A 57,671-nucleotide genomic window follows, 5' to 3' on the forward strand; every position below is an offset into this window, starting at 1 on the left:
TTTCTGTTGTACGAAAACTCAGAAATCGCTTGCATGTTAAGGTAACAGGTCATCGCTTTACAGAAGCTGAAGCTGCTTATGTAGAGGATACATTGCTCTTTAATGATGCAATTGTAGATGTAACCTTCTACACTCGTAGCAGTCAAATCGCCATTAAACATAATGGTGATTCTGATGCTGTGCGTGATGCAGTACTTGGTCTACGCGATTTAGATTTGTCCGAAGCACCAGCTTTGAACGAATACTCTCCACGCTTGGTAAATAAAAAATACCGTGAAATGATGATTAACCGCACAGCAGTTTACTTAGGTAAAAAAGCAGTGTTACCTGCACCAATTGCGGCTGCATGGGCATGGTTTGATGGGATTAAATTTATCGGTAAAGCGATTAAAACATTGTGGCAACGTAAGTTAACTGTAGAAGTACTTGATGGTGTAGCTATTGGTGCTGCATTACTTCAAAAAGATTATCCTACAGCTGGAGCCGTTATGTACCTATTGGGTATTGGTGATATCTTAGAAGAATGGACTCACCGTAAATCCGTATTGAATCTTGCTCAAAGCATGTCCTTGAACGTAGATAAAGTATGGGTATTGGTGGATGATATTGAGGTAAGCAAACCTGTTAACGAGGTTGTAGCTGGTGATCAAATTATCATTCGTCAAGGTGAAGTAATTCCATTGGATGGCACTGTAATCGATGGTGTTGTTCTTGTAAATGAAAGCTCCATGACTGGTGAACCAGAAGCAGTTCGTCGTGATAAAGATACTTCTGTTTATGCTGGTACTGTTGTTGAAGATGGTAAAGCTATTGTAGAAGTACGTAGCACATCTAAATCTTCTCGTTACGAAAAAATCGTCAACCTTATTGAAGAGTCTGAACAAATGAAATCTGGTATGGAACAACAAGCATATCGCATGGCAGATAAATTAGTTCCAATTAGCTTCATTGGCGCTGGTTTAACATACTTGTTGACTCGCAATGTGATGAAAGCATTGTCTTTCGTAATGGTTGACTTCTCTTGTGCATTAAAATTATCTATTCCTTTAGCAGTACTTTCCGCTATGCAAGAAGCATCTAAACGCGGTATCACTGTTAAAGGTGGTAAGTTCCTAGAACAAATTGCACAAGCAGATATGATTGTATTTGATAAAACAGGCACTCTTACTAAAGCTGAACCTGAGTTTGAACAAATTATTCCATTTAACGGTCATGATGCAGATGAAATGTTGAAATTAGCTGCATGTATTGAGGAGCATTTCCCTCATTCCATGGCAAAAGCAATTGTACGTGCTGCTAAGGATCATGCATTACCTCACAAGGAAATGCACTCTGACGTAGAATACGTTGTGGCTCATGGTATTGCATCTAAGGTTGGTCGCTATCGTGTACGCATTGGTAGTGCTCATTATATCTTTGATGATGAAAAAACAAAGATTCCTGCTGATGAACAAGAAAAATTCAATAATTTACCAAATACATCTTCACATATTTACCTCGCTATTGGTGGTACATTAGCAGCGGTTATTTGCATTAAAGACCCTGTACGTGAAGAGGCAAAACAAGTTATAGCTGATTTGCATGCATTAGGCATTAAAAAGGTTGTCATGATGACTGGTGACTCCAAACGTAATGCACAACGTGTAGCTGACGAACTTGGTATTGATGAAGTGCATGCAGAAGTATTGCCAGAAGATAAAGCAAGTTATGTAAAACAAGCTAAAGCTGATGGCTATACTGTTATGATGGTAGGGGACGGTATCAATGACTCCCCGGCAATTTCTGAAGCTCATGTTGGTATCGCTATGAATGAAGGCGCTCCAATCGCTCAAAAGATTGCTAATGTTACTATTTCTTCTGATAATCTACAAGCTCTTGTAGATTTGCGCCGCATTTCTATTGCATTGATGAAACGTATCAAAGCAAATTACAATGGTATCGTTGGTTTCAATGGTGCTCTTGTTGGTGGCGGTGTACTTGGCTTTATGCCACCAAGTCAAACTGCTTGGTTGCATAACCTATTCACATTGGGTATCGGCTTAGAAAGCATGACCCCATTGTTGAAAAAAGATGAACCAAAGGAAACTGTTCCTACAATTGATGTAACAGCTGATTCTGTAGTAGCTTAATCAAAGAACCTCCATATAGGTATTGATTTACCTGTATGGAGGTTTTTCTTTTTTGATGACATTTATCTATGATTATTGTAAAATACAAGGAGATTACATATTGTAGGAGATTTATATGAACATTTTGATAGATATTTGTAAACGCTCCTTCTATTTGAATCTATTTATTGTGGTAATCCCCATTATTGCATATATGATTCATAATGGATCGAGTGCGACCGTAGCACTAGTATGGTATTTATTGTTATCCTTATGTATGCCTTGGGCCTATTTATCATTTAAAAGCAGTACCTTTGATGATGGTAAATCTATAAGTCGCATTGCTTATGTAGTGAGTTGGGTTGTCGTTCATGGTATCAGCTATAAAGGTATTTTTTTAGGTGTTGATTTATCCATGTTGTGGGGATGGCCAACAGTTGGTCGAGATGTAGCATTCTTAGTAGCTATGTATATTGGTGTTACTATTAGCTTGATTTTGGCATATGGTCTTACTCGTTTAGTAGGAGGCCGTAATGAATAAGAATTTCTGGTTATTTACCGTTGTCTGTGCATTATTTGTAAGTGCTGTAACGACAGTTCTTTCTTTAAGTGGAGCGCTAGCGTTACCAATTTTAGTATTCCCTGTGTTGTCCCTCGTAATACCGCTTATGGTACGAAGACTTAAGAATGCTAAATTTAATGACGATCTACCATTGAGTATGGGATATCATATGTATAGTTGGGCTTGGTGGATGGTATTTTCGTTTCTTCATACACCATTTAGCTTTAATGTAGATAATGGATTAGCAAAAGCATTACTTTTATTTGTGGTGTATTTTATCGTTCAAGTTCTCATTGAGTTATGTGGTTTATTAGCTACGAAGTTTTTCAATCGTACTTATCGATGGGGTATGATTGATGAAGCATTAGATATAATTGCCTATACTATACCGATTCCGTTCTTGTATATTGGCTCAATCCTATATATAGATTTACAAGATCCGATGGTATATTTTATGTATGCATCATCCATGAATGTAAATATATTATTTGCTGAACTTGTATTATTATTAGTTTCTTTATTGGTCTTTGTATTCTATTTGTATCCAAGAGATTTAGCATATAAGGGTGTACGTTTGTTGCGTATCATTATTACTGCAGGCATATGGCTTGCTATGAACGCTCATATCTTGTATGGTGGTTATATTCCAGAGTTTGTTTTATCTTTAGTTCCCACCGTTTTTCCAACGTATCAAGGTAATCCACTAGTGTTTGTTACCCCAACTTTGTTAGAAGCTGGTATGACAGGTGTAGCCGTGATTATAGGTGCATTGGTAGAGCGTGGTATTATTTCACGACGCCGTGAACGTATTTAATTTCTAGTTTCGACTTATATCCGTAAGGAATGAGAGCGAAGGAGGATCTATGAACAACATTGAACGTCCATTGGATGATAACTCAACTGTATCAATCCACGACAATGAAAAACTGAAGCAAGTTGAACGTAAAGAGGCCCAAAAAGAGAAGAAAAGTGGCATTACGATTCGAGAATTGACAATTATTGGTCTACTAGCAGGTATCACTATTGCATTAGGGCTTTCTGGTTATGGTATTATTCCATTAGGGCCGCTAAATGTAACAACTTTACATGTACCAACTCTAATTGGTGCTATTGTAGAAGGACCAAAAGTGGGGGCCTTTGTAGGCTTTATCTTTGGTTGCTATAGTTTGTGGCAAAATATTACAGCTCCTAATATTTTATCCCCACTATTTATTAATCCAATTATTTCCGTATTACCGCGTATACTTTTCCCAGTATTAGCATATTTGGTATATCTATTATTGTGGAAAGCACCGCAAGGTCCACGTATTATTGTTTCTGCTTTTATGGGGACCGTATTCCATACGATCATGGTTATGGGATTAATCTTCTTACTCTATGCAGATATGTTTGCTCTTAAAATGAATCTTAGTCCAGATCAAGTATTAGGCTCTATTGTATTCTTGTCTGTTACACATGGTATTCCAGAAGCAGTTTTTGCTGCTGTAATTGTAACACCGGTAGCAATGGCATTACGTAAAGTCTTGCGTAAGGATGCTCCTAAGAAAACTAAAGGTGAAGCTATGCGAGACGCAAAAGTTACAGACCATCAATTAGGAGAAACTGAAGTGGTAGAAACCAAATAAGCTGAAGTTGTAGACGAAAATATAACGAAATAGTATTTTACAGGCTTTTTATAAATATGATAAAATAAATATCATTCGATAAGTATTGAGGAGGATAATCATGGCTAAACGTATTCGTACTATCAACACTGAATCCTTACAAAAAACTGCTAAAACTGGCGGTTGTGGGGAATGTCAAACATCTTGCCAATCCGCTTGTAAAACAAGTTGCACAGTTGGTAACCAAGTTTGCAAACAAAAATAATGAAGAGGCTCGCTTAGCGGGCCTTTTTATTTATGTTTTAAAGACATACATTGTATAGTATATCTTTATGACTCTTTTTATAACGTTTAGTGTGGAAATGTGGTACAATTATCTAGAAAGTTCTATATACTAGAGCTTTTACCATACAAATCAATTGGAGGTACCATGTTAGAATTAAAACCAATGATCCATAAGTTTCGGATGAAGGATAACTATTACTGCTTAGACGTAAATAGCGGTATTATCCATGTTATCGACGAACTCATCGATAGAGTTCTTGACATATATGATGGCACTAATCGCGATGCTGTACATGCTGCGTTAGATGCTAAAGAAGATGCAGTGGAACTAGATGAGATTATGGACGAGTTAGATGAGCTCATCAAAGCGGAGCAACTATTTGCACCGATGAGTAAAGAGTTTAAACTTGTAGTAGGTGAGAAACCTATTGTTAAGGCATTATGCTTAAATATTGCTCACGATTGTAATTTAGCATGCAAATATTGCTTTGCTAGTCAAGGGGATTACGGCGGTGTTAAACGAGAATTGATGAGCTTTGATGTAGCAAAACGAGCTGTGGACTTTCTTATTAAAATGAGTGGACCTCGCCAACATTGCGAAATTGACTTTTTCGGTGGTGAGCCATTGTTGAACTGGGATGTTGTTAAGCAAACGGTTGAATACATTGAATCCATTCAAGAAAAGCACAATAAGATATTTAAGCTTACATTGACTACGAATGGTATGCTTTTAACACAAGATAAAATCGACTATGTAAACAAACACAAGATGAGTTTAGTATTGTCTTTGGATGGTCGTGAATCCGTACATAATGCAATGCGTCCAGTAGCAGGTAGTGGTGCAGAGTCTTATAAATATATTGCTAAAAACCTTATCAACGCAGTAAAACAACGTCACGGTCTTGAATATTATGTACGTGGTACATATACTCATAAAAACTTAGACTTTACTAAAGACGTTATGGCAATGTCTGATCTTGGCTTTGAGCATTTGTCCATGGAGCCTGTTGTCGGTGAAGAAGGGGACTATGTGCTTCGTGAAGAAGATTGGCCAGCTCTAGAGAAAGAATATGAAAAATTAGCAGATATTTATTTACAACGCCAGTTAGAAGGCTGGGGTGAGAAGTTTAACTTCTTCCACTTCCGCATGGATTTATATCGTGGGCCATGTATGGCGAAACGCCTTCGTGGTTGTGGGGCAGGCCATGAATATATGGCAGTCGTACCTAATGGCGATATTTACCCATGTCACCAATTTGTAGGTAAAGATGGATACGTGCTTGGTAATGTGTATGATGGTTTACAAAATACAGAAATTCCTAAAGATTTCCGCAATACACATGTATTCTCCAAACCAACTTGTGCTGAATGTTGGGCGAAATTCTTCTGTTCCGGTGGTTGTCATGCTAACAACATTACATTGGGTGGCGATCTAGAAACACCTTATGAATTTGGTTGTCGTTTACAGAAGAAACGCATCGAATGTGCTATTATGATTCAAGCCGAATTAGAACAAGCTGGTATTGATGGAAGTATTCCTGTTGCATTAGGTTAATTACACTTGATTCTCCGAGTATAGTAGGAGTTTATATGAAACAAAATAGTAATCAAACTACAGAACGCTGGGGAATTCGCTATACCGGTATAGTTCAAGGGGTCGGATTCCGGCCCCTTGTTTCTATGTTGGCCCATTCCCTAGGATTAACAGGTTTTGTATATAATGATAGTCAAGGTGTGTATGTTGAAATTCAAGGTTTTCTAGGTGAATTGCAGTTATTCTTAGATGCTGTTCAAGAGGAGCAACCTCGTTTATGTCGCATTACTAGTCAAACTGTACAGCATCTTACACTTAATATGCATGAAAGTGATTTTGTTGTACAGCCATCTCCATTAGGTGAATCCGTGAGTACCTTTATTAGTGCCGATACAGCGCCTTGTAATGATTGCCTTAAAGAGTTACAACAAGATAAACGTAGAAAGGAATATCCTTTCATCAATTGTACAAATTGCGGACCAAGGTATACGATTATCAAATCTTTGCCCTATGATCGGGAACGGACGACGATGAACGAGTTTCCCATGTGTGAAGAATGTAAGGCTGAATATGAAGATATAGAAGGGCGCCGCTATAGAGCAGAGCCAAACGCATGCTCTCGCTGCGGCCCTCAATATACATTGTATAAGCCAGATCGCAAGGCTGTGGATACAGTGAATATATGGAATACTACGCGGGAATTGATTAATGAAGGTAGTATTATCGCAATAAAAGGTGTAGGCGGGTATCATCTGGTTTGCGATGCTAGAAATGACGCTGCTGTACAACGCTTACGTAAGCGGAAGAATAGGCCGCATAAACCATTAGCAATAATGGTGGGAACTCTAGATATGGCGATTGAGTTAGTACATATTAATGATGTAGAACTAGATATATTGACGGGGATGGAACGTCCTATTGTGTTATTAGAAAAAAATCATAATAGTTCTGTTCATTTGAGCTCTTATGTGGCTCCTGATAATCGCATGTTAGGGGTTATGTTGCCTTATTCACCAATGCATGAGGTGTTATTACCTTTTGATGCGGCATGGATAATGACCAGTGGCAATCGAAGTGGTGATTCCGTATTATATAACGATGACCAAGCGTTTAATGAACTAGGTGAGGTAGCAGATTATTTCCTCGTTCATAATCGTGAAATCTATGCGCCCCTTGATGATTCAGTGGTAGTGGTCATCAATAATAAACCTCGATTTATTCGTCGCAGTCGTGGTTATGTGCCTGAACCTATTCATTGTGATGGTTTAGATAATTCGTCGATATTAGCAATGGGTAGTGATTTGAAAAATGCTTTTGCTATGAATAAAGGTAGTGAAATTCTTGTAGGTCCACATATTGGTGATTTAGAAAATATATCAACTCATGAAACACTAGAATGGACTATTAAACGTTACAAGAGTTTATTTTCTGTACAACCAGATAAAATTATCATAGATAGTCACCCCCAGTTTTTCTCTTCTCGGTTGGGTGAAAGAATAGGCGAAAGTTTCCATCTTTCTGTTGTACCTGTTCAGCATCATCATGCTCATATAGCGTCTGTTATGGCGGAACATAATTTAAGAGGGCTTGTACTAGGAATTGCTATGGATGGTACTGGCTATGGACCAGATGGGACTATATGGGGGGGAGAATTTCTCCTTTGTAAAGGCAATCAATATCAGAGATTGGCACATATTCATGCGGCTCCATTGCCTGGCGGAGAAAAGGCTGTTACTGAACCTTGGCGACAAGCCTTATGGTATATTCGTAATTATTATGGTGATGATATCCCTTTTGTATATCAAGAATGGATGAAGGAACTTCCAAAGGGATGGGAAATTTTAGATAAAGCATTACAATCTAGAATGCCCATGATTCAAGCTACAAGCTGTGGGCGATTATTTGATACTGTAGGTGCTTTATTAGGTCTTGGTATGGTCCATAGTTATGATGCACAAATTGCCATTGCTTTAGAAACTCTATGTGGTGATGAAAAAGGATCATTACTTGCTTACAATTATGATGGACATATTCTTGACTTTACACCTACAGTTCAATCTATTATGGATGGTGTTGTTCGTGGTGAATGTCGAGCTCATTTAGCTGCTTCATTTCATAAAACAATGGCAATAGCACTATGTGAAACGGCTGCAGACTTGATGGAGCGATATAATATTAGTAATGCGGCCATGTCTGGTGGTGTATTTCAAAATCGTAAATTATTAGAATTCATATATAGGACGTGGCATATAGGTAATTTATATATGAATGAAGCTGTTCCTTCTAATGATGGTGGACTTGCTTTAGGACAATTGTGGTTAGGAAGTCAATTATAAATTGTCACGTAGATCTTATTCTTAGACAAATTTATTTAGTAATGTTTTGAATATTGTTTAATCTATATGAGTTGTATAGCCAGTTTAAGCTCTAGTTGTTTGTGGCCGCGATCACTAAATAATGAGTGTAACTGTGATACAATAATATTAATTTTATTCATATATTTTGGAGATGTTTTATTAAAGTAAATGTATATAAAACTTGTTATAAATGATATAGATAAGGAGATATTATGTGCTTAGCTGTACCAGCTCAATTGATTGCTGTGAATGATGCTATTGGTACCGTTGAATTGACAGGTGCTACCCGTGACTGCAGTTTGCTCCTCGTACCAGATGCAAAGGTCGGGGATTGGTTGTTAGTTCATGCAGGTTTTGCTGTACAAATTGTTGATGAAGAAGAGGCTCAAAAAACATTAGAGGCCTTTAAGGAGTTAGAAGAACTTGAAGAAGCTTACTTTGCAGGAAAAGCAGCACACAGCTGATACTTTGTTAAGGCGCATCAATGCGCTTCATAAGCCAGGTGAAACTGTGCGGCTTATGGAGGTCTGTGGCACGCATACAGTATCGATTTTCCGAGAAGGTCTTCGTCAATTATTGCCAAGTGGCATAGAACTTGTTAGTGGACCAGGATGTCCAGTATGTGTAACTGATCAAACCTATATGGATAAGGCTTTAGCCTATGCAGAACGTGAGGATGTTATTATTGCTACTTTTGGGGATATGTTGAAGGTCCCTGGGAGTTATAGTAGCCTCAGCGAAGCTCAAACAAAGGGCGCTCACATCCATGTTATCTATACGCCTTTAGAGGTGATAGAACTAAGTAAAAAATACCCAGAAAAGAAAATAGTATTTTTAGCTATTGGTTTTGAGACGACTATAGCCGTAATTTGTGCTACTGTAAAAGCCGTTCATGCTGCGGGATTAAAGAACGTATTCTTTCTTGTATCTCATAAGTTAGTACCACCAGCATTGCGTGCATTACTAGATAAACAAGAAGGCCATATCGATGGATTTATTCTACCTGGTCATGTTAGCGTTATTATTGGGGAAGAACCATACCGATTTTTGCCCAAAGAATACGGTACCCCATCTTGTATCGCTGGCTTTGATGGCTTAGAAATATTGTCTGCCATAGCTAATATTTTAGAGCAACGTAAGTCTGGTAATATTGTGGTGGGCAATACGTATCATTCTGTAGTTATGCAGAAGGGAAACCCTGTAGCCCAAGCTATGATCGAGGAAGTGTATGAAGTATGCGATGATGTATGGCGTGGTATTGGTGTTATTCCTAACTCTGGTTTAGCATTAAAGGGTGAGTATGCAGCTTACGATGTAGAACTTCTCCTACCTATTAACTTAGATAAACCATCTCTTGATCCTAAAGGCTGTCAATGTGGACGTGTTTTGCAAGGCCTTATTAAACCTAGTGAATGTCCGTTATTTGGTAAAAGCTGTACCTCGAATCATCCAGTAGGTGCTTGTATGGTATCTGTAGAGGGTAGCTGTGCTGCATGGTATAAATATGGTTATTCTAGTGGTGGATCGACGTGGGAGGATTAATATGGAACGAGTTCGCTTAGTACATGGTAATGGTGGACGATTTAGTCATGAGTTGACGGACCGTTTTATTTTGAAATATTTTACAAATGATTTGTTGGCGCCCCTACACGATGGTGCCCAGTTTCCCGTTACAGCCGGGCGCATGGCCTTCTCTACGGATTCCTATGTGGTACAACCTTCATTCTTTCCTGGTGGTAATATTGGTAAGTTGGCTGTTTGTGGAACTGTGAATGATTTAGCCATGAATGGTGCGATACCTCAATATTTAAGTTGTGGTCTTATTTTAGAAGAAGGCTTGGCCTTTAAAGAACTAGATGAAATACTTCGCACTATGTCAGAAATGGCAAAAGCTGCAAATGTTCAAATTGTTACAGGTGATACAAAGGTCGTTAAAAAGGGTGAAGTAGATAAAATCTACATTAATACTGCTGGTATTGGCATGATTCCAGCTGGAATAGATATTGGTCCACATCGCGTGAAAGCAGGGATGGATATCATTTTGTCAGGTGCTATTGGAGATCACTCCATTGCCGTTATGGGGCAGCGATTTGGTTTAGATTTATCTGACTCCTTAACAACTGACTGTGCACCACTAAATAAGATGGTTCATGCGGTATTAGATAAAGTAGGAACTCAAGTTGCTTTGTTGAGAGATCCAACTCGTGGTGGCCTAGGTACTGTTCTAAAAGAAATAGCTGACCAAAGCCAAGTGGGGATTAAGGTTGAAGAAACAGCCATACCAATTCATGAAGAGGTACAGTCTGTTTGTGACATATTAGGGTACGACCCTTTATATTTAGCTAATGAAGGTAAAGTAGTAATGGTAGTCGATCCATCTGTTACGGATGAAACTCTTAAGATTCTTCATAGTTTTGAAGAGGGAAAAGAAGCTGTACTAATTGGTAAAACCTTAGATAAAAATATCGGTAAGGTTGGATTACAAACAACTATTGGTGGTGTTCGTTTGATTGATTTATTAGGTGAAGATCAAGTTCCACGAATTTGTTAAATTTATAATTAATAATAGTAATTTAACTATATCATTTTGTTAATTTTTATATTTTAATTTTTGAGCTTTCTAGATGTAACTTATATTAGATATTGACAGTATTTATCGTTGATGGTAGCATTAAATTAAGTTGCGTAAAATTCATTAAGAATTCATCGTAAATTTATATTATGTTAGTATCTTTATGTGTAAGTTCTTATACTTTCACTAGAATCTATGTATAGAATTTGTTAAAATATAAGTATCTATAGGAGGCTTATTATGAAAAAGAAGATTATTACAGCTGTTCTAGGGATTTGTTTAACTACAACTGCATTTGGTGGTATCTTGACAACTCAAGCTGGTGGACTTAGTAGCATTCTTGGTGGTGCAGCTAAAATTGGTGGTATCGGCATTGTTGTTAATAAATTTGGTCCACAAATTGACTCTTTCCTAAATAAATTATTGAAACAAAATAACTTGAGTACTGAATATACAACTAAAGTAGTTCCTATTATCAGTATTGGTACAAAAGGTTATATCGGTGCGGCTCAAGTTACTGGGCCTGCTTCTAGCATTGAAGAGGTTAAAGCTGTTGCTCAAGTAGAAGGTAGCTTTAATGGTATGGTTCGTGTAAAAGGATTAGTTCCTGTTAATAGCACAAACCCAGTTGGTGCATCTCGTGTTCAAGGCGTAGGTGTATCTGCGATTATTGATTTGAAAATTTAATGGCCACTGAGCATATAAATTGATAGACTCAGGGAATAAGCACGGTCTTAGGCCCGTGCTTATTCTGTTGTATAACAGTTATACATTAGATACATTGTGGAGGAATTTATGAAGAAACAAGTACTTACACTTTTAATGGCATCCCTAATTTCAGGCACTGCATTTGCCGCACCTGGTACAGTAACTGAAAAAACAAATGTTTTAGAAACTACTGTATATGGAGCCGTACAAGATGGTGCTGTTGTGGACCGCATTAATCAACTTGATGAAACCGTGTATGGTACTGGTTTCAATGGTAATTCCGCAACATTGAGTAAACGTGTTGACTCCCTCTACAATTCTGTAGAAGGCAGTGGTACTAATATTTCTTTGCGCGAAGAAATGGATGCATTGGAATATACATATCAAAATAGCATTAACGCAGGATCTCTTGTAGACCGTGTAGAAAAGATGGAACGTAGCGTTAATGGTCGCATTGGTAGCGGTTCCTTACAAAAACGTATTATCTCTTTGAAGACAAAGGTATATGGTAGCAATGTGGCTCTTACTAACCAAGTAGGTACATTGTCTGGTAATCAAGTGTTCAAAGTGACTCTAAATGAAGCGGTTTCTTCTAAAACTAGTCATGAAGGTGACACTGTATCCTTTACAGTTGCAGAAAATGTAATGGATGGCAATGTTTTATTAGTACCTGCGGGCACTGTAGGTTCCGGAACAATTACTTCTTTGAAAAAGGCTCGTTCCTTTGGTCGTAATGGTGCGTTAGATATTACGTTTGATACAATCCCAGCTATTGATGGTACAGAATTTACTGCTGTACAAGGTAAAGAGGCTAAGGATAAAACTCGTAGTGAAGTTAAAGCAGCAGGTGCATCTGTGGCGGGCGCAGTTCTACTCGGTCCTGTTGGACTTGTAGGAGGCGCTTTCATCAAAGGTAAAAATATTGAGTATCCAGCTGGTGCTACTGTATATGTACAACCTCAAGATTCCGTAACAATTCAAGGTCTTGTTATTGGTGGCGATGGTTTAGCTCATAGTGATAATGAATTAGCTGATGCTGTAACTGTACCTAATACAACCGGTGAGTCTGAAGAATATGTAGAAAATAATGGTGTTGATGAAAATGCAACTGTAGCTGATGATACTACAGCGGTTGAGGAGCCAGAAGAACCTGTAGAAAATGTTTCTCAACCTATCGTTGTTGTAAAGCGTAATCAATAATTAACAAATTCTTAAAGTAATAGGAGTTCTAGTAACCATGAGGAAACGTAAAGTACAATGGCTGGCAGCGGCATGTGTTGTTTGTTTAGCACAACCTGTATTTGCCGCTACTGAGTCAACTATTGTATATCAAGATACATTGGATAGCGTAGGTCAATCCTATGCAGGAGAAATTTCTAAAGCATCTACACCTGAATATAGTAATATCCGTGTTGTACGTCGTGGTGAAAAAGCGAAATCTGCTACTCCTGCTGAACAGCTGCCTACACGTATCGATGCTAATAAAATGTCTTATACTGGCTCTACAGGTGATGTATATGCTCAAGGCGATGTTGTGGTGTCTCAAGGTAATCAAACTTTGATGGCTCCCCGTATTGAAGGTAATACTAAAACTACAGAGTATCGTACTGTTGGAGGCTATCGCTATTTGGAAGATGGCGGTAAAACAAAAGATATTACAGGTCAAAATATGACGTATCGCACTAGCGATCGTCACTTTGAGGCGGACCAAGCCATGGGATGGAGCGACCCCTATTATGTAAAGGGCAATAATGCCACTTTTGATGGACAAATAGGCCATATGGAAAAGGGCATGGTAACTACAAAACATGCAATGGCATTTGTTCATACTCCAGATTATCGTGTGGAAGGTCAAGATATTAAGGTATATCCTGGTGATAGAGTCGTTATTAAAAAACCATCCTTCTATATTAAAAACTTTAAAATATTATCCTTGCCATCTTATACGACTTCATTGCGTCATGACAAAGAAGGCAAATTTAGTATTTTTTCCTTAATACCAAAGCCTACGTATAATAACGATGATGGTATTGGCTTACATGGTAGTACAGAATATCCTATCGGTAAAAACGGTGAAGCTTATATTGACTATCGTTGGTATTCTAAATCTGGTTTTAAACCACAGGTGGGATATCGTCATTATTTACCTTGGGGGACTGCTTCTGTTGGTTATAGCAAGGAGTCTAATGAATATAATGATGAAACAGTATGGGTAGAAAAAATAGGTGAAGCTCGTTTGGATACTCATACATATCATGTCGGGAATTCTCCAATTACTGTACGTGGTGGTGTTAATGCTGGTTATTGGAAAGAGGGCTCTGTAAAAGGTTCTCATAAAGAATACTATGCAGAAGTTTCTCATGATCCGATTAAGCTTGGCAAAAATGCTGATTTACGCTTCTTAGGTGGTTACCAACGTGACTACTATGGTTATGATGGTAGTATCCGTAGCATGCCTTATTGGGGTGCTAGATTCCAATCTAAAGTTGGTAATCGTGCTAATGTATGGGTTAGCTATAATCAACGAAATATTACCTACAATAATTCACCTTATCGTTTTGATACGACAGAGCTTCCAAAAGAGCTTATTTATGGTGGTACGTATAAATTGACTCGCCTTGATGATATTTCTGTAAGTGTTAAGAACAACATGATGAGTGGGGATATTGATTCTGTTTACTACACATGGCATCGTGATTTACATTCCTTCGATATGTACTTAACATATAAAGATGGACATAAAAATAAAAATGATCAATGGAAAATTAAATTTGTAGGTAAAGACTTTTAGTTAGGAGAATACTATGCAACGCATTAGAAAAGCTGTAATTCCAGCAGCTGGTTTTGGTACACGTTTCTTACCAGCTACCAAGGCACAACCCAAAGAAATGCTTCCTATTGTCGATACACCTGCTATCCAATATATTGTGAAAGAAGCGTTAGATTCTGGTATTGAAGAAATTCTAATTATTACAGGGCGTAATAAACGTGCTATTGAGGACCATTTTGATAGTAGTGTTGAATTAGAATTGTTATTACAAAGTCAAGGCAAAAATAAACCATTGGCTATGATTAAGGATTTGGCGGACATTAAAGTCCATTTTATTCGTCAAAAAGCACCTCGTGGACTTGGTGATGCTGTATTGTGTGCAAAAGCATTTATTGGTGATGAGCCATTTGCAGTATTACTTGGTGATGATATTGTTTACAATCCAGAATATCCATGCTTAAAACAGTTGATTGATTGCTATAATGAGCATCCTGGTATTATTTTAGGTGCTCAATTTGTACCGGAAGATAAAGTTAGCTCTTATGGTATCGTATCTGGCGAAGCATTGGCTGATAATTTATATCGCGTTGATAACTTGGTGGAAAAACCTAAGAAAGAAGATGCTCCATCTCGACTCGCTGTATTAGGTCGTTATATTTTGACACCAGATATTTTCAATATCTTAGAAGCTACTAAGCCTGGTGTAGGTAATGAAGTCCAATTAACTGATGCATTGGCAGCCTCTAAAACTGATACGTATGCATTAGCATATGAAGGTATTCGCTACGATACAGGGGATAAATTGGGCTATTTAAAAGCTACTGTTGAGTATGCATTGCGCAACGAAGAATTGGGTGAAAGCTTTAAAGCTTACTTAAAAGAATTAGATTTAAAATAGATAATCTATGAGACTTCCACGTGAGGGGCCTATGATATATGTCATAGGCTCTTTTTGGTTATAGTTTCAAACTCATTTGTTATTTGTTAACATATGGATAATGCCTTTTGTTGACGAATGAAATAATGTTGATTATAATCAAGATATTGAATAAATAAAGGAATGTGATTATATGAAAACATTATTTAAAGCATTATGTAATAATGATTTGAACCTACCAGGACACAGCGTTATTAAACATATGCATTATGATTCCTCAGGTAGTGATAGAAGGGTATGTGAAATCGTATCGAAGGTGGCTAAAACTACCACAATTGGTATTATGGATCGCTCAGGCTTTTTGATGGTTGATTTACGACCGGTGCCGAAACAATTCAGCATTCGCGCTACAATACATCAAGAGGAAAGCAGTGGTGCTATATCGTTCTCTAAGGAAGATATAGTACGATTTGTAAACGATATTAATGATACGAATCCAATCCATCGTGAGAATCCTTATGTTGTTCCTGGCTGCATGATTTTAGAAACGATGTGGGATTTTTGGAATATTAGTAAATCTGCTCTGCAAATGGCGATTTATTTTCATGCACCGGTTATTGCAGATGACAAGGTAACTTTGGTGGAATATCCTGAAGATGCTCATGTAGAAGGTTACATTGGTGATACATTGGCATTTTCGGCTACATTTTTTGGTGAAAATGAAGATTCATCATCTTTGAAACAAAGATGTATTAGTTAGAGGTAATTATGGAAACAAGACGTTTAACAAAAATGGCTTTATTAACAGCCTTATTATGTATTTCAGCATATATTTCTTTTCCCTTACCATTTAGCCCCGCTATGGTAACGGCTTTGACTTTGGTAGCTACATTGACCGGCTTATTGTTACAGCCTAAAGATGCACTTATCGTATTTATCATTTATATTTTGCTTGGTGCAGTAGGTTTGCCAGTATTCGTTGGGGGAACGGCTGGTCTTGGCAAATTGTTGGGACCAACAGGGGGCTTTATTTTTTCTTGGCCAGTTGCATATACATTACTAAGTATATTTAAAGGTTCTAAAAAAAGCTTTTTCTCTTATGCCTGGCGATCTCTTGTGATTACCATTCCTGTAGTGTATCTCTTTGGTGTAGCAGGATTTATGATTGTAACAAAAACAGAGCTTTGGGCGGCCTTGCCTGTAGTCATGTTCCCATTTATTCCAGGGGATATCGTAAAATGTCTGGTTGCTTCTTGGTTAGCAACTAAAATTAAAATTTAGAATACAATAAAAGTGGCATTCCTCGGGATGCCTCTTTTTTCTTTTAATAGAAGGAGTTTATATGTCAGTATATATTCATTGTGGACTTCGAAGTCCCATCGGCGCTTTAAATGGACAATATAAACATATGAGACCAGAGATGCTAGGGGTTAAAGTAATTGATGCATTAATCAATCGCCATAGTATTTCACAGGTAGATGGACTATTTTGTGGTAATGCAGTTGGAACCGGTGGCAACATAGGACGGCTTATGGGGCTAATGTGTAACTTACCAAATTCTGTGCCTGCTATCACCGTAGATATGCAATGTGCCTCGGCATTAATGAGTATTGAGATGGCGTATACACATATTGCGTCAGGTGTTATGGATGCTGTCATTGCGGGTGGTATTGAAAGTTCTTCGTTACAGCCAGAGCGGGTGTATGCATTAGGGGATGATCGAAAAGGAACCTATAAGGTAGCTCAGTTTACTCCTCAAGATCAATCGCCTTTAGCTATGCTTGAAGGGGCCGAGCGGACTATTTATAAACACAATGTAACAAAGGAAGATTTATATCCGCATATTATTGGCAGTCATCAAAGAGCATCAGCAGCGTTAAATAACTCATATTTACAGTCATATATTATGCCTATTACTATAGATGGTAAAAGATGTATAGATGAATGTATTCGACCTACGATGAACGAGAAACTCTTGTCTAGGATGAAGCCTTTGTTGGGAGCTGACTCTATTACAAATGCAGGCAATGCATGTTTAACTCATGATGGAGCGGCCTTTGTATATTTATCTAATAAAAAAGGGCCTTTTAAAATTCATAGCGTTAAACCTTGGGCAGGAAATCCCCAGTTTAGTCCAGAGGGCGCCCTTGAAAGTACAGAAGGCATTTTAAAACGTACAGGTTTAACTATGGATGATATTGATGTGGTGGAATGGAATGAAGCTTTTGCCATTATTGATGTTCTTTTTGATAAGGCTTATCCTAATTATACTGGGAAATATAACATGTTTGGTGGAGCTTTAGCTTATGGGCATCCCTATGGTTGCTCTGGTGCCATATTAGTGCTTCACTGTATGGCTGCTTTAGAATCTTGTGGTGGTCGCTATGGTTTATGTGCTATTGCTGGTGCAGGGGGCACAGGTACGGCTTTAATTATGGAACGCATGTAATATGACAATTATTGAACGCTTACAACAGCATAAAGATTTAGAGCCTCATAAAATGGCTTTAATCGTAGATGACATACAATATACATATGGTGAACTATATGATGCTATTCTATCGGTCGGTATTAATAATACAAATCGCATTGTAAATCTTACTCAGTCTAAAAAGACATTAAATACTAAGATTCTTTTAATTCAGGAACTGTCGTTTGTTGAACAACTTACACAGTGGCTTGGGGCATTACATAAAGGTAATATTCCTATGGTATGTCACAATGAGATGGATACGGCTTATGTAGATGAGCTAGCTCGTGTTATAGCCTATGAAGGGGTACCGCCATTAGCTGATTTTGGGGTACTTACATCGGGGACTACGGGACAACCAAAACCTTTGTGGAGACGAGAAATGTCTTGGCGCGATTTTTTTGATATTCAAAATGATATTTTTCATATAAACAAAGATACTAAAATCTTTTTACAGGGAAGCTTTAGTTTCACAGGCGTTAGTAATATGGTCATTGCCGCTTTATGGGCTGGAGGGACCGTGGTTACAACAAGTTCATTGCGTCCTAGTAGATGGATACAGCTTATAGAGGAATACAATGTAGACCATATATATGCATTACCAACGAAACTACGATTATTGGTGCGGCACTGTAAAAATAAATTATCATCCATTAAATACATTATTGCAGGATCTCAAGTTCTGGATCGACAATTAATGGAACAGTTACAACATATATGCCCTGATATGGAGTTTATCTTGTACTATGGTGCATCAGAGCTTAACTATATAACGTATTGCACCGGTAAAGAATGGTTAGCGCGAGAAGGTACGGTAGGGAGACCATTTCCAACCGTGAAAATTGCAGAGAATGATAATGTCATTTATGTGACAACGAATTATCGTATTGAAGGAATTCCCAATACGTATACTGTAAATGATTGTGGATATATTGATAGTGACGGGTATCTTATGTTTAATGGGAGAGCAGGCGACGTAATCAATAAAGGGGGATATAAAATTTCTATCCCAGAGATGGAATTGTATTTACAATCCATACAAGGGGTTTCCGAGGTTGCTATTATTGATATTACTGATGAGATACGAGGGGAAGACTACGTAGTTTATATGGTGCTAGATGGTGAGGCTAGATTGAGTGAAATTATAGAACTTATTCATAATAAAAGACCTTCTGTAGAGTGGCCAAAAGATATAATAGAAGTTCCTATGTTACCCCTTACGGAATGCTCAAAAGTTGATAAACGAAAGTTAAAAGAGTGGTATAATAAAGGGTAAACATTTTTTGTACTACAAGGAGGCATCATGCAGATTAATAAGGCGGCGCTAGAGATTTTCGACTTTACATCCTCGTTAGCTGTATATTCTGAACATGAATTAAAGGTTGGGGATCAAGCTATACAAGATTATATTGCAAATCATGCAGTTAAGGCTTTCAAAGATCCAGGGGCTAGAACCGGAACCTTACATGATGCGAGTCCTGTAGGCAAACAATTAGTAGACTATAAAAATGGAGCCCTTAAGTTTATTGATTTATCTAAGAATTTAGGTGAAAGCTTGTTTACATACATGAAACAAGCTACGGATTCCGTTGTTATTGATACAATTATATGTGAGGCTGTTACGGACACGTCTTATATTTGTATTCTTCTGTGCCAAGCTCATGATGCTTTTACCCATCAACTATTCAGTGAAGATGATGGTACATTGGCTACAGAACTCGTTTCTCATAAGGCAGTACTGCCGATGCCGTCTCAAAAATTACGGGCCTTTGCATCTATTAATCTCAATGATTTTAGTGTTCGTGTTTTTGAACCTAAAGGTGAATTTGATGGTGAGGTATCTTATATCTTAGCAGATAAGGTCTTGCAATTAGGGACTAATCAATCCTCGCGAGATACGGTGAGAAAGGTAAAAGCTATCGTAGATAAGGTGGCTCAAGCGCACGAGTCTGATGGCGTCATTGAACTGACAACCGCAAAATCTATGATTGCTAAAAATGCTGAAGTATCAGATACCGTTGATCCTGTTCGTATTGTAGAAGAGGTATTTAAAACGAATCCTATTCAACAAGAGGCGGCAAAGAAGCAATTGGCTGATGCGGATATGTTGCGTCCGTTGCCAGTAAATCGTGAGTTCGCCACAAAAATTGGTGAACATCATAAGATTAAAACAGATACAGGTATTGAGATTTCATTTCCTGTGGAATATATGAAGAATCGTGAGTTTATTGAGATAAAAACTAATGATGATGGCACCTTGCGCATTGAATTAAAAAATATTAATAAAATTGTAAATAAATAGTAATGGAAAATTATATTTATCTATAGAAATATATTATGTAATGATTAAATTTATTTGTTATGCTAGTATATGGAGGTTATGATGAGTAAAGAGAAACATAAAAAAACAAACGCATTACGTATTTTAGATACTCATAAGATACCTTATAGTATTAGCGAATATGAGTGGTCTGAAGAGCGTGCCGCTGGCCTTCATGTAGTAGAAGCATTAAGACTCGATGAGAAAGAAGTCTTTAAAACATTAGTTGGTAAAGGTGACAAAACTGGATATGTAGTATTCTGTATTCCTGTAGCTGAAGAGTTAGATATGAAACAGGCAGCACGTGTTAGTCATAATAAGTCTGTAGAGCTTGTTCATGTTAAGGAGTTGTTAGGTATTACAGGTTATTTGCGCGGTGGATGTTCTCCAGTAGGCATGAAAAAAGCATTTCCTACCTATTTTGATGCTACTATGGAACCCCAAAAGTTTGTATATGTAAGTGCAGGTTTACGCGGTATGCAAATGAAGGTAAATCCAAAGAATTTGGCATCTGTTATAAATGCTGAATTTGTTGAACTGACAATGGACCATTAAGGGGGACGTATGGCAAAAAAGTTTTATGCTGTTCGTCAGGGCCGTGTACCAGGAGTTTATACTACATGGTCTGACTGTGAGAAACAAGTAAAGGGCTATGGTGGTGCTATCTACAAATCATTTTCCACAGAAGTAGAAGCACGTGCTTTTGTAGAGAATTCAGGTTTGTCTTTAAGTGATTTTATGAGCGCTAAAAAGAGTGAACTTAAATTGCCACAAGAAGTGAAGTTTAAATCTATAAATTCTAGGCCTATAGGTTCTAGTTCTAGTATTCAAAGTAAAGTATCAGCAAGTGTTGTGAAACCAGATTTTACTATTCCAAACTATATGGTTGCGTATATCGATGGTAGTTATAATAAAGAGACTAATACTGTTGGTGCAGGTGGGGTTATCTTTTTGAATGGCAATAGGGAGACTTTTTCTTTTTCCTCTATTGATGAACGATATACATTGTTTTGGAATGTCGCTGGTGAGCTGTTGGCTGCTATGCATGTTATGAGATATGCTGTTGATAATAGGATTTCTGAATGCTCACTTTACTATGATTATATGGGCATAGAAATGTGGGCTACTAAGGGCTGGAAACGTAATAATGAGCTAACCCAAGAGTACTCAGCATTTTATGATTCTATAAAAAATCGTGTGCGAGTATACTTTCACAAGGTGGCTGCTCATACAGGCGATACATATAATGAAATGGCTGATGCACTAGCAAAAAAAGGTGCAGGTATTTAAAGATATTAGAAGGGAGGGCGCTATGAATATATGTGTTACTGGTGGGGCCGGATTTATTGGGTCCCATTTAGTTGATAGATTAATTGAATTAGGGCACGATGTACTCGTTATAGATAATTTATCTACAGGTATGCGCTCCTTTGTACATGAAGATGCTCGATTTATTGAGATGGATGTACGAGATCCAAAATTACTATCTGTATTTGAAGAGTTTAAGCCGTCTATCGTATTTCATGAAGCGGCGCAAACAATGGTTCAATCCTCCATGGAGAACCCAAGTTATGACTGTGATGTAAATCTAATAGGGCTTATTAATGTTCTCGATGCTTGTTGTAAAGTGAAAGTTGAACAATTTTTAATGCCTTCATCAGCTGCTGTATATGGTGACTTGGCAGTATTGCCATTGACTGAAGACTTGAGTGGTATGCCTTCGTCTTTTTACGGCTTGACAAAGCTTACTGCAGAAGGCTATTTGCGTATTTATCATGAAGCTTTTGGATTAAATACAGTATGCTTTAGATATGCTAATGTATATGGACCACGTCAAGGTGATGGCGGTGAAGGTGGCGTTATCAGTATTTTTAACCGCTTGATTGTCGAAGGGCAACCATTAACTGTATTTGGTGATGGTGAGCAAACTAGAGATTTCATTTATGTAGATGATGTGGTAGATGCTAATATTAAGGCTATGGAGAATGGTCAATGCACAGGTATTTATAATGTATCTACCAATATGGGAACATCTGTGAATGAGTTGATTACGCGATTCCGGGCTATTAGTGGGACAGATTTTATGGTTTATTATGAAAATGAGCGTATAGGGGATATTAAACATTCGCGCTTAAGTAATGTGAAAGCTGAACGTGATTTTGGTTTTATTGCCACTACAACATTAGAAGCTGGTTTACAAAAGACATTGGAATATTTTAAAGCTCATCATAAGTAAGAAAAATAAGGTTTGGGGATATGAGTGATACGCAATTTTGGGTGACCGTAGGTATTTGGAATCTTATCGTATTTAGTCTGTATGGATATGATAAATTATGTGCCATTAATGGATATGATCGAATTTCAGAGTTTACATTATTATTTTTAGCGTTTGCCTTTGGGGGTGTTGGTGCTTTATTAGGCATGGTCCTATGGCGTCATAAGACATTAAAAATTAAATTTAAATTAGCCATTCCTTTTGCATTACTTTGGTCTGTATATGCAGTTGGATTCGGTTATGGTTTGTGGGTAAAATGATTGTATAAACTAATATTTTATTCATTCTTTTATGGTATAATGAAAGAATATTGTACATAAAATGTCAGTGAAGGAGATATTTGATGTTGCGATTACAATCAGGTTTTGAGTTAGATTATGCTAATATATATAATGAAAGTTGCATACAAGAACGCGATGTGAATAATTTTGAACGGGCTATACAAAATGTATGGCGTCATACAAATATTTTACGTTCTACAGGCTTCGAAGAAGGTCATGTTTCTAAAGATGGTTTACCTGAACCTGTGTTGTTTTATCAACTTCCATATATTTCAGAAGATGGTATCAATACACCAGATATGTTAGAGCGGCTTTACGAATTACGTGACTATGCACGCCATAATATTGATACAGTTGTATCCGTAGGTATTGGGGGCTCCTATTTGGGGAGCAAAGTTATTTTTGATGTGCAGTGTGGAGCATTTTGGAATAACTACAGTGCAGAGGAACGCGACGGCTATCCTAGGATGTACTTTGCAGGCTTTAATGTGGATGGTGATTACTTAGTAGGGCTAATTCGTACGTTAGAGTGTCAAGCTCAGAAAAAAGGTCCTGATTATAAGGTGATGCTCGTTATTAATTCTAAGTCTGGATCTACCATTGAACCAATGGCTAACTTCATGATTTTGGAGAAGGCTTTACAAGATCGTAATATTAACTACGAAGTGATAGCTGTTACAGATGTATCTGATGATGAACATCCTACAATTTTACGATCTATGGCGATAGAAAATAATTGGAAGACCTATAGCATTCCTTATGGTGTAGGTGGTCGTTTCTCTGTATTTACAGAAGTTGGTTTTGTAACAGCCGCTCTTGTAGGATTTGATATTGAAGGATTCTTAGCTGGTGCTGCATCTATGGATGCAGCATGTCAAGAAGAAGACATTTTTAAAAATCCAGGCCTTTTAAGTGCATTATTGAAATATATTGCATCTGAACGATATGGTCGTATTATAGAGGTGTTTATGCCTTATAGTGAAGCACTCCACTCATTATCTGATTGGTATGTGCAGCTCTTATCCGAGTCTCTTGGAAAAATGAGTAATACTTGTCTACCATATGGCCGTACGCCAGTTGCTGCAGTAGGTACTATGGATATGCATGCTCAAGTTCAAGAGCATCAAGAGGGGCGCCTAAATAAGGTAGTTCAATTTATTAAGGTTAAGGATTGGAAACATAATCTCATTGTTCCAGATTCTTATAGTCAATATGAACGTTTACACTCTCTATCTGATGTAGGCATTTGTGATATTTTAAACATTGCTTTAGATGCTAATAGAGAAGCCTTGTCTAGTGACAATCGTTTTAACATGACTATAACTGTACCAACATTAAACGCATTCCATTTAGGAGAAATTATGTTTATGCATTGTTGGGCCGTTTATTTTGAGTCCATTTTTGCGGGTGTTGATGCTTTTGATCAACCAGGGGTAGAGGTTTATAAGCGTCTCATCGGGCCCAAATTGGCTCGAGCAAAGGAAGTACATAATTCATGAGGGGGAACTATGAATATTTTAGTAACAGGTGGTGCTGGTTATATTGGGAGTCATACTGTACGTGCTTTACAACAAGCAGGATATACACCAATTATTGTAGATAATTTATCTCGTGGGCATGTAGAATCCATTCCTGAGGGGGTAAAGTTCTACAATATGGATATTGCTGATCCTAAACTAGTAGGTATTATGAAAGAACATAACATCCTAGGTGTAATGCATTTTGCTGCTCACTCACAAGTTGGTGAATCCATGCAAAATCCAGCTATTTATTATGAAAATAATGTAGTTGGTTCTTATCACCTTATTGAGTCTGCTCGTACCGCAGGTATAAAGCATTTTGTATTTTCTAGTACGGCTGCTGTGTATGGTGAGCCTAAGGTAGTTCCTATTTGTGAGGATGCTCAGCTACAACCAACAAATGTATATGGTCGCACTAAATTGATGATAGAAAAAATGTTATCTGATTATAGTTCTATTTATGGTTCTACATATGTTGCGTTGCGTTATTTCAATGCGGCCGGTGCGGATCCGTCTGGTATGATTGGAGAAGACCATCATCCTGAAACTCATTTGATTCCACTTGTGTTAGATGCGGCTCGCGGTAAAAGAGAGCATATAACTGTATTTGGGACTGATTATGATACAGCTGATGGCACATGTGTACGCGACTATATTCATGTCAATGATTTAGCAGCTGCTCACGTATTGGCTATGGACTACTTGCGTAAAGGCGGAGAATCTCAAGTATTTAATCTTGGTAGTGGTAATGGATTCTCTGTAAAGGAAATCATCGAGACTGCAAAAGAGGTTACGGGTATCGATATTCCTGTTCAATATGGTGATCGCCGTGCTGGTGATCCAGGAACATTAATTGCTTCCTCTGAAAAAATCAAAAATTTACTTGGTTGGGATCCTAAATTTAGTAATGTTGCTGATGTTATCAAAGATGCATGGCATTGGCATACATCTCATCCAGATGGATTTAATAGTAAATAAAGAACAAATTGTTTTGATTTGTCAATATAATGAATGACTCTATTAGTCACCTTGGTGACTGGTAGAGTCATTTTTTTGTAGGATTTTAAAAGAGCCTCCTAGAATATGTCAGCAGGAGGTGGATTATGAACTTACAAGACTATATAGAACGTATGAAAATGTGGATTGATAAGCAGCATTTTATTATGCGCCACTATAAGTTTGCACTTGGTATTTTTTTTATTATTACGGTTGCCCTTTTAGGCATTGGTATTTTTTATCCACATGAGGAGGAAAATGTTCATATTAGTTTAGATCAATCTAATGGTAGAGATGCTAATCAAATTGAACGAGGCTCAGAAAAAATATCAAAAGAAACAACACATGATAATAGAAATGGGAAAGGAAAGAACTATTTTAAAGATGAAAGTGATATAAAAAATGTAAAGGATAGAGAGGTAAAAAGCGATGTTCATGGACGATTATTGTATGATATTACCGGTGTTGAGCGAGCAAATCCTTGGCGAGAGGTTTTTAAAGATATTCCTATAGATGAATTACTTGGTCAGAATAAGATAACTAAAGATAGTAATGGCAATTTCGTTGATATAAATAATGATTTACATGAGTCAGATGATTCAATGAACACTTTTGAGAAAAAGGTAGATGAAAGTCGTAGAAATGAAAAATATCAACAAATAAGAAATAATAAAAAGCATAGTGGTAATTATATTGAATTAAAAGATAAAGATATTAGTGCTAGACGAGTTGAATCCAGTATACAACCTTCTATAAGTAATTCTACCAAACAACATCCCATAGAGCTTATAGGTATTATTGAGGGACAGCAGAATATTGCTATTTTACGAAAAGGTACAGAGGAACAAATGGTTAGTATAGGAAGTGTGTGGAAAGAAATATCAGTATCTAAGATAACTGCAAGTGGTGTAGAAATTATTGAAGGAGGTTCATCACGGTGGCTAAGAATCGAGTAAGCTTTATAGGTCTAAAATGTATAGATAAGATTATAGTGACAGTTATATTGCAAATAGGCTTATGGATGGTCATAATGCTTGTAACTCCCTTCATGGTATTTGCTAATGGTACTGATAGGATAACTACTAGTAGTTCTGAAAATATCGTAAATAGTGGTGAAGTAGCTAAAAATGAAAAAAATATTGAGAACAAACTCATAACGATTTCTGTACGCAATGCATCCTTAAAGGAAACCGTTTTAGGAATTTGTCGTAGTTACGGTATATCCGTAATTGGTGTAGAATCGTTAAAAGGGACTGTTACGGCCACTGTAACGGGAGAATCCCCAGAAGCGATTATTAATGAACTAGGTAAGTTATATCATTTCTCCGTATTGAAGGAGCATAACACACTTCTTATTGATTCTGATGATGAAACACTTGAAAAAAGAGAACTATATGTTATATCATCTGAACATTTACCGGCTGAGTCTTTGAAAAATGTGGTAGGCACAGTGGTAAAAAACGATAAAATGGCAGTGCTTTCAGAACAAAATGAAGTAATTATGCATTTGACGAGCGGAGAAAAGCGACGTGTAGAAACCTTAGTACGTGCTATCGACAAGGAACCAAAACAAGTGCAATTGGAAGCTACCATCATTGCTATGGAACAATCTTATGCTAAGGAACAAGGTTTTAGATGGTCTTGGCTTAGCTTGACCGGTCATGGAGAAGATAAAACACATTCCTATGGTGCCGTTACCTTTGGCAAAACATCGACTGGAGAGGCCTATAAGTTTTTTGTAAAACCAGAGCTAAGTCTTATGGAAAGCTCAGGTAAAGCCGTTCTAATTGCAAAGCCATCTATTATGGCTCTTAATGGAGAGACTGCACATATCTTGATAGGTGAAAGAATACCAGTTATAGAAGAATCGGAAGTGAATGGAGAACGAAAACGTTCTACTCGTTATGAAGAGGTGGGTATTAAGTTGAACTACACTCCTATCATTACCGCTGATGGTGGTGTAGATGCAAAAATATATGCAGAAGTGAGTACACCTATTATGGTATCTGAAATGAAAGCCTACAAAATAAGCACACGTCAAGCACATACAAGAGTACGATTACAACCAGGAGAAGTGCTTGTTATTGGTGGACTCATGGACAATCGAGATCAACATCAAATACAAAAAATACCTATTTTGGGAGATATCCCTTTGTTAGGAAAATTATTCCGTCATAGTCGAAAAACAAAAGATTCTATAGAAATGCTAATGTTAGTGAGGGCAACTGTGGTATAATGAAGAGTAAATGATTAGGAGGTTGTGAATGGAACGCATTCGAATGATAGGCCTTGGAAAATCGTTTGGAGTGCGCCAAGTATTTTCCAATGTGTCTTTTGAGATAAAAGAAGGGGATCGACTCGCCTTGGTAGGTCCCAATGGGGCTGGGAAATCTACCTTGTTAAAGTGCATATTAGGGTATGAAGAACTCGATGAAGGCAATGTAGTTAAGTCGCCTGTTGCTAGTATTGGCTATTTACAACAAGATGTAAATCTTGGAGATGATAGCCTTGCTACGGAAATAGAAAAGGCTTGGGCTGATGTTCATACATTGGAGAAACAATTAAAAGAGCTCACTAGTCGCTTGGAAACTGAAGAGGCTAGCGAATCGGATTTACAACGCTTAGATTATTTACAGAATCGTCTAGAATGGCTAGGTGGTTATGACTACGAGCAAAAGACAAAGCGCATAGTCTATGGTCTTGGTTTTACTGATGATGACTTAGATAAGCCGGCTAATGCTTTTTCAGGTGGTCAAAAAACGCGTATCAATTTAGCTAAAGCGTTAGTACGTAGTCCTGATTTTTTATTCTTAGACGAACCGACTAACCATTTAGATATGGATATGCTGGAGTGGTTAGAGGGGTACTTATCTGCCTATCAAGGTGGTATTCTCATTGTCAGCCATGATAGATATTTTCTAGATCGTATCGTCACAGGTGTTGTGGAGTTAGATAATCACAAGGCTACAACCTATCGTGGTAACTATAGTCGTTATATTCAACAACGTGATGAACGTTTAAAGGCTGATATGGTGGCCTATGAAAAGCAGCAGGAGTATATTAAGAAAACAGAGGCTTATATAGATAAATACCGTGCTGGTATCAAGTCTAAAATGGCTCGTGGTCGTCAGTCTCAACTAAATCGATTAGAGCGGCTAGAGGCACCTGTTACTTCACATCATTTACAATTTTCTTTTCCTCCTGCTGCGATGAGTGCTGATAAAGTTTTAGTCTTAGATCACTTATCTGCCGGATATGGTGAAAGTCGCATTATTGATGATATCTCTCTCGTTGTTCGACGAGGTGAATCAGTAGCACTTATTGGACCTAATGGTGCGGGTAAGTCTACACTGGTGAAAACCATCGTAGGAGAACTATTCCCTGAAGTTGGTCATGTGGATATTGGCAATCGCGTACAAGTGGGTTACTTCTCACAAGAGCACGAAGAACTGCATGATTCTTGGCAGGTAGTGGAAGAGATCATTAATCACTTTAATTACAGCGAGGATAAGGCTCGTAATGTGCTTGGGGCTTTCCTGTTTAAAGGGGACAATGTATTTAAGCTAGTAGGTGAATTATCTGGTGGTGAGCGCGCTCGTTTAGCTTTGCTTAAATTATTTCTTCAAGGAGATAATTTCCTAATTTTAGACGAACCGACAAACCATTTAGATATTCCTACGCGAGAAATTGTAGAGGAAGCATTACAACAATTTGAAGGGACTTGCTTTATTATTTCTCATGATAGATATTTCTTGGATCAAGTTTCTACGAAAACAGTAGTTCTTGATGAAGGTAAAATTACGGAGTATCTCGGTAATTACTCATACTACAAGGAAAAGTTGAAAGAGCAAGAAGCTTTATTAGCATTAGCTAATGAGCAAAACTCTGAGAGCGGTAAAGTTGATAGCAAAGCTGTTTCCACTAATGAGCTACTGCTTTCAGCATCAGAATCTACGGAGGAAAATCAGAAGAAGCCGAATGCTTATATGGTTGAAAAACAATTGGCTGAGGTAGAATCTGAAATTGCTCGCCTTGAGGCGACGATGAAGATGTATGAAGTGCAATTAGCGAATCCTGTAGTTCAGCAAGATTTAGATGAAATGTCTAAAATTTCCACACAAATTGAAGAGACTCAAACTGAGTTGAATTTATTGTATGAGAAGTGGGAACGGCTATGTGAATAGCTTTTTAATTTATATATTATTAAGGAATTAAAATCATTTTCTTTTAATTGACAAAAGATTGAAATTTCTCATAATATAGGTATAGAATCAAAGTTTTATGTTTTAAAGGAAGGGTGTAATATGAATAAATCCATGTTAAAAAAAGCAGCCATTTTTGGCCTTGCCGGTGTAATGGCAGTTGCTGCTGGCTGTGGTGGAAATAAAGATGCAGGTAGTGCGAATAGTAATGAAGCTAAAATTGCATTGTTAACAACAACAACTGGTGGGGCAGCAGCATATGGTGAATCTATTAAAGCTGGTGCAGAATTGGCTGTAAGCGAAATTAATGCTGATGCAAACTCTGTAAAAATTAACTTGTTAGTAGAAGATACTAAAGGTGATAAAAACGAAGCTATCAATGCGATGAACAAAGTAATTGCAAAAGATAAAGTTGTAGCAGTAATCGGTCCTATGTTATCTGGTGAAATGATGGCAGCTGGTCCTGTAGCAAACAAAAGCAAAGTAGTTGCTCTTGGTACATCTACAACTGCTGAAGGGATTACAGATATTGGGGATTACATCTTCCGTAACGCAGTACCTGAATCCTTGGCAGTCGATACAGCTATTAAAGAAGCACATAAAATTTTGGGCTTTAAAACAGCAGCTATTATGTATTCTAACAACAATGACCAAATGGTATCTGTAAACAATACAGCTCGTAAAGCATTGGAATCTGTAGGTGTACAAATTGTTGATACTGAAACATTTGCAGATAAAGATACTGACTTCTCTGCACAATTGACTAAGATTCAACAAGCTAAACCAGATGTAATTATCGTTGCATCCCTTTACCAAGAAGGTGCCCTTATCATGAAAAAAATGCGTGAAATGGGTATGAATCAACCTGTAGTTGGATCGAACGGCTTCAACAGTCCACAATTCATTAAAATTGCTGGTGATGCGGCTAACGGTGTTATCGTTGGTACACCTTGGTTCCCTAATAAAGAAGACCAAAAGGTTAAAGACTTCCGTAAAGCTTATGTAGCTAAATATGGTAAAGAACCTGACCAATTCGCAGCACAAGCATACGATGCAGTATATCTTTATGAAGCAGCTTTGAAAAAAGCAGGTTCTACAACTGATCGCGAAAAATTCCGGGAAGCATTGAAAAACATTGCTGACTTCGTCGGTGTAACTGGTCAATTCAAGTTCAACGAAAAACGCGATCCTTCCATGGAAGTTCAAGTATTACAAATTAAAAACGGTCAATTTGACGCATTAACAAAATAAGTTGAGGTAGTATAGTGTTTTTACAACAATTAGTTAACGGGCTAACCCTCGGTAGCTTATATGCTGTACTCGCTATTGGCTTAACACTTGTGTTCGGTGTTTTGAATATTATCAACATGGCTCACGGAGGCATCTTTATGATAGGTGCCTTCGTTGGTCTTTTTATGGTAACAATTTTTAACGTTAACATTTTTGTAGCCCTTATCGTAGCTATGGCTGTAGGTGCTATCCTCGGTTATCTTTTAGAATTTGTGGCGCTTCGTCCACTACGCAAGAAAAAGGTGTCTCACTTGGCACCACTTATTAGTACCATTGGTGTTTCTATTTTCCTTGAAAGTTTGGCATTATTGCTTTGGGGCCCTCAAACTAGATCATTCCCACCAGACTATATTGGTGGCCTAATCGACTTTGGAGCTTTCAAAATTTCTATGGTACAAATTATTGGTTTAGGCGTTTCTGTTGTGCTAATGCTGATTTTAAATATAGTTATTAAGAAAACTAAGATTGGTAAGGCTATTCGCGCTGTATCCATGAGTACGGAAACAGCAGCTCTCTTAGGTATCAATCCAACAATGATTATATCTATTACTGTTATGATTGCATCTGCTTTAGGTGCAGCGGCAGGTGTATTGGTAGGGTTGTCCTTTAATGCTATTGAGCCTACTATGGGTGTTATTATAGGCTTTAAAGGTCTGGCAGTACTTATCTTAGGTGGTCTTGGTAATATTACAGGCGCCATGGTTGGCGGCTTTATTTTAGGTGTAGCAGAAATCTTCTCTGTTGCTTATGGTGCATCTACATTCCGTGATGCTGTGGCCTTTGGTCTCATCATCCTATTATTATTCTGGCGCCCACAAGGCTTGTTTGGATCTAAAGATAAAGGGGGTAGACCGTAATGGAATTATTAAACCCGTATTATCTACAGATCGTGATGTTTTTCATCATTAATGCCATCATGGGTATTTCAATTTATTTCACACTGGCAAGTGGACAGCTTTCTTTAGGGGCTGCTGGCTTTATGAGTGTTGGTGCATACGTAGGCGCTATTCTTTCTTTGAAAGCTGATTTGCCTATCGTTGTAGGCATTATTATTGGTGGCTTAGTTGCTAGTCTTGTGGCTGTTATTATCGGTTTGCCAACAACACGTCTTAAAGGTTTGTATCTTGCCATTGCTACACTTGGATTTGGCGAAGTTGTGCGTGTTATTTTCTTGAATTTGGATATTACAAATGGTGCATTAGGCCTTTCTGGTATTCCATCCATTCCTCAAGAATTGACAAATTATGCCTATGAATTTGATCTCGATGGTTTAATGGGCATTGATGCTGTTGCATGGGGCAATCTAATGGCTATCATTATTTTGTTAGCTATTTTAGTATTGATTATCGCCTTTTGTGTACGGATTAATAATAGCCGTGTGGGTCGTGCCTTTGCAGCGATTAAGGCTGATGATCATGCAGCAGAATTGATGGGTATTAACGTTGTATACTACAAGATGATGGCCTTTATCATTGGTGCTTTCATCGCTGGTATTGGCGGTGGTTTGTATGCGCATATTACAAACTTTATTAATCCTACAGATTTCAGCTACCATAAAGTAGTACAAATTTTGTTATTCCCTGTATTTGGTGGTTCCAATGTAGTATGGGGCTCCGTATTAGGTTCCTTTATTCTTACATTATTACCAGAAGTATTGCGTTTCTTATCCGACTATCGGGACATCATCTATGGTGCATTACTAGTCATTTTAATGGCCGTTCGTCCAGATGGTATTTTAACAGAATCCATGGTGGATAAAATTAGCCGTAAATTAGGCTTTAAGAAAGCTCCATATATTCCAGAATCACAAGTATTAACAGAACGCTTTGAAGCATATAAGCGTAAACAACAAGAAAAACAAGGATAGGAGGGAACTGAATGCTATTAGAATTAAATGAAGTAAGTAAAAGCTTTGGTGGCGTTGCAGCTCTCACAGGTGTATCCTTTGGTGTTAAACAAGGTGAAGTATTTGGTGTTATCGGTCCAAATGGTGCTGGTAAGACCACACTTTTCAACTTGATTACTGGTGTATTCCCTGCAAGTTCTGGTGAAATTGTATTTGATGGTATGTCTGTTGTAGGCATTAAGCCTCATAGAACTGTTGAAATGGGGATTGCTCGTACATTCCAAAATATTCGTCTCTTTGGCAATATGACAGCTCTTGAAACTGTTTTAACCGGTATGCATTGTCGTACTGGCTCTGGCTTCTTATCTAGTTTTTTGAAAACAAAACGTCAACGCATTGAAGAAGAGCGTTGTCGTGGTATTGCTTATGAGTTCTTAAAGCTTGTAGGTCTTGAAGCAGATGCAGAAGAGGTTGCAACATCATTACCGTATGGTAAGCAACGTCGTCTTGAAATCGCTCGTGCCTTAGCGACACACCCTCAGTTAATCTTGCTTGATGAACCGGCAGCAGGTATGAATGATAGTGAAACTGAAGTTCTGCGTCAATTGATTGGCAAGATTCGTGACCTAGGTATTACCGTTGTGGTTATCGAACATGCCATGGAATTGATGATGAATATCTGTGATCGTTTGGTAGTACTTAACTTTGGCAAGAAAATTGCTGAAGGTACACCTCAAGAAATTCAAAATAATGAAGCTGTAATTGAAGCATACTTAGGTAAAGAGGAGGTGTAATATGTTAAAACTAGAAAATATTGTGGCTGGTTATGGACATATTACAGCCTTAAAAGATATAAGTTTAGAAGTTCCACAAGGTTCGATTGTATCTCTTATTGGTGCTAATGGTGCTGGTAAGACTACGACGATGAAGACTATTATGGGACTTGTAAAACCCACATCTGGTCGAGTGATTTTTGAAGGTCAAGATATTACAGGTCGCCAAACCCATCAAGTTGTACAAAGTGGTATCTCCTTAGTTCCTGAAGGACGTCAAATTCTACAAGATATGAGTGTTTATGAGAACCTTGAAATGGGTGCTTATACACGTAAAGATAAAGAAATCGAAGCAGATATCAAAAAGGTATTTAAACGATTCCCTATTCTTGATGAACGAAGCTATCAATTAGGAGGTACTTTATCAGGTGGTCAACAGCAAATGCTAGCTATTGGTCGTGCACTTATGGCTCGTCCAAAGTTGTTATTACTAGACGAACCATCTATGGGCCTTGCACCTTTAGTAGTAAATGAGATCTTTGAAACCATTAAGGAAATCAGCGCCGATGGAACAACCGTTCTTTTAGTAGAACAAAATGTACGTCAAGCATTGAAGATTGCTGATTATGCGTATGTTTTGGAGACTGGTAAAATGGTATTATCTGGCTCTGCTGATGAAGTTCGCCATAATCCTCGCGTTATGGAAGCTTATTTAGGCGGTCGTGTTGAATAATTAATTATATAGAGCGATCATTAGTGTCAAAAACTTTGAATAAGGTGTATATACTAGATTTCTAGTATATACACCTTATTTTTTTATCACTAATTCTGATATAAATAGAAAAACTATGTGAGCTAATAATGAAGTGAGTTTATATATTTTTTATTATTTTTAAGAAGTTCAATGATAAAACTAGTGAATTAGGAATGAAAAAAGCAAATAATAATTAATGAGCATATATTGAAAATACTGTATTTTTAAGGGGATATTGTTGAAGGTTTTATGAAGTTCGCTTGGAACATAATAGATTTGTAGAAGAATATTTAAAAAAATGATAAAATAGCATGACTGATTTTTTAGATATAAGATACATCAATAATTAAGTGATGAATTAAATAAGTTGAATAAAAAAGAGGTAAGTATGAAGAAGAAACAGTATATGATGATGGCTGCATTCTTATGTACTACAACAATGGCTATGGCTGCACCAGTTAGTATTAATACTAATCAGCCTTATAATGCTAAGAATGTACAAATGGACGGTCATGCACCATTGGAAACTAGCGCATCTGTAATTAGCTCTGATAAAGAATATCGTCTGCGCCAAGGAGATGAACTAAATATTCAAGTGGTTCAGCAGGCAGAGCTTGGTACGCGTAATGGTAACGACATTGTGTATACCGTCAGACCAGATGGATATGTATCGTTCCCTATGGTTGGTGCCGTAAAAGCAGATGGCTTAACTATAGATGAATTTACAGCTGAGTTACAGCAAGGTTTGTCTCGTTATATCATTAATCCTGATATCACAGTAAATGTATCGAAATTGGGCGGCGTTCGCGTATATGTATTTGGTGAAATCAATAAGCCTGGCGCCTATACATTGACTAAATCTAGTACAGTTATTGATGCTATTGGGGCTGCAGGTAGTTTTAACTGGGATACAGCAAAGAAGAAAATTTACTTGATGCATCAAGACAATCCAGAGAAACCGATTCCTATCAATTTGAATCGTATTTTACAAACTGGAGATATGTCTGAAAACTACATCATGCGTGAAGGTGATATTCTTTACTTAACTAAGAATAGTCGTATCAACTTTGCTCGTGATATTGCTCCAATCTTAACAGGGGCTTACATGGTATCACGAATAGGTAAGGATTAAAGATAAGGCGATATCTATCATATAAGGGGGCGTTTTTTTGCGTTCATATTTATTACCATCCATATTGTTTATTACAGATATTGTGACGATTGTAATCGTTGCTTTTATCAGTCTTTTTATTCGATTTGATGGACATATAGAACCTCAATATATTAGTCAAATGGTGGATGCACTTCCGTTATTACTTATTTCGTATATGTTGATGTTCTTGATAATGCATTTATATACACGTATTTGGCGTTATGCAGGGATGCGAGAGGTATTAGCAGTATTTGTAGCTACTACAATTGGTACGGCTTTATTCTATTCCTCTATGTTTGTATTTGGTAAGTCATTACCACGCTCCATCTATTTTATTACATGGTTCCTCATTACAGGTATTGTTGGTATGGGACGAATGTTGCTTCATTATGTGGCACTTCACTATAGCCGTGGGGACGATGGTGAAAGTGGACAAGTAAATACATTGATCATAGGAGCCGGTGATGCAGGTGCAACTATAGCTCGTGAAATTGAACGATATCATAAGCGTTCTCGTCGAGTGATTGGTTTTGTTGATGATGATATGTTTAAACATAATCGTCTTATGAATGGTTTTAGAATTCTTGGGAGCCGTGAAGATATTCCTGCATTAGTTGCTAAGTATAAGGTAGAAGAAATCATTATTGCTATGCCTTCCGTGAAGCGAGATATTATTCAGGAAATCATGAAAATTTGTGCTCCTTTAAAGTGTAAAATCAATATTTTACCGGGGATGTACCAATTACTTGATGATGAAGTTCTTGTATCTCATTTACATCCTGTTTCAATCGAAGACTTATTGGAGCGCGATGAGATTCAGCTCGATACGTCCAAGGTTGAAACATATCTTAAGGATAAAGTGGTTTTAGTTACTGGTGCGGGGGGCTCTATTGGTTCTGAAATTTGTCGTCAAGTTTTACGTGTAAAACCTAAGAAGCTATTGCTCCTTGGTCATGGTGAAAATAGTATTTATCTTATTCATCAAGAATTACGTAGTATTGCGCCTGAAGGTACCTTGGTTCCAATCATTGCAGATATTCGTGATAAGAATCAACTAGAGCAAATTTTTAAAAACTATAATCCTGATGTAGTATTTCATGCGGCAGCTCATAAACATGTGCCGCTTATGGAAATCCAGCCAATTGCTGCGGTATTAAATAATATTTATGGTACTCGTAATGTTGCGGATGTAGCTGGAGCTCATGGAGTAGATCGATTTGTTATGATTTCCACGGATAAAGCGGTGAATCCAACCAGCGTTATGGGCGCTACAAAACGGGTTGCTGAAAAAGTTGTGCTTGGTATGAATCACACATATGATACTAAGTTTATAACAGTTCGTTTTGGTAATGTACTTGGTAGCCGTGGTTCGGTTATTCCTTTATTTCGTAAACAAATTGAAGCAGGTGGCCCTGTAACCGTTACAGATCCAGAAATGACACGTTATTTCATGACTATTCCTGAAGCCAGTCAATTAGTACTTCAAGCTGGTGCCATGGGGAATGGAGGCGAAGTGTTTCTTTTAGACATGGGTGAACCGGTTAAAATTGTCGATTTGGCTAAGAATATGATTCGCCTTTCTGGCTTTGAGCCTAATAAGGATATTCGTATTGAATTTACTGGATTACGTCCAGGTGAAAAGTTATACGAAGAATTATTGACTGCCGAAGAAGGTACGAATACTACTACGCATAAGAAAATTTTTGAAGCAGCTCTAGAAGATGTTAATCAAGAATGGCTAAGTCGTGAAATAGAGCGTTTTGATACATGTAAAGCTGATATAGATGTAATTAATGTGTTGCAGGATATCATTCCTACATACGACCCAAATCATAATGTATAAGTCGTGGACGATACATTTATTACCCGATATATGTATAAGACCATTTTAATTTTGATACATTGTGCCTTTATCGAGAGGGTTAGGTACAGTTAATATTCTGAGTGGGAGAGACCCTGTTGTTTGTATACTTTTACAGAAAGGGGTATATGGGTGGAACAAATTATTGATTTAAAAGAGGTGGGCAGAGTCCTCATTAAAAAGCGCCGTAAAATTATTAATATTACGGTAGCATGTATGGTTTTAGGTAGTGCGTATGCCTTTCTTGCACCATCTACATATCAATCTACATCGATGTTGCGTATTAAACAAGCTCAAGGTTTGAGCAATTCTGTATTATCTAGTGCTAATGGCTATTCTGATTCTATGTCTCGTCAATTGATGAACACAGATGCAGAAATTTTAAAAAGTCGTAATGTAGTAGAGCCAGTAATTAATGCTATAGAAGATCCTGAAGGTACTGGTAATGCGCCAACATATGAAGATTTTGTTAAAACTCGCATTGAAACTAAACCTTATAAAGAAACCGAGTTATTGCAAGTAAGTGTAACAGGTAAGTCTCCTGAGCAAGCACAAGAAGCTAATCAATTACTTATTGATACTTTTTTGAAACGCCTTGCTGAAATCTCTCATGTTGAACAACGAACTACTCGTGAATTCTTACAGAAACGCGTTGTTACTGCAAAAACTGAATTAGAGCAAGCAGAAAAGAAATTACAACAATTTCAAATAGATAATAAGGTGTACTCCACAGCAGATCAAATGAAAGGCTTAACCGATAAGATTACTCTTATCGATCGTGAGAAAGCTCAAAATCAACTTGATTTAGAAACGGCACAAGCTGCACTTGGTAGTATCAATGAGCAATTAGGTTCTGCTGGTAAAAGCATCGCCGATAGTGCTACGGTTCAAGCTTATAAAGGGCAGTTAGCAGATCTAGAATCTCGTAAAGCTTCTTACGTTGGTAAATATACTGATGAACATCCAGCGATGAAAGAGATTAACCAACAAATTGAAGAGGCTAAAAGCGGTTTAAATGCTGAAATTAATGCCATTGCATCTCAACAAGCACCATCCAGCAATTCTGCACAACAAGGCTTGTTAGCGGATAAATTTAAAAATGAAGCTGCTCTAGCAGTAGCTCAAGGTAAACAATCTACATTAGCTGAGTTAGATAAAGTAAACGAAGAAGCTATGAAGGGGTTACCTGAAAAAGAACGCGGTTATATCCAAGCAAAACGTGATGTAGATGTGGCACAAGATATCTATCAAATGTTATCCACTCGCTTAGAAGAAGCGAAGGTTGCAGAGGTTATGGTACCGAATGAAGTTCAAATCGTTGATCCTCCTACATTGCCAGAAAAGGCGATTGCTCCTCGTAAGGTTCTTATTCTATTAGGCTCTGCCATTTTAGGACTCATCTTTGGTTGCCTCTATACATTGGGCCAATTCTTTGGTAATCGCAAAGTTCAATCTGTACAAGAGATTAATGATATTCTTGGCATTCAAAATTTGGGCGTGATTCCAAATCATAAAGAAAAAGAATATGAAGAGCCTAGTAGTCGTATCGTAGCATTGTTGCGCAAAGTGAGAGGTTAATATGATTAGACTAATTTCTAATGAACGTGGTGATACACCACTTGTGGAAGCATATCGTACATTGCGTAGCAATCTTCAATATGTATGTAACCAACATAAATGTAAACTTATTTGCATTACTGCAGCTACTAGTGGTGAAGGAACTTCTGAAGTGGCAGCTAATACAGCATTAGCTTTATCTAAAAATAATAATAAAATTCTTCTGTTAGATGGTAATCTACGCAATCCAGTACAACATATAGCCTTTAATCTACAAAATAAAGGTCTTACCAATGCGGTGATGATGGATGAAGATTTGACGATTCATCGTAATGTAGTGCCTCATTTGGATGTGCTTACGGCTGGTGAAGTTGTTGAATATCCATCTGATATTGTAGATTCTAGCAAATTACCTACGATTTTTGAGTATGTACGTGATGAATATGATGTGGTTATCATCGATACACCACCCGTATTGTCTGTTACAGATGCCGTTGTATTGGCCGAAAAATCAGATGGTGTAATACTAGTTGTTAAAAATGAAGTAGCTAGTCCAAAAGATTTGATTGAAGCTAAGAAACGCCTTTCACAAGTAGGCATTCCTCTTTTAGGGTCTATCGCGATTGACGCGTAATATAACTGTTTTGATTAACATTCTATGTGATAAATCAAGCGTATCAATATGGTACAGAAAGTATTGAGGTGATTTATATGAGAATTAATTTTTCTCCTCCAGATATTACAGAGTTAGAAATCAATGAAGTCGTTGAAGCCTTAAAAAGTGGGTGGATTACGACAGGTCCTCGTACTAAAGAGCTAGAGAAAAAGATTGCTGAACAGTTGGGCACACCTAAATCTGTTTGCTTAAATTCTGCTACTGCAGCGCTTGAAATGTCCCTTCGCGTATTGGGAATTGGACCTGGAGACGAAGTAATAACTAGTGCTTATTCCTATACAGCTAGTGCGAGTCCTGTAGTTCATGTAGGTGCTACTTTAGTGCTTGTTGATACACAAAAAGACTCCTATGAAATGGATTACGATGCAGTTGCCCGAGCTATCACACCAAAAACAAAGGCTATCATCCCTGTAGATATTGCGGGTGTGCCTTGTAATTATGAACGTTTGCGATCTATTGTGGAGGAAAAGAAATCTCTCTTTACACCATCTAATGATATTCAATCAGCATTAGGTCATATTCCTATCGTAGCGGACTGTGCGCATTCTTTTGGTGCTTCTTATAAAGGGGTGCCAACAGGTAATGTAGCCGATTTTAGCAGCTTTTCCTTTCATGCAGTAAAAAACTTTACTACTGCTGAAGGGGGTTGTGCTTCATGGCGCCACATAGATGGTTATGACGATGAAGCTATCTACAAGCAATTCCAATTGTTATCCTTACATGGTCAGGATAAAGATGCGCTTGCTAAAACAAAAGCTGGTGCATGGGAATATGATATCAAGGGCACATATTACAAATGTAATATGACGGATATTATGGCGGCTATCGGTTTGGCTCAATTAGAACGATATCCAAAACTTTTAGCTCGTCGTAAGGAGATTATTGAAGCTTACGATACAGGTTTGAAAGATTTACCTGTTACATTGTTGAGCCATTATACAGTTGAGCATGAAAGTAGTGGTCACTTGTATTTAGTCCGTTTAGATGGCCGTGATGCGCAATACCGCAATAAGGTTATTGAAGCTATGGCTGAGGCTGGCATTGCGACGAATGTCCATTATAAGCCAATTCCAATGCATACTGCTTATAAAAACTTAGGCTTTACAATCGATGACTATCCAAATGCTTATGACCAGTTTAAGAATGAAATTACATTGCCACTTCATACGCTTCTTACAGACGATGAGGTGCAATATATCATTGAACAGTTTAAAAGGATTATTACCGAATGTTAGTAAAAAACTTTCATGATCTACCACAAGAGCTACAGTGTGAAGCGGTTCGTCCCTATTTTGAAATATTAAATCAAAGACGTACAAGCCTTCTTTGTAAAAGCATTTTTGACCGCGTAATGGCAGCGGGAATGCTTATTACATTAAGCCCTATATTCTTGATACTAGCCATCATGATTAAACGAGATAGTGAGGGAGAGGTTTTTTTTCGTCAAATTCGAGTGACACAGTACGGTCGTACCTTTGGCATCTATAAATTCCGTACTATGGTAAAAAATGCGGAATCCCTTGGTGCTCAAGTAACATCACAAAATGATATGCGCGTTACGAAGGTAGGCAATATGCTTCGCAGCTGTCGTCTCGATGAACTGCCTCAGCTCATCAACATTCTCTTAGGAGATATGAGCTTTGTGGGCACAAGACCGGAGGTACCACGATATGTAGAAGCCTATACGGATGAGATGAAAGCTACGTTGTTATTACCAGCTGGTGTAACGAGTGTAGCCAGCATTGCCTACAAAGATGAAGATCAGCTTTTACAAAATGCTCAGAATGTTGATGAAGTCTATATAAATGAGGTTTTACCGAGCAAGATGGCTTGGAATTTAAAGAGTATTAAGGAATTTTCCTTTTTACAAGATATAAAAACGATGATTGATACAGTTTTAGCTGTATTACGTTGAAAGAGGTCCCTATGAGTACATCTATGACAAAGGAAATACAAGAAAAAGAGCTGAATATGTTACTGTACTTTAAAGAGTTCTGTGATAAACATAATTTGCGCTTTTATCTTTGCGGCGGTGGTCTCATTGGGGCTATACGTCATAACGGCTTTATCCCTTGGGATGATGACTTAGATCTTTTCATGCCTCGTCCAGATTATGAAAGGTTAGCTGAATTATGGCCAAAATATGCTGATACTAAACGATTTACGTATTGTCGTACCGATCGAAATCACATCTATCATGATGCAGGAGCATCTATTAGAGATAATCATACAACCTTTATCAATTGTCATAGTATGTATGAAGATGTTTGTCATGGTTTGGCACTTGAAATTATGCCTATCGATGGCTGTGCACCAGGCAAAATTAATCGTGTATTGCAGTTGATGTGGGCCATGACGTTTGCACTTTTTAATGCACAGCGTTTACCAGATAACAAAGGACCTACATACCGCGCTTTAGCTGGCTATATTTATAAAATCTTTTCCAGTCAGTCTATACGCTATCATATTTGGCGATTTGCAGAAAAGAGAATGACTCAATACGACTTTGATACGAGTGATGAGTGTACGGAGTTAATCGGTAGCTTAAAAGGTATGAAGCTACGTCATCCTAGAGAGGACTTTGCTTCTGTTGTATATAAAGACTTTGAAGGTCATCAAATACCTGTTATGAAAGGGTATGAGAGATATTTGCGTCTCATTTGGGGCGACTATATGCAATTACCACCTGTAGAGCAACGTGTAGCAAAACATGATGCAGTATTTGCTGATTTACACACACCTTACAAGGAGTATAAAGGCATACATTATGCTAAGAAAGAAGCTCAACCATAAGGAGGGCCTATGAAACGAATAGCAGTAATCTTTGCGGGTGGCGTAGGTGCTCGTATGAAAAACAGTAAGACGCCAAAACAATTTTTAGAATGGAACGGTAGACCGATTTTGATTCAAACCTTAGATGTATTTGAACAAACGGAGACTATTGATGGGATTGTTCTTGCCTGTAAAGCAGAATGGATTGATCATACAAAGCAACTCATAGAAAAGGCGGGGCTACAAAAGGTATTATCCATTGTGCCTGGTGGTGAAAGTGCTTTGGAATCCCAATATAATGGGCTAGTAGAGACTAAGCGTTTATTTCCTGATGACGCGGTGACTGTATTGATTCATGATGGGGTTCGTCCACTTGTAGATAATTCTACTATAGAGAGAAACATTGAATCTGTAGAATCAAAGGGGTCTGCCATTACTGTTACTCCAGCTATCGAAACGGTTATGGTTACCCAAAATGGTTCTATTAAGCACATTTTAAATCGCAATGAATGTCTTATGGCTAAAGCTCCACAGAGCTTTAGATTAGATGATATTATATCAGTTCATAATCGTGCAAAAGATGAGGGTATTCATGACTTTATTGATTCCGCATCGATGATGATGCACTATGGTTATACTTTATATCCTGTGTTAGGGGAACCTGAAAATATAAAAATTACAACACCGTCTGATTATTATATGTTTACGGGTATTATTAAAAACCGTGAACTAGGAGGATTAGAAGATGAGTAATTCCGTTATTCAACGTGAGTTAACGGCTTTAGTACATGAAAAAAAATACTTTCATTTCCTCCGTCATCAACGCATTCTTATAACAGGTGCAACGGGGCTTATTGGATCGATGTTTATAAAATTACTTATACTTGCTAATGAGACTCATGACCTGGATTTAAGCGTGATTGGTCATGTGCGAAGCCATGAAAAGGCAAAAAACATTTTTGGTGAGTATTTAGATAATAAATCGTTAGCTCTAGTGGATGGTTCATTAGAATCTATTGATGTGCCATGTGATTATATTTTGCATGGAGCTGCACCAACACAGTCCAAGTTTTTTGTAGAACATCCTGTAGAAACTATCCGTACCTCTATTTATGGTACGGAGGCCATGCTTGAGTTAGGTCGCCGTCAAAAGGTAAAGAAACTAGTTTACTTATCCAGTATGGAGCAATATGGGGTACCCTATGAGTCTGGCCAAGTTATGACAGAGGAAAGAATAGGCTATTTGGATCATCTAAACGTTCGTAGCTCCTACTCCGAAAGCAAAAGACTTTGTGAATGTTATTGCAAGTCCTATACTGTGGAGTATGGCGTTCCTGTTGTAATAGCTAGACTAGCTCAAACTTTTGGGCCAGGTGTTCCAGTAGCTGATAATCGCGTTTTTATGCAGTTCACTAAGAGTGCTATTAAAAGAGAAGCCATTATACTTCATACAAAGGGCGATTCTATGTCGAATTATTGCTATATTACTGATGCCTTAACTGGGCTTTTAACTCTTTTAAAATCAGGGGTACCTGGTGAAGCATATAATGTTTGTCATGATGAGGAGACGCGTTCTATTGCAAGCATTGCTCATTTAGTCGCAACTCATGTTAGCAATGATAAGAGTGAAGTTATCTTTGATATTCCAAACGATGTGCAAGGGCTTGGCTATGCGCCGACAGTGCATATGTTTTTAAGTTCTAAGAAGTTAAAATCCCTCGGTTGGCAACCTAAGGTATCAATGGCACAAGCTTATATAAGACTAGCTGAATATATCCAAGAGGAAGGCTTATGAAAAAGGAAATAATAATTGTCACCATCTCCCTTGGTAATGATGGGGCTGAACGAATATTAACAGAGTTGGCTCGTCAGTGGGTACATGATGGTCATCATATTACGGTTATCCAAACAAGCCCTAATCGATATGGTAATGAATATGTGTTAGAGGAAAGTATTGAACAAATTGAAATCCATACTACAAGCTCTAATAAAGTCATTCGTTTTATGCAAGAAATAAAAGAACTAATCAAAATATTAAAGACTAGACCAAATGCGACATGCTTATCTTTCTTGTCTGCATCTAGTTTTATCTTAGCGATTAGCTCTTGGTTTATAAAAAATCGCATTGTGTTTTCTGAGCGCAATAATCCACGTAAAGTTCCCATTGGTTGGCATCAACAAGCATTGCGCAACTTTGCCTTTAGATTTGCAGATGCACTAGTATTTCAGACGGAAGATGCTCGTTCTTATTTTCCAAAATCTGTGCAAAATCGTGGTGTTATCATACCAAATCCTATTAATGGTAAATTGCCACCACCCATAGAAGGGGAACGAGAGAAGACAATCGTTACAGCTTGTCGTTTGCATCCACAAAAGAATTTGCCTATGATGATCAATGCCTTTAGTATGTTGGCAGATGAGTTTCCAGAATATAAACTCGTTATTTATGGTCAAGGTGTATTAGAGGATGAACTACGAGCTCAAATTAAATCTCTTAATTTAGAAGATCGCGTTTTATTGCCTGGCTTTGCTAGCAATATTTTAGAAAAGGTAGCTCCTTGTTCCATGTTTGTATCATCTTCTGATTTTGAAGGCATTTCAAATTCTATGTTGGAAGCATTGGGCATGGGGCTGCCGGCAGTAGTTACAGACTGTCCTGTAGGCGGTGCTCGCATGGTAATTAAAAGTGGAGAGAATGGTATCCTAGTGCCTGTAGGTGATACGCAGGCTATGTATGAAGCTATGCGCAGTATATTAAAAGATCCTGCACTAGCAGATAAGCTCTCACAGGAAGCCATCAAAGTACGCGATGAATTTCCACTATGGAAAATCGCTAAACGTTGGTTAGAAGTTTTATGAGTTGTAAGGAGGGGAACCATTGAAGTTAAATATTACGGCTCTTGCTGACCGCATGATATGGTTCATAACTCTAATCTTTTTAGTGTTGTCGTTGACCATTTCCTTTGCCCTTGGCGATGCGAACTATGGTGCGTATGTATTATTTGTATGTTTATTTGGGCTCATTATTTTTTATATCATAAGAGAACAAGGCGTTATTAAGCTACGGTTTAATTGGATGCATGGTTACATGCTGCTCTTTATTGGAGTCTGTTATTTGAGCGCAATTAATGCTACAGATACATCTGTAGCTATGAGTCGAAGTTTTGATATGGTCAAGATATTCTTTATGCTCATCATTTTATACATGTGCTATCAAGATAAAAAATCGGTAGATACATTACTGAAGCTTGGCATGTGGACAGGCTATATAGTTTGTTTTTATACCGTTTTTTTCTACGGTTTAGATTATTTCATTACTGTTTTGTCATCTTCAGCGCGTATTGCCAATGATGCATTAAATGCGAATACAGTAGGTCTTTTGGGGGCTAATGCTATTGTAATGACCTTGTATTACATGTTATATGATCGCCCTCGATGGTGGCATGTTATTGCATTACCAACACTTGGTATTCTTGCTGCTACAGGCAGTCGTAAGGCTCTTGTATTCGTTGCAGCAGGTACAGTATTACTTTTTATTTTTAAAAGCTTACGCAGTGCTAATGTAATCAATTCAATTGCTAAAATTATTGGTTCTCTGTTAGGGGTTACTATCGTAGGTGTTGCTGTATTGCAATTGCCGATGTTTGCTGAAGTATTAGATCGTATGTCTAACATGATGGAAGCCTTTACAGGTACGGGTGGTGACTCATCTACTATTATTCGTTTAGCTTTGGTAGATATTGGATGGGACTTATTTTATCAATCTCCCATAACTGGTGTAGGTATCAATAATCCATCTGTATATACTTTTTTCGTGTATGGTAAAGATAATTACTACTTGCATAACAATTATATTGAGTTATTAGCTGGCACGGGTGTTATTGGTTTAATAGCATATTATTCAATGTATCTATATGTAGCCTATAATTTAATTCGCTATCGCGATATACATAGTAATGAATATATAATGGTACTCATTTTATTCCTTTCACAAATTGTTATGGATATGGGTATGGTTTCTTATGAAAGTAAGAGTACTTATTTTTATATGATGTTGTTTTATTTAGAGGTGCAAATTCTTCGGAAAGGACGTAAAAATGAAGCTCAGCAAATTGTGTAAAGTTGGTATGTCCTTTTTAACAAAACCCTACTATCGTACAAGAGTGTTAATTAAATCAGGTTATTATGACTCTTTGGCTGATGAAGACTTTTTAAAGAAGGTATTCCCTAAATATATGGGGTATCCTCTAGATTTAGAGAATCCTAAAACTTTTAGTGAAAAGTTACAATGGCTTAAAGTCAATTACCGGAATCCTATTCAAACTGTCATGGTTGATAAGCATGAAGCAAAACACTTTATTGCGGAACGTGTGGGAAATCAATATATTATTCCTACACTTGCTGTATGGGATTCGGTAGAGGATATCGATATTGATGCATTGCCAAATCAATTTGTGTTGAAGTCAACTCATGATAGTGGAGGTATCGTAATTTGTAAAGACAAATCATCTTTCGACTTCGAAGCGGCTAAAGCGAAGCTAAGCGCATCTCTAAAACGTGATTACTCTAAAATTGCCAGAGAATGGCCTTATCAAAATGTGCTGCGTCGCATTATAGCGGAAGAATATATTTCAGAATTGGGCAATGATGATTTATTGGACTATAAGATGTATTCCTTCCATGGAGAACCAAAGCTAACCGTGGTATGTTCAGATCGCTTTTCAAAGACAGAAACGCGTATGAACTTCTATGATATTAATTGGGAGCCTATGGGGATTCATTTTGGTCATTATCCTCCATTACCTTTGGAGTTTCCGAAGCCAGCTACTTATGAGGAGATGAAACGTCTCACCGCTGAGCTAAGTAAGGATTGTCCGTTTTTACGTGTTGATTTTTATGAAATAAAAGGGCGCCTATTTATTGGAGAGTTAACATTTTTCCCTGGTGCTGGATTAGAAAAGTTTCGTCCTATGTCAAAAGATTATGAATTAGGGGAGTGGTTACATCTTGAAACTGTACATCGGAGCTGATTTTGTTCCTACGGATATCAATAAAAGTTTATTTAAAGAGGGTAAAGGGGAAGCATTAGTAGGTAAAGAGCTGTATGAGATTCTTAAGCAATCTGACTTTAATGTTTTTAATTTAGAAGTGCCTCTTACTGATGCAAAAACACCAATTGTAAAATTTGGTAATAATTTGATTGCTCCGTCTAAGACCGTTTATGGCTATAAAGCTTTAGAACCTATTTTCTTAACATTAGCTAATAATCACTCCTTAGATCAAGGTGTGGAAGGCTTAACAACAACATTAAACTTGTTGAAACAACATGATATTGCTCATGCTGGGGCCGGTGCTAATTTGAAGGAAGCAAAGAAGCCATTTATCTTTGAAAAAGATGGCGTACGTATAGGCTTCTATATGTGCACTGAGAATGAGTTTACCATGGCTACTTGTCACACAATGGGGGCCAATCCTTTTGATGTGTTAGAAAGCTTTGACGAAGTGGAAGCTTTAAAGGCACAATGCGACTACGTCATCGTTCTATATCACGGCGGCAAGGAATTCTATCGCTATCCATCCCCAATGTTACAACGTTATTGTCGTAAGTTTGTCGATAAAGGTGCAAATCTTGTTGTTTGTCAACATAGTCACTGTATTGGTTCTCGAGAAAACTATAATGGTAGCTCTATTATCTATGGTCAAGGCAACTTTATCTTCAATTCCGATTTCTTTGTAAACCATCAAGAATTTGTAAAAGATGCGATGTTAGTTACGGTAGAGGTTACTAAGGATGATTTTGTGGTGTCTGAATTGCCTATTCGCAGAACTGATAATGGTACACGACTCGCCACAGAAGTTGAAGCTGCAGAAACATTAAAGGCTTATAGAAAACGCAGTGAAGAAATTAAAGATCCTCACTTTGTGATTCAAGCTTATAAGGATTTTGCTGATACTCATGTAAAACGTTATTTGCGTGAATTTTTGGGTAGATCATTTATTGTACGTGCTATTAATGCTTTAGTTGGACGAAAACTAGTAGAACTTATTTTAGGTAATACAAGTTATTTAGCAATACAAAACTACTTGGAATGTGAAGCTCATCACGAATTATTCTTGAGAGGCGTTAAGAATATCAATAAGAAATAATGGATACTAAAATCGTAGCTGCTGCTAAATGGTCTGTTATTACAGAGGTTTTAGCAAAGCTTATTACACCACTGACAAATATAATATTGGCCCATATGTTAGCACCGACCGCATTCGGCATATTGGCGACGATTATGATGGTTATATCTTTTGCAGAAATGCTTGCTGATGCAGGTTTTCAAAAATTTCTCGTTCAGCATGAGTTTGAAAGTGCCCAAGAGAAGCAAGAGGCCACAGATGTGGCCTTTATTGCCAACCTAGTATTTTCTTTACTTTTATGGGGCGCTATCATAATAGGTCGTGATGAATTGGCCATCTTAGTAGGTAATGATGGTTTAGGTATACCTTTAGCTGTGATGGGGGCTATGATTCCTTTATCTGCCTTTAGTAGTGTTCAAATGGCATTGTATCGAAGAGACTTTAATTTTAAGTTTCTTCTAAATATTAGGCTCATAACAATTCTTACACCTATATTGATATCTATACCAATGGCGCTTATGGGCTACGATTACTGGTCTTTAATTGCTGGTATATTAGGAGCCCAGTTATTTACGGCGTTGGCCTTATTAAAGAGTCGAAAAAATCAAATTAATTTATTCTTTAGCGGTCGCATCTTTATGAAAATGTTTAGTTATAGTGCATGGTCTTTAGCAGAAGCATTTTCTATATGGCTTACAGCCTGGGTAGATACATTTATCATTAGTCGATGTCTTGATGCGTATTATTTGGGTATATATAAGATGCCAATGGCTATTGTTACTACCGTCATGGCTATGGCCACAGCATCATTGGCACCAGTATTATTCGCGGCCTTAAGCCGAGTACAGCATGATCAACAGGCCTTTTCGAATACATTTTTTACTTTCCAACGCTATATGGCTTTATTCCTAGTGCCTATAGGGGTAGGATTATTTGTATTTCAAGATTTTGTAGTTCATCTATTATTAGGTCCTCAATGGAAGTTAGCGGGTATTGTATTAGGTTCTTGGGCATTGAGTTCGGCTATTATGACTATTACAGCGAATCTAATTTCTGAAATATTCCGTGCTAAAGGCTTGCCAAACCTATCGTTCTGGACTCAAGTTTTACATTTAGTTGTTTTAATACCAGTTATTTATATTTGTATTCAATATGATTTCACTACCTTTGTGTATGCTCGCTCCATAGTGCGAATGGAAATGCTCGCTGTAGCTATGTTGTTCTTGGCACTGTTCGTCAATATGAGTGTGCTCCGTATATTATCTAATATTAGTGTATATCTTATTACCGCATCGATAGTTGGGGGGATAGCATATAGTGTTTTACATCTATATGATACGGTGTGGTGGACGATAGCTTGTATGCTGTTATGCGTTCTATTGTATGTGGCTATTTTGTGTATCATTCCATCTGAGCGTACTATTATTGTTTCTGGTGTTAATAAAGTTTTAGGTAAAGTAAGACGCTCATAATTAACAGAACTATGAAAGGAGTACATATGCTTTCAAAAAATGTAGATTTAAACAACACGGTAATCCTCGTAACGGGAGCCGCTGGATTTGTAGGGGCTAACTTAGTTATGTCTCTCTTATCTGAAGCAGAAGGAACTCAAATAATCGGCATAGATTCTGTTAATGATTACTACGATGTAGCCTTGAAAGAGTATCGTTTGCAACAAATTGACGAGATTAGCAAAGACAATAAAAATACATGGATTTTTAAAAAAGGAAATATTGCAGATAAGGCTTTTATTGATGAAATTTTTGATGTATATAAACCACGAGTTGTAGTCAATCTAGCAGCTCAAGCAGGGGTTCGTTATTCCATTACTAACCCTGATGCTTATATAGAGGCTAATATTATTGGGTTCTATAATATTTTAGAGGCTTGTCGTCACTCTTATGACGATGGTGAAAGTGGTGTGGAGCATTTAGTATATGCTTCATCTTCCTCTGTATATGGTGCGAATAAACAAATCCCATACTCTACAGATGATAAGGTAGATAATCCTGTATCTCTTTATGCAGCTACAAAAAAATCAAATGAGTTATTAGCATATTCCTATGCAAAGCTTTATAACATTCCAAGTACAGGACTTAGATTCTTTACGGTTTATGGTCCTGCAGGTCGCCCAGATATGGCGTACTTTGGTTTTACAAATACATTGCGCAGTGGAGGGACAATTAAAATCTTCAACTACGGCAATTGTAAGCGTGATTTCACATATATTGATGATATCGTAGAAGGTGTAACTAAGGTTATGTCTACTGCGCCAGAGCGTCGTAATGGTGCGGATGGCTTACCAGTGCCGCCGTACGCTATTTATAACATCGGTAATAGCAACCCAGAAAATCTGCTTGATTTTGTGCGCATTCTTTCAGAGGAATTAGTATCTGCCGGGGTATTACCAGAGGATTATAATTTTGAAGAACATAAAGAGTTAGTGGCTATGCAACCAGGTGATGTACCTGTTACATATGCTGATACGAGTGCATTAGAAGCTGACTTTGGTTTTAAACCTAATACAACGTTACGTGAAGGTTTAAGACGTTTTGCCATATGGTATAAAGATTTCTATATGACGGAGGGCAAATAAATGAAGATTGCAATTGCTGGTACAGGCTATGTAGGCCTTTCCAATGGCGTATTATTAGCACAACATAATGAGGTGGTAGCCCTCGATATCATCCCAGAAAAAGTGGATATGTTAAATCGCAAGGCAGCACCTATTGTAGATGCGGAATTGCAAGAATATTTAGCCACTAAAGAATTAAACTTTAAAGCTACATTAGATCCTGTGGAAGCGTTTACAGGTGCTGAGTATGTAATTATTTCTACACCTACAAACTATGATCCACAAAAAAACTTCTTTGATACATCTTCTGTTGAGCAAGTCATTAAAACCGTTTTAGAAATTAATCCTGATGCGGTAATGATTATTAAATCAACTGTACCGGTAGGTTATACTGTACAAATGCGTGAAGCGCTTAAAACCGAAAATTTAATCTTCTCCCCAGAATTCTTGCGAGAAGGTAAAGCCTTATACGATAACCTGTATCCATCTCGTATTGTTGTAGGTGAGGACTCTGAACGCGCTCATCGCTTTGGTCAATTATTAGCAGATGGTGCTATTAAAGAAAATATCCCACAATTATATACTGATTCTACGGAAGCGGAAGCAATTAAATTGTTTGCTAATACGTATTTAGCATTACGTGTAGCGTATTTTAATGAGTTAGACTCCTATGCTGAAGTACGTGGCCTTAGCACAAGTCAAATTATTAAGGGGGTTTGTTTAGATCCTCGTATTGGAGATTTTTATAATAATCCTTCCTTTGGCTATGGTGGTTATTGCTTGCCAAAAGATACAAAACAATTATTAGCTAACTATAATGATGTACCACAAAACTTGATTTCTGCCATTGTCGATGCGAATAGAACACGTAAAGATCATGTGGCAGATACTATTATTGCTAAAAATCCGAAAATTGTTGGTATCTATCGCTTGACCATGAAAATGAACTCTGATAACTTTAGAGCGTCAGCGATTCAAGGTGTTATGAAACGTATTAAGGCGAAGGGCATTGCTGTAGTAGTATATGAACCTACACTAGATGCAGAAGATTTCTTCAACTCGCCAGTTATTCGTAACTTTGAAGACTTTAAGCGTGTCAGTGATGTCATTGTAGCTAATCGCTGGGATAATAGCTTAGAAGGTGTAAAAGATAAAGTTTATACAAGAGATATTTTTGATAGAGATTAATACAGCTATATGTATTGTGGCGTTTAGGAGAGTAGTATGAAACGTTGGATACTATATATTGTGTTAGGTCTGATTGTGTTTTTTATATGGGATAATTCCTTGCAAAATGGAGGAACCTCTGATGGGTTTAGTCTTATTTTTGCGGAGTGGCTTGCTCCTATAGCTGATAAATTAGGCTTTTACGGAAATATATGGGCCTTAAATAGGATTGTTCGAAAATTAGCCCACCTAACAGAGTTCACAATCCTTGGTGGTGTTTTATATGTAGTTCTACGACGTTATATTGAATATGGCACAGTAGTAAAGACTATAGGAGTGGGTATAGTAATAGCTAGTCTAGACGAATTTATACAATTATTTTCTCTAGGTCGCAGCTCTCAACTTTCTGATGTATTGATTGATACAATTGGTATAATTATTGGTATATCGGTAGTAAAATTAGCTTATTATATTAGTCATGATAAAAGATAAAAGTACATTTAAAAATTAAAAAAATATTAATATAATGATGCGTAAAATATGACTCATAATCATAGAGATTATGAGTCATATTTTATGAAGGATAAATGAATGTATAAAAATTGTATTAAATGAGCATATAATAATTTATTTATTTTTATAGAAAAACCACTATACAAGCGACTAGTCCCTTGTTATAATCGTGAATGTAAAATGAATTCTAAGGTTAAGTGAGAATAACATGAACTTTATATAAGAGGTCGATTTTTGAAAAGAGAATCGAAAGTAGAAGGGAAAGATTATGAGTCGCGTGGTTGATTTACATGGTTGTATTTTGCCAGCTGTGTTAGGTCCACAAGGGCCTCAAACAATGGCAGAATCAGTAAAAATGATTAAGTCCTTGTCTAAACAAGGTATTACAGATATTTTTAGTACGCCAGATGTTACAGTATCTATGGATCTGAATGCATGGAATGCTATGAAATCTTTAATTAATGAAGTAAAAGTTGCGATTAAGGAACAGCTAGTAGATGTAACTATTCACAGTGGAGCTCGCGTAATGCTTTGTGATGAAATGGTTGAATATATAGTCTTTCATCGCAATCAATATACGTTGGGAGATAGCCATTTTATATTAGTTGCTCTTCCACAAAATAGCAAAGTGCATCATATTAATGCATGGTTGTTAAGTCTACTAGATATGGGTATTGTACCTATTATTAGTGAAGTAGAAACTTATGGACAATTATTTACTAAACCTGAACAATTATTAGAATGGGTTGATAAAGGTATTCTGATTCAATGTAATATGGCATCTTTTAATCATGGTAACGCTAACTATGATAGGGCTATTGAATTATATCGCAATGGTTTAATTCATTTCTTTGGCACTGGTTACAGCAATGGCTGTGATGTCGAGGCGTACCAAGGTTATGTGGAAGCAATTTCTAAATTAGACAATACGTATAAAAAAGATTTGTTACCAAATATCCATCTTAATGAACGGGACCTCTTAGCTAATCGCACATTTTATCCTTCTGTCCCATCTAGTTGGGTAGGGAAAAAGGGTAATTTCTTGACTCGTCTATTTGGCTTTGCATTATAATTTATATAGGTTCTTTTATCCATGTCATAATAGGTTCTTTTATCCATGTCATATTGGCATAGAGAGGAGAGCCTATTTTTACTTTATGTTGTATTTGGGGTTGAAAACAACCACCATATATAGTATACTGAGAAGGCAGTAAAAATAGAGGGTTTTTCTAATAATTCTTCACATTTTTACATATAAATTTATAAAAAGTGTGATTTGCCATACTTTTTATACGTCTTAACATATATTTTGGCAGTAACAAGATGGGGAGGTTGCCAATATGTTGCAGGTCATTAAGCGAGATGGCACAAAGGTACCATTCGACAAGAACAAGATTGCTTTGGCTATTGAAAAGGCTGAACATAGTAGTACAGGGTTGTACGAAGAGGGCTTGGCACAGCGTATTGCAAATGAAATTGAGGAATATGCTACTAAGCTTCAAAAAGACATGACAATTTATGCTATTGAAGATCAAGTGTATTATAAGTTGATTGAGTATCATAATCCTGCAACGGCACGTGCCTATGAAGGTTACAAAGCTGTTCAAGCTTTTAAACGTCGTCAAAATACAACTGATGATGATGTAATTGGTTTATTAGATCGTAGTAATATAAGTGTTCTTGATGAAAACTCTAATAAGGATGCTGCTATAGTATCTACCCAACGGGATTTAATTGCTGGTGAAGTATCTAAAGACATTGCTCGTCGTAAATTGATTCCTACCGATATTTTAGAAGCTCATGATAGTGGGGCCATCCACTTCCATGATATGGATTATATTATTCAACCTATGTTTAACTGTTGCTTAATTAATTTGGAAGACATGCTTACAAATGGTACAGTAATCAATGGTAAGAAAATCGATACTCCTAAGTCCTTCCAAGTTGCTTGTACTGTAACAACACAAATTATTGCACAAGTAGCATCTGGTCAATATGGTGGTCAAAGTATTAATGGTATTGATCGTATTTTGGCACCATTCGTACGTAAATCTTATGAAAAAATCCTCAATAATGTTATTGAAGAGCAAGTTGAGATTTACGGCATGGAGCCTAATATGGAAAAGGCTCGTGAAATTGCGTGGAAACGTACGCGTAAAGAGGTTAAAGATGGTATTCAAACTATTCAATACCAAATTAATACATTGATGACTACAAATGGTCAATCTCCATTTGTTACATTATTTATGTATTTCCAACCAGACTATGAATACGCGAAGGAAGCGGCTCTTATTACAGAAGAAATTTTGCGCCAACGTATTAAAGGTGTAAAAAACGAAGCTGATGTATATATTACACCAGCCTTTCCTAAGCTGATTTATGTTCTTGATGAGCATAATGTAACCCCAGATAGTCCATACTATTACTTAACTGAATTGGCAGCACAATGTACAGCTAAGCGTATGTACCCTGATTATATTTCTGCGAAAAAAATGAAGGAAAACTACTCAGGTAATGTCTTTAGTCCTATGGGGTGTCGATCCTTCTTATCTCCTTGGAAGGATGAAAATGGTGAATACAAGTTTGATGGACGTTTTAACATTGGTGTAGTAAGCTTGAACTTACCTCAAATCGGCATTCTAGCCCGAGGTAGTGAAGAACGATATTTTGAAATTTTAGATAAACGACTTGAGTTAGCAGAAAAAGCTCTAATGCTTCGTTATGAATTACTTAAGGACGTAGTGAGCGATGTGTCGCCAATCCATTGGCAACACGGTGCCATTGCAAGACTTAAAAAAGGCGAGAAAATTGCTAAATTCTTGACTGGCGGCTATGCGACTATTTCCTTGGGATATATTGGTATTTATGAAGCAACTCGCTTAATTACCGGTGAATCGAATACGGGCGAGAAAGGTCGTGTTTTTGCGATGAAGGTTATGGATCGTTTAAATGCAGCTGTTGATGAATGGCGAATTAAACATAACATGGGGTTCGCATTATATGGTACACCTGCTGAAAGTTTAACCCATCGATTCTCTTCTTTGGATCGCGCTCGCTTTGGTATTATTGAGGACATTACGGATAAAGGTTATTATACTAATAGTTATCATGTAAGCGTACGAGAAGAGATTAATGTATTTGATAAGTTTTCTTTTGAATCTGAGTTTCAAAAGAAATCTACCGGTGGCTGTATTTCCTATGCGGAAATTCCTAATATGACTAATAATATTCCAGCTGTTTTGACGATGATTCAATATATTTATGATCATATTTCTTATGCTGAATTTAATACCAAGTCTGACTATTGTCACGAATGTGGCTTTGATGGAGAAATTAAGGTAAATGAACATAACGAGTGGGAATGCCCTCGTTGTCACAATACAAATCGCGATAAATTAACTGTTATCCGTCGTACTTGTGGATACCTTGGTGAAAACTTCTGGAATGAAGGGCGCACAAAGGAAATTAAAGATCGTGTAATGCATATTTAAGATTATTAGAGGTATAGTTTTAATAATTATTCTATATATTAAGATAAACTGTTATATAGATTAATATAATTATCATAGATATCTAATGATGTGGATATTTTAATAGATACGGTTTTAATTCTAAATACGATAGTTCTGTAAATGCTAAAAGCTGTGCCTAAGGCACAGCTTTTACTGTATATATGAGAAATTGAAATATATCTATATAGTGTTAATCAAAGTTGATAGGCACTACTATGGAGGTTATGATGAGATATGGGCAAATAAGACAATATGATATTGCCAATGGAGAAGGGATTCGTACATCTATATTTGTAACAGGGTGTACACATTGTTGTTATAATTGTTTTAACGAAGAATACCAAGATTTTAATGCCGGTAAGGTGTGGACGCAAGCTGAGACAGATTTAGTAGTTTCCTATGTGAAGAATCCTACATGTTCAGGGTTAACATTACTAGGTGGGGAGCCATTTCAAAATGTACAAGGCCTATTACCGGTGGTGAGAGCTGTTCGTGCAGCGGCGCCAGAAAAGAAGATTTGGGCCTATTCAGGCTATGAAATAGATGATATCTTAGTAGATGAGTTACGAAGTGCCTTATTACAAGAAATTGACATTCTCGTAGATGGTCGTTTTGTAGACGAACTTAAGGACCCTGCATTGCGCTTCAGAGGATCATCGAATCAACGCATTATAGATGTTAAAAAGACATTAGCGGCTGGGGAAATTGTATTAGCAATGGAGTAAGTATGGCTTTTGATAAACGATTGATAGGTCTCATTATTATAGTTGGCTTTATAGCTGGACTTGTAGGGGCCTCTTATACGCATTTAATGCATGGAATTCAACATTTTGTATATAACTATTCTACTGCGGATCATCTGAGTTTTGGTGCTGCTGTAGCTCGCGTATCGCCTATAGAACGTTTTATACCTTTGATTATTTGTGGTGTCGTAGGTGGCATCGGTTGGGTTTTAATTCACCGATATGGTAAAGGCATTGTAGATATAAAAACGGCAGTTTCTGGTAAAATGGATATGAATCCAATTACTACTGTTTTACATGCAACACTGCAAATAATTACGGTAGGTATTGGTTCTCCATTAGGTCGAGAAGTTGCACCTCGTGAGGCTAGCGCTGGTATTACCACCTTTCTAGTGAAACATTTTGATATAAAGCAAGAAGACCGTCAATTATTAATTGCATGTGCTGCAGGTGCTGGCCTAGCTGCAGTTTATAATTCACCATTATCTGCGGCAATTTTTACATTAGAAACTTTGCTTCTTACTTGGAATGTACGTGCTATGAGTGCAGCCCTATTATGTTGTGGCTTGGCTACATTTGTGACGCGACAAGCTGGTGTAGGAGATGTCATTCAATATACAATGGCACAACCTAGTTTAGGGAGTCATTATGTAGAGTTTTCTATCGTTTTAGGCGCTATTATTGCAATTGGTGTTGTTTTATTTAATATTACACAAAGTAAGCTACCTGCCATTCATCGTAGTAGTCCTGTAATGATTCCTATTTCTATCGTAGCATTTACACTAATTGGTGCCTTAGCTATGTATTTTCCTGAAATTCTTGGAAATGGTAAAGCTGGTAATGAGTTGACCTTTACAAACGATATAACATGGACTTATGCATTAGGTCTATTTGGATCTAAATGGATAGCCG

At 37.3% G+C, this 57,671-nt stretch carries 54 protein-coding genes (1 of these 54 running past the window's edge); all 54 read left to right on the forward strand.

Features of this window, described 5'->3' with window-relative positions; all coding sequences use genetic code 11:
- The coding region (locus tag RYO55_RS01510; protein WP_314983861.1) for a heavy metal translocating P-type ATPase at positions 1 to 2,129 on the forward strand (2,129 nt) is incomplete at its 5' end.
- A gap of 115 nt (positions 2,130 to 2,244) precedes the next feature.
- Entirely contained in the window at positions 2,245 to 2,649 is a 405-nt protein-coding gene (locus RYO55_RS01515) for a hypothetical protein (RefSeq protein WP_314983862.1), read from the forward strand.
- Complete coding sequence (locus RYO55_RS01520) at positions 2,642 to 3,484, forward strand: hypothetical protein (RefSeq protein WP_314983863.1); 843 nt, start codon at positions 2,642 to 2,644, stop codon at positions 3,482 to 3,484. Before RYO55_RS01515 ends, RYO55_RS01520 begins: the two co-directional genes overlap by 8 nt.
- Positions 3,485 to 3,533: 49 nt before the next feature.
- On the forward strand, positions 3,534 to 4,295 hold the full coding sequence (locus RYO55_RS01525; RefSeq protein ID WP_295815594.1) for an ECF transporter S component: 762 nt from the start codon (positions 3,534 to 3,536) through the stop codon (positions 4,293 to 4,295).
- A gap of 100 nt (positions 4,296 to 4,395) precedes the next feature.
- Positions 4,396 to 4,539, forward strand: coding sequence for a six-cysteine ranthipeptide SCIFF (gene scfA, locus RYO55_RS01530; protein ID WP_004693318.1), 144 nt, complete (start codon positions 4,396 to 4,398; stop codon positions 4,537 to 4,539).
- A gap of 165 nt (positions 4,540 to 4,704) precedes the next feature.
- Entirely contained in the window at positions 4,705 to 6,114 is a 1,410-nt protein-coding gene (gene scfB, locus RYO55_RS01535) for a thioether cross-link-forming SCIFF peptide maturase (RefSeq protein WP_004693319.1), read from the forward strand.
- A gap of 35 nt (positions 6,115 to 6,149) precedes the next feature.
- Positions 6,150 to 8,429, forward strand: coding sequence for a carbamoyltransferase HypF (gene hypF / locus RYO55_RS01540; RefSeq protein ID WP_314983866.1), 2,280 nt, complete (start codon positions 6,150 to 6,152; stop codon positions 8,427 to 8,429).
- Between the two features lie 233 nt (positions 8,430 to 8,662).
- Positions 8,663 to 8,914 (forward strand): HypC/HybG/HupF family hydrogenase formation chaperone, encoded by a 252-nt coding sequence (locus tag RYO55_RS01545; protein ID WP_004693324.1) that lies wholly within the window; start codon positions 8,663 to 8,665, stop codon positions 8,912 to 8,914.
- Positions 8,874 to 9,992: a hydrogenase formation protein HypD gene (gene hypD / locus RYO55_RS01550; RefSeq protein WP_314983868.1), complete on the forward strand. Its 1,119-nt coding sequence runs from the start codon at positions 8,874 to 8,876 to the stop codon at positions 9,990 to 9,992. The genes RYO55_RS01545 and hypD overlap by 41 nt, the downstream gene beginning before the upstream one ends.
- A gap of 1 nt (position 9,993) precedes the next feature.
- Complete coding sequence (gene hypE / locus RYO55_RS01555; RefSeq protein WP_314983870.1) at positions 9,994 to 11,001, forward strand: hydrogenase expression/formation protein HypE; 1,008 nt, start codon at positions 9,994 to 9,996, stop codon at positions 10,999 to 11,001.
- Positions 11,002 to 11,262: 261 nt separating this feature from the next.
- Positions 11,263 to 11,709: a hypothetical protein gene (locus tag RYO55_RS01560; RefSeq protein ID WP_004697051.1), complete on the forward strand. Its 447-nt coding sequence runs from the start codon at positions 11,263 to 11,265 to the stop codon at positions 11,707 to 11,709.
- 108 nt (positions 11,710 to 11,817) lie between these two features.
- Positions 11,818 to 12,930 carry a hypothetical protein gene (locus RYO55_RS01565; protein WP_295815589.1) on the forward strand — a complete coding sequence of 371 codons (1,113 nt, stop codon included), beginning with the start codon at positions 11,818 to 11,820 and terminating at the stop codon, positions 12,928 to 12,930.
- A gap of 37 nt (positions 12,931 to 12,967) precedes the next feature.
- A complete protein-coding gene (locus RYO55_RS01570; protein ID WP_302498411.1) occupies positions 12,968 to 14,521 on the forward strand; it encodes an organic solvent tolerance protein OstA in 1,554 nt (517 codons plus the stop codon).
- A 13-nt stretch (positions 14,522 to 14,534) separates the two neighbouring features.
- Positions 14,535 to 15,398, forward strand: coding sequence for a UTP--glucose-1-phosphate uridylyltransferase GalU (gene galU / locus RYO55_RS01575; RefSeq protein ID WP_314983875.1), 864 nt, complete (start codon positions 14,535 to 14,537; stop codon positions 15,396 to 15,398).
- Between the two features lie 172 nt (positions 15,399 to 15,570).
- A complete protein-coding gene (locus RYO55_RS01580; RefSeq protein WP_302498409.1) occupies positions 15,571 to 16,137 on the forward strand; it encodes a hypothetical protein in 567 nt (188 codons plus the stop codon).
- Between the two features lie 8 nt (positions 16,138 to 16,145).
- On the forward strand, positions 16,146 to 16,658 hold the full coding sequence (locus RYO55_RS01585; protein ID WP_295815585.1) for a biotin transporter BioY: 513 nt from the start codon (positions 16,146 to 16,148) through the stop codon (positions 16,656 to 16,658).
- A gap of 61 nt (positions 16,659 to 16,719) precedes the next feature.
- The gene (locus RYO55_RS01590; RefSeq protein ID WP_314983878.1) at positions 16,720 to 17,826 is read left to right on the forward strand and encodes an acetyl-CoA C-acyltransferase; all 1,107 of its coding nucleotides are present in this window, start codon (positions 16,720 to 16,722) and stop codon (positions 17,824 to 17,826) included.
- Position 17,827: 1 nt separating this feature from the next.
- Positions 17,828 to 19,123 (forward strand): AMP-binding protein, encoded by a 1,296-nt coding sequence (locus tag RYO55_RS01595; RefSeq protein ID WP_314983879.1) that lies wholly within the window; start codon positions 17,828 to 17,830, stop codon positions 19,121 to 19,123.
- Between the two features lie 27 nt (positions 19,124 to 19,150).
- Entirely contained in the window at positions 19,151 to 20,149 is a 999-nt protein-coding gene (locus RYO55_RS01600) for a nucleoid-associated protein (protein WP_314983880.1), read from the forward strand.
- An 81-nt stretch (positions 20,150 to 20,230) separates the two neighbouring features.
- Positions 20,231 to 20,722 carry a Cys-tRNA(Pro) deacylase gene (gene ybaK / locus RYO55_RS01605; RefSeq protein ID WP_314983882.1) on the forward strand — a complete coding sequence of 164 codons (492 nt, stop codon included), beginning with the start codon at positions 20,231 to 20,233 and terminating at the stop codon, positions 20,720 to 20,722.
- Between the two features lie 9 nt (positions 20,723 to 20,731).
- The gene (locus RYO55_RS01610; RefSeq protein WP_314983884.1) at positions 20,732 to 21,457 is read left to right on the forward strand and encodes a ribonuclease H family protein; all 726 of its coding nucleotides are present in this window, start codon (positions 20,732 to 20,734) and stop codon (positions 21,455 to 21,457) included.
- Between the two features lie 22 nt (positions 21,458 to 21,479).
- Positions 21,480 to 22,403: an NAD-dependent epimerase/dehydratase family protein gene (locus RYO55_RS01615; RefSeq protein WP_314983885.1), complete on the forward strand. Its 924-nt coding sequence runs from the start codon at positions 21,480 to 21,482 to the stop codon at positions 22,401 to 22,403.
- A gap of 20 nt (positions 22,404 to 22,423) precedes the next feature.
- Positions 22,424 to 22,702 carry a DUF1294 domain-containing protein gene (locus RYO55_RS01620; RefSeq protein ID WP_008600612.1) on the forward strand — a complete coding sequence of 93 codons (279 nt, stop codon included), beginning with the start codon at positions 22,424 to 22,426 and terminating at the stop codon, positions 22,700 to 22,702.
- Between the two features lie 83 nt (positions 22,703 to 22,785).
- Positions 22,786 to 24,222: a glucose-6-phosphate isomerase gene (locus RYO55_RS01625; RefSeq protein ID WP_308521316.1), complete on the forward strand. Its 1,437-nt coding sequence runs from the start codon at positions 22,786 to 22,788 to the stop codon at positions 24,220 to 24,222.
- A gap of 9 nt (positions 24,223 to 24,231) precedes the next feature.
- Positions 24,232 to 25,221: a UDP-glucose 4-epimerase GalE gene (galE, locus tag RYO55_RS01630; protein WP_156697459.1), complete on the forward strand. Its 990-nt coding sequence runs from the start codon at positions 24,232 to 24,234 to the stop codon at positions 25,219 to 25,221.
- Between the two features lie 125 nt (positions 25,222 to 25,346).
- Positions 25,347 to 26,195 carry a hypothetical protein gene (locus tag RYO55_RS01635; RefSeq protein ID WP_314983887.1) on the forward strand — a complete coding sequence of 283 codons (849 nt, stop codon included), beginning with the start codon at positions 25,347 to 25,349 and terminating at the stop codon, positions 26,193 to 26,195.
- On the forward strand, positions 26,177 to 27,475 hold the full coding sequence (locus RYO55_RS01640) for a secretion protein (RefSeq protein ID WP_314983888.1): 1,299 nt from the start codon (positions 26,177 to 26,179) through the stop codon (positions 27,473 to 27,475). The genes RYO55_RS01635 and RYO55_RS01640 overlap by 19 nt, the downstream gene beginning before the upstream one ends.
- Positions 27,476 to 27,503: 28 nt before the next feature.
- Positions 27,504 to 29,423 (forward strand): ABC-F family ATP-binding cassette domain-containing protein, encoded by a 1,920-nt coding sequence (locus RYO55_RS01645; protein WP_314983889.1) that lies wholly within the window; start codon positions 27,504 to 27,506, stop codon positions 29,421 to 29,423.
- 120 nt (positions 29,424 to 29,543) lie between these two features.
- On the forward strand, positions 29,544 to 30,692 hold the full coding sequence (locus RYO55_RS01650) for an ABC transporter substrate-binding protein (protein ID WP_308521320.1): 1,149 nt from the start codon (positions 29,544 to 29,546) through the stop codon (positions 30,690 to 30,692).
- Between the two features lie 14 nt (positions 30,693 to 30,706).
- Positions 30,707 to 31,588 carry a branched-chain amino acid ABC transporter permease gene (locus RYO55_RS01655; protein WP_278472400.1) on the forward strand — a complete coding sequence of 294 codons (882 nt, stop codon included), beginning with the start codon at positions 30,707 to 30,709 and terminating at the stop codon, positions 31,586 to 31,588.
- Positions 31,588 to 32,598: a branched-chain amino acid ABC transporter permease gene (locus RYO55_RS01660; RefSeq protein WP_008713655.1), complete on the forward strand. Its 1,011-nt coding sequence runs from the start codon at positions 31,588 to 31,590 to the stop codon at positions 32,596 to 32,598. The genes RYO55_RS01655 and RYO55_RS01660 overlap by 1 nt, the downstream gene beginning before the upstream one ends.
- Before the next feature lie 11 nt (positions 32,599 to 32,609).
- On the forward strand, positions 32,610 to 33,371 hold the full coding sequence (locus tag RYO55_RS01665; protein WP_008713656.1) for an ABC transporter ATP-binding protein: 762 nt from the start codon (positions 32,610 to 32,612) through the stop codon (positions 33,369 to 33,371).
- 1 nt (position 33,372) lies between these two features.
- A complete protein-coding gene (locus RYO55_RS01670) occupies positions 33,373 to 34,083 on the forward strand; it encodes an ABC transporter ATP-binding protein (RefSeq protein ID WP_302498393.1) in 711 nt (236 codons plus the stop codon).
- A 409-nt stretch (positions 34,084 to 34,492) separates the two neighbouring features.
- Positions 34,493 to 35,236: a polysaccharide biosynthesis/export family protein gene (locus RYO55_RS01675; protein WP_314983892.1), complete on the forward strand. Its 744-nt coding sequence runs from the start codon at positions 34,493 to 34,495 to the stop codon at positions 35,234 to 35,236.
- A 37-nt stretch (positions 35,237 to 35,273) separates the two neighbouring features.
- A complete protein-coding gene (locus RYO55_RS01680; protein WP_314983894.1) occupies positions 35,274 to 37,100 on the forward strand; it encodes a nucleoside-diphosphate sugar epimerase/dehydratase in 1,827 nt (608 codons plus the stop codon).
- A gap of 150 nt (positions 37,101 to 37,250) precedes the next feature.
- The gene (locus tag RYO55_RS01685; protein WP_314983895.1) at positions 37,251 to 38,696 is read left to right on the forward strand and encodes a GumC family protein; all 1,446 of its coding nucleotides are present in this window, start codon (positions 37,251 to 37,253) and stop codon (positions 38,694 to 38,696) included.
- Position 38,697: 1 nt separating this feature from the next.
- Positions 38,698 to 39,309, forward strand: coding sequence for a CpsD/CapB family tyrosine-protein kinase (locus tag RYO55_RS01690; RefSeq protein WP_314983897.1), 612 nt, complete (start codon positions 38,698 to 38,700; stop codon positions 39,307 to 39,309).
- Between the two features lie 77 nt (positions 39,310 to 39,386).
- Complete coding sequence (locus tag RYO55_RS01695; protein WP_314983899.1) at positions 39,387 to 40,586, forward strand: DegT/DnrJ/EryC1/StrS family aminotransferase; 1,200 nt, start codon at positions 39,387 to 39,389, stop codon at positions 40,584 to 40,586.
- A complete protein-coding gene (locus RYO55_RS01700; RefSeq protein WP_314983900.1) occupies positions 40,580 to 41,266 on the forward strand; it encodes a sugar transferase in 687 nt (228 codons plus the stop codon). Before RYO55_RS01695 ends, RYO55_RS01700 begins: the two co-directional genes overlap by 7 nt.
- Positions 41,267 to 41,277: 11 nt before the next feature.
- Positions 41,278 to 42,144 carry a LicD family protein gene (locus RYO55_RS01705; protein ID WP_314983902.1) on the forward strand — a complete coding sequence of 289 codons (867 nt, stop codon included), beginning with the start codon at positions 41,278 to 41,280 and terminating at the stop codon, positions 42,142 to 42,144.
- 9 nt (positions 42,145 to 42,153) lie between these two features.
- On the forward strand, positions 42,154 to 42,876 hold the full coding sequence (locus tag RYO55_RS01710) for an IspD/TarI family cytidylyltransferase (protein WP_314983904.1): 723 nt from the start codon (positions 42,154 to 42,156) through the stop codon (positions 42,874 to 42,876).
- Positions 42,869 to 43,918 carry an NAD-dependent epimerase/dehydratase family protein gene (locus RYO55_RS01715; RefSeq protein WP_314983905.1) on the forward strand — a complete coding sequence of 350 codons (1,050 nt, stop codon included), beginning with the start codon at positions 42,869 to 42,871 and terminating at the stop codon, positions 43,916 to 43,918. The genes RYO55_RS01710 and RYO55_RS01715 overlap by 8 nt, the downstream gene beginning before the upstream one ends.
- Entirely contained in the window at positions 43,915 to 44,982 is a 1,068-nt protein-coding gene (locus tag RYO55_RS01720; RefSeq protein ID WP_314983906.1) for a glycosyltransferase, read from the forward strand. Before RYO55_RS01715 ends, RYO55_RS01720 begins: the two co-directional genes overlap by 4 nt.
- 19 nt (positions 44,983 to 45,001) lie before the next feature.
- On the forward strand, positions 45,002 to 46,243 hold the full coding sequence (locus RYO55_RS01725; RefSeq protein WP_314983907.1) for an O-antigen ligase family protein: 1,242 nt from the start codon (positions 45,002 to 45,004) through the stop codon (positions 46,241 to 46,243).
- Positions 46,221 to 47,153: an ATP-grasp fold amidoligase family protein gene (locus tag RYO55_RS01730; protein ID WP_308521332.1), complete on the forward strand. Its 933-nt coding sequence runs from the start codon at positions 46,221 to 46,223 to the stop codon at positions 47,151 to 47,153. The genes RYO55_RS01725 and RYO55_RS01730 overlap by 23 nt, the downstream gene beginning before the upstream one ends.
- Positions 47,131 to 48,270, forward strand: a complete 1,140-nt coding sequence (locus RYO55_RS01735; RefSeq protein WP_314983908.1) for a CapA family protein — start codon at positions 47,131 to 47,133, stop codon at positions 48,268 to 48,270. The genes RYO55_RS01730 and RYO55_RS01735 overlap by 23 nt, the downstream gene beginning before the upstream one ends.
- On the forward strand, positions 48,270 to 49,721 hold the full coding sequence (locus RYO55_RS01740; protein WP_314983909.1) for a lipopolysaccharide biosynthesis protein: 1,452 nt from the start codon (positions 48,270 to 48,272) through the stop codon (positions 49,719 to 49,721). Before RYO55_RS01735 ends, RYO55_RS01740 begins: the two co-directional genes overlap by 1 nt.
- 26 nt (positions 49,722 to 49,747) lie before the next feature.
- Positions 49,748 to 50,845, forward strand: a complete 1,098-nt coding sequence (locus RYO55_RS01745; protein ID WP_314983910.1) for an NAD-dependent epimerase/dehydratase family protein — start codon at positions 49,748 to 49,750, stop codon at positions 50,843 to 50,845.
- The gene (locus RYO55_RS01750) at positions 50,846 to 52,012 is read left to right on the forward strand and encodes a nucleotide sugar dehydrogenase (RefSeq protein WP_314983911.1); all 1,167 of its coding nucleotides are present in this window, start codon (positions 50,846 to 50,848) and stop codon (positions 52,010 to 52,012) included.
- A gap of 36 nt (positions 52,013 to 52,048) precedes the next feature.
- Positions 52,049 to 52,483: a VanZ family protein gene (locus tag RYO55_RS01755; protein ID WP_314983912.1), complete on the forward strand. Its 435-nt coding sequence runs from the start codon at positions 52,049 to 52,051 to the stop codon at positions 52,481 to 52,483.
- A gap of 289 nt (positions 52,484 to 52,772) precedes the next feature.
- Positions 52,773 to 53,576 (forward strand): CpsB/CapC family capsule biosynthesis tyrosine phosphatase, encoded by an 804-nt coding sequence (locus RYO55_RS01760; protein ID WP_314983913.1) that lies wholly within the window; start codon positions 52,773 to 52,775, stop codon positions 53,574 to 53,576.
- Between the two features lie 268 nt (positions 53,577 to 53,844).
- The gene (nrdD, locus tag RYO55_RS01765) at positions 53,845 to 55,995 is read left to right on the forward strand and encodes an anaerobic ribonucleoside-triphosphate reductase (protein ID WP_314983914.1); all 2,151 of its coding nucleotides are present in this window, start codon (positions 53,845 to 53,847) and stop codon (positions 55,993 to 55,995) included.
- A gap of 248 nt (positions 55,996 to 56,243) precedes the next feature.
- Positions 56,244 to 56,741 carry an anaerobic ribonucleoside-triphosphate reductase activating protein gene (gene nrdG / locus RYO55_RS01770; protein ID WP_008713695.1) on the forward strand — a complete coding sequence of 166 codons (498 nt, stop codon included), beginning with the start codon at positions 56,244 to 56,246 and terminating at the stop codon, positions 56,739 to 56,741.
- 2 nt (positions 56,742 to 56,743) lie between these two features.
- On the forward strand, positions 56,744 to 57,671 hold the 5' portion of the coding sequence (locus RYO55_RS01775; RefSeq protein ID WP_314983916.1) for a chloride channel protein. Its footprint extends 311 nt past the window's final position; 928 of the gene's 1,239 nt are visible here — the first part of the coding sequence; it begins with the start codon at positions 56,744 to 56,746; the stop codon falls past the right edge of the window.

This window comes from uncultured Veillonella sp. (assembly GCF_963551295.1).
Taxonomy (GTDB): domain Bacteria; phylum Bacillota; class Negativicutes; order Veillonellales; family Veillonellaceae; genus Veillonella.

What these genes read in the sequence shown, in the direction of transcription:
- RYO55_RS01515 (WP_314983862.1), top strand. Translation starts at nt 2,245, where the DNA reads ATGAACATTTTGATAGATATTTGTAAACGCTCCTTCTATTTGAATCTA.
- RYO55_RS01520 (WP_314983863.1), top strand. Translation starts at nt 2,642, where the DNA reads ATGAATAAGAATTTCTGGTTATTTACCGTTGTCTGTGCATTATTTGTA.
- RYO55_RS01525 (WP_295815594.1), top strand. Translation starts at nt 3,534, where the DNA reads ATGAACAACATTGAACGTCCATTGGATGATAACTCAACTGTATCAATC.
- scfA (WP_004693318.1), top strand. Translation starts at nt 4,396, where the DNA reads ATGGCTAAACGTATTCGTACTATCAACACTGAATCCTTACAAAAAACT.
- scfB (WP_004693319.1), top strand. Translation starts at nt 4,705, where the DNA reads ATGTTAGAATTAAAACCAATGATCCATAAGTTTCGGATGAAGGATAAC.
- hypF (WP_314983866.1), top strand. Translation starts at nt 6,150, where the DNA reads ATGAAACAAAATAGTAATCAAACTACAGAACGCTGGGGAATTCGCTAT.
- RYO55_RS01545 (WP_004693324.1), top strand. Translation starts at nt 8,663, where the DNA reads ATGTGCTTAGCTGTACCAGCTCAATTGATTGCTGTGAATGATGCTATT.
- hypE (WP_314983870.1), top strand. Translation starts at nt 9,994, where the DNA reads ATGGAACGAGTTCGCTTAGTACATGGTAATGGTGGACGATTTAGTCAT.
- RYO55_RS01560 (WP_004697051.1), top strand. Translation starts at nt 11,263, where the DNA reads ATGAAAAAGAAGATTATTACAGCTGTTCTAGGGATTTGTTTAACTACA.
- RYO55_RS01565 (WP_295815589.1), top strand. Translation starts at nt 11,818, where the DNA reads ATGAAGAAACAAGTACTTACACTTTTAATGGCATCCCTAATTTCAGGC.
- RYO55_RS01570 (WP_302498411.1), top strand. Translation starts at nt 12,968, where the DNA reads ATGAGGAAACGTAAAGTACAATGGCTGGCAGCGGCATGTGTTGTTTGT.
- galU (WP_314983875.1), top strand. Translation starts at nt 14,535, where the DNA reads ATGCAACGCATTAGAAAAGCTGTAATTCCAGCAGCTGGTTTTGGTACA.
- RYO55_RS01580 (WP_302498409.1), top strand. Translation starts at nt 15,571, where the DNA reads ATGAAAACATTATTTAAAGCATTATGTAATAATGATTTGAACCTACCA.
- RYO55_RS01585 (WP_295815585.1), top strand. Translation starts at nt 16,146, where the DNA reads ATGGAAACAAGACGTTTAACAAAAATGGCTTTATTAACAGCCTTATTA.
- RYO55_RS01590 (WP_314983878.1), top strand. Translation starts at nt 16,720, where the DNA reads ATGTCAGTATATATTCATTGTGGACTTCGAAGTCCCATCGGCGCTTTA.
- RYO55_RS01595 (WP_314983879.1), top strand. Translation starts at nt 17,828, where the DNA reads ATGACAATTATTGAACGCTTACAACAGCATAAAGATTTAGAGCCTCAT.
- RYO55_RS01600 (WP_314983880.1), top strand. Translation starts at nt 19,151, where the DNA reads ATGCAGATTAATAAGGCGGCGCTAGAGATTTTCGACTTTACATCCTCG.
- ybaK (WP_314983882.1), top strand. Translation starts at nt 20,231, where the DNA reads ATGAGTAAAGAGAAACATAAAAAAACAAACGCATTACGTATTTTAGAT.
- RYO55_RS01610 (WP_314983884.1), top strand. Translation starts at nt 20,732, where the DNA reads ATGGCAAAAAAGTTTTATGCTGTTCGTCAGGGCCGTGTACCAGGAGTT.
- RYO55_RS01615 (WP_314983885.1), top strand. Translation starts at nt 21,480, where the DNA reads ATGAATATATGTGTTACTGGTGGGGCCGGATTTATTGGGTCCCATTTA.
- RYO55_RS01620 (WP_008600612.1), top strand. Translation starts at nt 22,424, where the DNA reads ATGAGTGATACGCAATTTTGGGTGACCGTAGGTATTTGGAATCTTATC.
- RYO55_RS01625 (WP_308521316.1), top strand. Translation starts at nt 22,786, where the DNA reads ATGTTGCGATTACAATCAGGTTTTGAGTTAGATTATGCTAATATATAT.
- galE (WP_156697459.1), top strand. Translation starts at nt 24,232, where the DNA reads ATGAATATTTTAGTAACAGGTGGTGCTGGTTATATTGGGAGTCATACT.
- RYO55_RS01635 (WP_314983887.1), top strand. Translation starts at nt 25,347, where the DNA reads ATGAACTTACAAGACTATATAGAACGTATGAAAATGTGGATTGATAAG.
- RYO55_RS01645 (WP_314983889.1), top strand. Translation starts at nt 27,504, where the DNA reads ATGGAACGCATTCGAATGATAGGCCTTGGAAAATCGTTTGGAGTGCGC.
- RYO55_RS01650 (WP_308521320.1), top strand. Translation starts at nt 29,544, where the DNA reads ATGAATAAATCCATGTTAAAAAAAGCAGCCATTTTTGGCCTTGCCGGT.
- RYO55_RS01660 (WP_008713655.1), top strand. Translation starts at nt 31,588, where the DNA reads ATGGAATTATTAAACCCGTATTATCTACAGATCGTGATGTTTTTCATC.
- RYO55_RS01665 (WP_008713656.1), top strand. Translation starts at nt 32,610, where the DNA reads ATGCTATTAGAATTAAATGAAGTAAGTAAAAGCTTTGGTGGCGTTGCA.
- RYO55_RS01670 (WP_302498393.1), top strand. Translation starts at nt 33,373, where the DNA reads ATGTTAAAACTAGAAAATATTGTGGCTGGTTATGGACATATTACAGCC.
- RYO55_RS01675 (WP_314983892.1), top strand. Translation starts at nt 34,493, where the DNA reads ATGAAGAAGAAACAGTATATGATGATGGCTGCATTCTTATGTACTACA.
- RYO55_RS01690 (WP_314983897.1), top strand. Translation starts at nt 38,698, where the DNA reads ATGATTAGACTAATTTCTAATGAACGTGGTGATACACCACTTGTGGAA.
- RYO55_RS01695 (WP_314983899.1), top strand. Translation starts at nt 39,387, where the DNA reads ATGAGAATTAATTTTTCTCCTCCAGATATTACAGAGTTAGAAATCAAT.
- RYO55_RS01700 (WP_314983900.1), top strand. Translation starts at nt 40,580, where the DNA reads ATGTTAGTAAAAAACTTTCATGATCTACCACAAGAGCTACAGTGTGAA.
- RYO55_RS01705 (WP_314983902.1), top strand. Translation starts at nt 41,278, where the DNA reads ATGAGTACATCTATGACAAAGGAAATACAAGAAAAAGAGCTGAATATG.
- RYO55_RS01710 (WP_314983904.1), top strand. Translation starts at nt 42,154, where the DNA reads ATGAAACGAATAGCAGTAATCTTTGCGGGTGGCGTAGGTGCTCGTATG.
- RYO55_RS01715 (WP_314983905.1), top strand. Translation starts at nt 42,869, where the DNA reads ATGAGTAATTCCGTTATTCAACGTGAGTTAACGGCTTTAGTACATGAA.
- RYO55_RS01720 (WP_314983906.1), top strand. Translation starts at nt 43,915, where the DNA reads ATGAAAAAGGAAATAATAATTGTCACCATCTCCCTTGGTAATGATGGG.
- RYO55_RS01730 (WP_308521332.1), top strand. Translation starts at nt 46,221, where the DNA reads ATGAAGCTCAGCAAATTGTGTAAAGTTGGTATGTCCTTTTTAACAAAA.
- RYO55_RS01740 (WP_314983909.1), top strand. Translation starts at nt 48,270, where the DNA reads ATGGATACTAAAATCGTAGCTGCTGCTAAATGGTCTGTTATTACAGAG.
- RYO55_RS01745 (WP_314983910.1), top strand. Translation starts at nt 49,748, where the DNA reads ATGCTTTCAAAAAATGTAGATTTAAACAACACGGTAATCCTCGTAACG.
- RYO55_RS01750 (WP_314983911.1), top strand. Translation starts at nt 50,846, where the DNA reads ATGAAGATTGCAATTGCTGGTACAGGCTATGTAGGCCTTTCCAATGGC.
- RYO55_RS01755 (WP_314983912.1), top strand. Translation starts at nt 52,049, where the DNA reads ATGAAACGTTGGATACTATATATTGTGTTAGGTCTGATTGTGTTTTTT.
- RYO55_RS01760 (WP_314983913.1), top strand. Translation starts at nt 52,773, where the DNA reads ATGAGTCGCGTGGTTGATTTACATGGTTGTATTTTGCCAGCTGTGTTA.
- nrdD (WP_314983914.1), top strand. Translation starts at nt 53,845, where the DNA reads ATGTTGCAGGTCATTAAGCGAGATGGCACAAAGGTACCATTCGACAAG.
- nrdG (WP_008713695.1), top strand. Translation starts at nt 56,244, where the DNA reads ATGAGATATGGGCAAATAAGACAATATGATATTGCCAATGGAGAAGGG.